Below are 41,303 nucleotides of genomic sequence, written 5' to 3' on the forward strand. Positions count from 1 at the left end.
ATTCGAGGAGAAGTCGATGTCAATCACCGCGTTGGGATATCTGGGAGTCAGCTCGCCGCGATACCAGGACTGGAGGGAATTCGGCGGCGCAGTACTCGGCGCCCAGGTCACCGACGACGGCCCCGACGGCGCAGTACGACTGCGCATCGACGACGTCGACTGGAGAGTACAGATCCACCCCGGCGAGCAGGACCGCCTCGAATACATCGGCTGGCTCGCCCACTCGGAAAAGGACCTCCCCGCACTCGTCGACACCCTCGCCGGCGTCGGTATCGAAGCCTCCTGGGGCTCACGCGAACTCGCCGAATCACGAGGCGTGTTCACCCTGATCACCTTCACCGACCCCTGGGGCTTCTCCCACGAAGTCGCCTGGGGCCAAACACGATCGGCATCAGGATTCATCCCCGGCCGACCCATGTCCGGATTCGTCACCGGAGCCCAAGGCCTCGGCCACGTCGTACTGATCCTCCCCGACGTCGACGCCGGCCACACCTTCTTCACCGAGACCCTCGGCTTCGAGTTCTCCGACGCCATCATCGACCCCACCATCGGAGACCCCGAACACGGCTTCTACGGCCGCTTCTACCACGTCAACGCCCGACACCACACCCTCGCACTGGTCAACGGCCCACCCCACCTCGCAGGACTGCACCACCTCATGCTCCAAGTCCGCAGCATCGACGACATGGGCACCGCCCACGGCCTCCTCGACCGACACAACGTCCCCGAAACCCTCGGAATCGGACGCCACACCAACGACGAAATGGTGTCCTTCTACTGCACCACCCCCTCCCTGTTCAACATCGAATACGGATACGACGGAATCGAACTCGACACCGACCACACCCCCAAACTCTTCGGCCGCGGATCGATCTGGGGACACAAACTCAACCCCGAATCCCGACACCGCGCACCCGGCCTCATGCACCCCCTCCCCACCCCCACCACATAACCCACACCGAATCGGCGAAAGAATCACCAGTGACAACCGGCAACGACGCTCGTATCGCAATACTCGGCTATGGAGGCATCGGTACCGTTGTTGCACAACGATTGTCCGAGGGCGTGATCGAAGGGGCCCGGCTGACCGCGATCGTCAGCCGAGCCCCTGTGGCGCAGCCCCCTGCGCCGATCATGAGTATCGAGGGCGCAATCGAGCGTGCCGATATCGTGATCGAGTGCGCTGGGATCACGGCGGTCCGTGATCATGCCGAGCACATCGTGTCCTCCGGTTGCGACCTGGTGGTCTCGTCCGTAGGCGCCCTGTACTACGACGGCTTGGCAGAACGGCTTGCCTGCGCTCGCGGCGGGCAGGTGCACTACACGCACGGCGCAATAGGCGGGCTCGATCTGTTGTCCACCGCGGCCGATGCCGGACCACTGACCGACGTCGTCGTCCGGAGCACGAAGCTCCCCACGACGCTTCTCCAACCGTGGATGACCACATCTCAGTCAGCTCGCGTGGCCAACGTGTCGAAGCGTCTGCGTATCTTTCGCGGTAGCCCACAGGAGGCGGTACATCACTTTCCTGCGTCGCTGAACGTGGCCGCGGCCGTCGATCACGCTGTCCACGGGGCCGGTGAGGTCACCGTGGAGCTGTACGCCGACCCCGACGCGGCCTTCACCCGACACGAGATTGCCGCACATGGCGCATTGGGCCGCTACATGATTCGCGTCGAGAACGTCCCCAGCGACAGAAATCCTCGCACCAGCGGGATCGTGCCGTTCGCAGTGTTGAGAACCCTGGAGAATCTGATGGCGTCGCGTCGTGGATGACAGCGTTGCTGCCTCTCCACGCGTTCGACGGGCGGTGCAATATATCTTGACGCTAAGACATTTTGCGGTTAGATTCATGGTCCGGGGCACGCCAGCAGTTCAGTGTTCTATCCCCGGACATTCATACCGAAGAAACGGAATCTGATGCGATGACGCTCTCCTCCCTCGGCGACGAATACCTTGCCACTGTGCCCACCGGTCGATCGGTGACCCCGCACTGGGAAAGCGGTGCCGAATTTCGTGACGAAATTTTTGTCGGCGGCCTGTGGCGTCGCGGTACGGGCTCGCTGATCGAATCGGTCGACCCGAGTTCCGGCAAGATATTCGCGACACTGCACGGCGCTGTGGAAGCCGACGTGGACGACGCTGTCGACACCGGACTACGCGCGGTACGGCAATCCGGCTGGGCCGATCGCCTGCCACATGAGCGAGCCGCCGTTCTCCATCGAATCGGTGCACTGATCGACGCAGAAGTAGAACAGATCGCCACTCTGCAAACGATCGATACCGGTAAGACGCTGTCCGAAACTCGCGCTCTCGCTCGCAGTGCCGCAGCGACTTTCCGGTATGTGGCTGCGGCCGTGGAGACGATGGAAGGCGCGGTCACACCCTCGCGAGGCTCATACCTCACCATGAGCACCCACGAGCCCATGGGCGTCATCGGGTCCATCACCCCGTGGAACTCTCCCATCGCTTCGGACGCGCAGAAAATCGCACCGGCATTGGGCGCAGGTAATGCCGTGGTGGCCAAGCCGCCGGTGTGGGCGCCGTGGGTGACGTTGCTGTTGGCTCGTATCTGCGAGCGTGCCGGGCTCCCGGCGGGAGTGCTGTCCGTGCTACCGGGACCAGGTCGGACCGTCGGCGACGCGATCGTGCGGCATCCCGGCATCGCCAAGGTCACGTTCACCGGCGGCACCGACACCGGGCGTGCGCTGGCTCATGTCGCAGCAGAGAAACTGATGCCGATCACCCTGGAACTCGGCGGCAAGTCGCCCACCATCGTCTTCGAGGATGCCGATCTCGATCAGGCAGTCGCCGGAATCATGTTCGGCGTGTTCTCCTCGTCCGGCCAGAGCTGTATCGCAGGTTCACGGGTCTTCGTTCAGCGGTCGATTTTCGACGAGTTCGTGAACCGATTGGTCACTGCCACCAACGCCCTCGAGCTCGGGCCAGGAACCGATCCGCGTACACAAGTGGCACCGATGGTTGCGTTCAGCCACCGTGACAACGTTTCAGCGATGGTCGACGAAGCCGTATTACAAGGCGCAAAGGTCCTGTGCGGCGGCATGATTCCAGATGAACCGAGACTGGCCGACGGAGCGTACTACCTGCCGACCATCTTGAGTGTGACCGACAACAGCGCACCGATCTGCCAGCAGGAGATCTTCGGTCCGGTCGCAATCGTGCTGCCTTTCGACAACGAAAGTGACCTCGTCGATCAGGCAAACGACACAGTGTTCGGATTGGCCTGCGGGCTGTGGACCACCGACTTCCCGAGGGCATGGCGAATTGCCAAGGCAATTTCTGCGGGAACGGTGTGGGTCAACACCTACAAACAGTTCTCGATCTCGACTCCGTTCAGCGGACTCAAGGACAGCGGCCTGGGCACCGAGAAGGGCCGCGACGGTATTCGTTCGTACATGAATCAGAAAAGCATCTACATCGACACGGCCGGGCAGCCTCTGCCGTGGGCGAGAACGGCGGACAACCGATGACCGGCAGTTTCACGGCAGCGCATGCGCACCCCTACAGTCCCGCATTCGAGGTGGCCGGCTTCACCTTCGTGTCCGGAGCCCTGTCGGTCGACGAGAACGGAGTCGCCGTGGCCGGCCGACGAGAGGCCCTCGCGGCGGCCATGGCTCGACTCGAAGAACGCTTGGCGACCGTAGGCGGGCGCTTGACCGACGTCGTCAAGACCACCTACTTCGTCACCGACGTGACGTTGCGAGACGAGGCGAACACGCATTACTCCGCCGTGTTCGCCGAACCGAGACCGGCACGCTCGTTCATCGGCGTGGATTCGTTGCCTTACGGGGCGACCGTGGAGATCGAAGCAATTGCTTACCGAACCCCGTCTTCGGCGGGAAACACAGAACAGAGAGGCACGCTATGACCAGCACACAACAGCACAGCGATCTCGAATCGTTGATCGACTCATGTCTCGCCACCGGCTCGAGCCGCAACGAAGACTGGGACACCCTCGGCTTTCAGGCCGAGAAGGGCGGAGATCGCTTCCGCCGTGCGCAGATTCGCTACATCGGTTCGGGTGCCACCGGTAATCACGACGACGATTCACGAGCCCTCAAGGCCGACCATTTCACCTTCTCGAACATGCGCCTGCCGGCAGGTGCCGTCGGCCCTGAGCACACCCACCACGACGTGGAGGAAGTGTTCTACGTGCTCGAAGGCAAGCTGAAGGTATCTGTGCACGACGTCGAGGACGGTCACAAGAAGGCCAGCCGAGTCCTGGGCTACCGCGACCTGATCCGCGTGCCCGCCGGCGTCCCTCGCAGCCTCGAGAACATCGGCGAGACCGACGCACTGCTGTGCGTGATCATCGGCACCCCCAAGCCGCAGCTGCCCACCTATCCGCCCAGCTCGGAGATGTTCGGCGTCACTCGCTGACCCGGTAACCGGGCGTTCGAAGAAGAGAAGGGGCCGACCATGGCCGACAGTCGTACCGTTCGTGTGTACCAGAAGACCTGGCAAGCAGAGGGCGTCGTCGGCGTCACTCTGATCGACCCGAACGGAGCCGAGCTGCCTGCATGGGAACCCGGCGCACACATCTCTTTGCACCTTCGCGACGGACTGGTGCGTGAGTACTCGCTGTGCTCGGATCCGGATGACCGTCGCGCCTGGAGCGTGGCGGTCCTCCGAGATCCGAAATCACGCGGAGGCAGCACCTATGTGCACGACGAATTGCCCGTCGGCGCACTGATAGAAGTCAGCGGACCACGCAACGCGTTCTCACTCGAGTCGGACGCGTCGCGGTACGTTCTCGTGGCAGGCGGCATCGGCATCACACCGATTCTGGCCATGACGCGCGACCTCGACAAACGCGGCCGCAATTGGAGCCTGATCTATACGGGGCGTTCGCGGTCCACCATGGCTTTCCTGAACGAACTCGAAGCACATCCCCGAGACCGGGTGACGGTGCACGCCGACGACGAAGCCGGCACTGTTGCCGACATCGCCGCGCTGCTTGCCGACGTCGATTCCGAGACCTTGGTGTATTGCTGTGGTCCCGAACCACTGCTCGAGGCTTGTCGATCGGCACTGGTCGATCCGTCGCGACTGCGCCTGGAGCGGTTCAAAGCCCCGACCGTCGATGTGGAGCAGGGCCCGCAGGAATCGTTCGACGTCGTCGTTGTATCCACAGGACAACGCATAACGGTCGACGCGAACACCTCGGTGCTGGACGCCTTGCAATCCGGCGGAGTCGACGTCGAATCCTCGTGCACCGAGGGCATTTGCGGTACGTGCGAGATCGGTGTCGTCAAGGGTGACATCGACCACCGCGACTTCGTTCTCACTCCGGCCGAACAAGCCGGCGGAACCACCATGATCGCTTGCGTATCACGTTGTCGCTCAGCTGAACTCGTACTCGACCTGTAGAGAGAAGACTTCCATGCGTTATTCACCCGAACCTGTCGTGAAGCTACGATCACTTCGATCGGTGGCGCTCGGCGTACCGGATCCGGTTGCCGCGCGCGACTTCTATCACGAAGTGTGGGGGCTGTCCACGGTCGACGAGGACTACGACCGTTACTGGTTGCGCGCCACTGGATCCGAGCATCACGTACTGCGACTCGGAACCAGCAAGACCAACAGACTGGAGCGCGTCGCATTTGCGGTGGCCACTCGCCGTGAGATCGACGAAGCGGCCAAGCGTCTCGATGCACTCGGCGTACCCATGCTCCGGTCTCCCGGACCGATCGACGATGCAGGCGGTGGATACGGGCTTTCTCTGGTCGATCCCGAGGGACGATGCATCGAGCTCTCGACCGACACGTTCGCGGTGGTCTCGTCCGAGCCGGCCGGCCGCCGCGCCATCCCCCGCAAGCTGGCCCACGTCGTCCTCAACACCACCGCGATCGACACGATGGTCGACTTCTACACCGAAGTTCTCGGCATGCGGGTGTCCGACTGGTCCGAGCATCAGATGGTGTTCCTGAGGTGCGACACCGACCACCACGTGATCGCTTTCAATCAGGCTGTGTGGCCGTCCGTCAACCACATTGCGTACGAGATGGCCAGTATCGACCACTTCATGCGTGGCCTCGGCAGCCTCAAGCACAACGGCGTGAGCCCGCAATGGGGCCCCGGAAGGCACGGACCGGGAGACAACACTTTCTCCTACTTCACCGACCCAGCGGGATTGGTGTGCGAGTACACATCCGAGGTGGCACAGATCGACGAGGACGCCTGGCTGTGCCGGACGTGGAAGCGCGTTCCCGAGCTCTCGGACCAGTGGGGAACAGCAGGACCCCCCACCACTACCGTTCGCACTGCGATGGCAGGAGTCGTGGACCTCGGCCACAGCCACCTACCGGCGAACCCCGGATACTTCCTGATCGATTCGACCGTTTCGCCACTCGCTACAACTGCATCGTGAGTAACGCGCCTGCGGACGTACCCGTCTCCGGATGCACACTGTGGACGTCTCGCGGTGGCGTCGCACTCCACGTGCGGGGCAGTGGCGAACCGGTGCTGTTGCTGCACGGAATCGGCAGCACCGCCCAGTCCTGCGCAGAGTTGGCTCAGCAGCTCTCCGCTCTGGGTTGGCGTACCTACTGCTGGGATGCGCCCGGTTACGGTGAGTCTGCGGACCCGACATCGGAACTCGTCGATCACACGCAGGTGGTACTCGACCTGCTCGACGAGCTCGAGCTCGATACCGTTCACCTGTTCGGCAGCTCGTGGGGCGGCGTGATCGCCATGGAGACCGCCCTGCGGTCCCCGGATCGTGTCGCCTCCTTGACCGTCGCGGACAGCACCCGAGGTTCGGGTGTCACCCCCGACAAAGCACGGGCGATGCGAGCTCGCGTCAACGAGCTACGAACCGAGGGATCGGAGTCGTTCGCTGCCCGCCGGGCCCCGCGACTCGTATCACCAAGCGCCACAACGCAGGTACTGCGCGCGGTCGAGACCGAGATGTCTCGGGTCCGAGTGGCCGGCTACCTCCCTGCCGTCGAGTACATGGCAACCCACGATCTCGGTCCACAACTGCATCGCCTCGACGCCCCGACATTGGTGCTCGTCGGTGAGGACGACATCGTGACCGGCGTCCCCGAATCACTGTTGCTGTCCCGGGCCATTCCCGATGCTCGATTCGGACTCGTTGTCGGCGCAGGCCATGCCGCGGTCCACGAGCGTCCGGACGTGCTGGCCGTGCACATGACGGACTTTCTCACCGAACACACAGTCGTAGCCGCCGCCAATCGTGATCGATCGAGGTAGAAACCATGGATCTACAACTGTCACACCGCACCGTTCTCGTCACCGGGGCCAGTTCGGGTGTCGGGCTGGCGACCACCCGGATGCTGCTCGAAGAAGGTGCCAACGTGGCAGCCTGCGCGCGGGATCTGCCTCGGCTTCGTTCGGCTGTATCGGCGCTCGGCGACATCGATCACGAACGTGTGCATCTTCATGCCGGCGACGTCACCGACAGCGAGTCGATGCAGGAATTCGCTCGATCGACGGCCGCACGATTCGGCGGCGTGGATGGGGTCGTGTGCAACGCCGGTCGTTCCTTGATGGCGCCCTTGGCCGAGACGAGCGACCAGCAGATCCGCGACGAAATCGAGCTCAAGATCTTCGGTTCTCTGAACGTCGTCCGCGGAGCGCACACATTCCTCGTCGATTCCCCCTCGGCCTCTGTGGTCAACGTCAATGCCATCCTCGCCCATCAGCCCGAGTCGCGATTGGCGGCAACCTCCGCGGCACGCGCAGCGTTGCTCAATCTCACGCATTCGATGGCTGCCGATCTCGCCGCTGACGACATCAGGGTCAATTCGGTACTGCTCGGTCTCGTCGACACCGGGCAGTGGCGCAAGCGATTCGAGGCATCCGATACCACAACCGACTACCGAACCTGGAGTGCCGACATTGCGACCGACAGGGGGATCGCGCTCGGTCGCTTCGGAACCGCCGAGGAGGTCGCGTTTCACATCGTCACGCTGCTTTCGCCGCTCAGCAGCTATACGACGGGGACCGCAATTGCGGTGGGCGGCGGAATCTCACGCTACGTCTAGCCCTCCTGGCCGCGTTCGCAACCACCTACATCTACGGAGAATCATGACAGCACACAGCGAGGGCTCACGCCGGGAACCGACCGGAGGAGACGTACTCGTCCAGGTCATGCGCAGACACGGAATCGACACTGCATTCGGCGTGATCAGCATCCACAACCTGCCACTCGTAGAGGCAGTGGCACGCGAGCTCAACTACGTCGAGATGCGCCACGAAGCTGCGGTCGTCAACGCTGCAGACGGATATGCCCGAGCCAGCGGCAAGATCGGCGTCGCACTCACCAGTACCGGAACAGGTGCAGGCAACGCCGCCGGATCGATGCTCGAAGCCCTCACCGCGGGGAGTCGCGTCCTCCACATCACCGGACAGATAGACAGCCCCTATCTCGGATCAGGCCGCGGAGTCATCCACGAGGTGCCGAAACAGCTGCAGATGCTCGATGCCGTCTCGAAGTTCGCCAAGACCATCGTCGAGGCCAAGGGCGTCGAGGCCGACCTCGAAGAGGCGATCGCGCACATTCTGTCCTCTCCGACCGGTCCCGCCAGCGTCGAATGGCCCTCGGACCTGCAATATCTGGCACGTCCACAGGACCAACGTCCGTTCTCCGTCACCACTGCGGATCCCATCGAATTCGACGAATCCGAGATCGCACGCGCTGTAGACCTGCTTGCGGCAGCGCGGCGGCCACTGATCTGGGTGGGTGGAGGGGCTGCCGCGGCGAAGCGTCCGCTGACGTCGATCCTGCACAAACTCGGGGCGGGGCTACTCACCAGCAACTCCGGTCGCGCCGTAGTCGGCGAGGACGACGACCTGGTGATCGGAAATTTCGCATCGGATCCCCGCCTCGGCTCCATTCTCGCCGAGGCCGACGTGTTGCTGGCGGTGGGAACACATTTCCGATCCAACGAGACCAAGAGCTACACATTGGCGTTGCCGGACAACATTGTTCAGGTCGACATCGACCCCGCAGCGATCGGACGTGTCTACCCGGCCGCGGCGGGGATAGTCGGTGACGCCACCGCAGTCCTCACCGCAGTCGATGCGAAGCTGACGGAAGCAGCAACGGATGCTACCTGGCCGATCGAGATGACACGCACTCGAAATCTCGTACGCAAGGACCTGAACGAGTACATCGGCGGTTACGCCGATATCTGCCGAGCAATCCGACAGGTCCTCCCCCGAGAGTCGGTCGTGGCCCGCGATGTGACCATTCCTTCCAGCCAGTGGGGGAATCGACTTCTCGATTTCTACGAGAGGGAAACCAACATCTTTCCGTTGGGCGGGGGTATCGGCCAGGGACTGGCCATGGGGATCGGTGCATCCAGGGCGCGCCGAGACGTGCCGACAGTCGTCATTGCAGGAGATGGCGGTTTGGCCGTTCACCTCGGCGAACTCGCATCATTGGCCGGCACCGAGGCATGGTTGATCGTGTTGCTGTTCAACGACGGCGGCTACGGTGTGTTGCGAAATATGCAGGAAGCGAACGGATTGGACCGGGCGGGGGTCGATCTCTTCACACCGCGATTCGACCTTCTCGCAGCGTCGATGGACATGCATTACGACCTTGTCCGTAGCACTGATCACTTCGAGGACACGTTCTCGGCGGCGGTTCGCCTACGCCGACCGGTACTGATCGAAGTAGATGTCACCGCACTTGAGCCTGCCCCGGGGGCCTTCACACCCCCGGTTCACATCCCGACTCACAGTCAGTAGAACTTCGACACTCGTGGCGACACAGAAGTGGCCCCTATCGCAAGTTACTTGCGATAGGGGCCACTTCTGCTCTAGCCTGCAATAAGAGATGCGATACGAGCCCCGGGCTCGCGCCGTCGCTCGACTACGCATCGCCGTTTCTGGCTAGTGCGCCGATACACCCAGCCGCCCGACCACGCTCTGACACTCAGGAGTTCGACTGTGTCGCAACACTTATCAGCTATCGATCGGCTTGCTGCGCGACAGTCCGAAGCGGTCGATTCACGGCTGCATCCAGCTGCCGGCCTCCGACGCCAAATCAACAAGGTATTCCCCACCCACTGGTCTTTCCTGCTCGGCGAGATCGCCCTGTACAGCTTCGTGGTCCTGCTGATATCCGGCGTCTACCTGACTCTGTTCTTCGATCCTTCACTGAGCGAGGTCGTGTACGACGGCGCGTACACCCCGCTCAACGGGGTGACCATGTCACGTGCCTACGCCACCACCCTGAACATCTCGTTCGAGGTGCGGGGCGGTCTGTTCATGCGCCAGATCCACCACTGGTCAGCGCTGATGTTCGCTGCGTCGATCATCGTGCACATGATGCGGGTGTTCTTCACCGGTGCATTCCGGCGTCCCCGCGAGGCCAACTGGGTCATCGGCTGCCTGCTTCTCATTCTGGCGATGTTCGAGGGCTTCTTCGGATACTCCCTCCCCGACGACCTCCTCTCGGGCACCGGCCTCCGCGCCGCATTCGGCGGTATCACCATGAGCATCCCGATCATCGGAACCTGGATGCACTGGCTGATCTTCGACGGCGACTTCCCCGGCACAGTCATCATTCCGCGCTTGTATGTGGCCCATGTTCTCTTGGTGCCTGCGATCATCCTGGCGTTGATCGCTGCTCACCTGGCGATGGTCTGGTACCAGAAACACACGCAGTTCCCCGGACCAGGACGCACCGAGAAGAACGTCGTCGGCGTACGGATCCTCCCGGTCTTCGCGGTCAAGTCCGGTGCCTTCTTCGCCGTGACGTTCGGTGTACTGGCCTTGATGGGTGGACTGCTGCAGATCAATCCAGTATGGAACCTCGGTCCCTACAACCCATCCCAGGTCTCGGCAGGATCGCAGCCCGACTTCTACATGATGTGGACCGACGGATTTCTCCGACTGTGGCCGGCCTGGGAGATCTATATCGCAGGTCGCTACACCATCCCGGCAGCGTTTGCGGCGATCGTCCTGATGACCGTCGTGTTCGTGTCCATGTTCGCCTACCCGTGGATAGAGAAGCGTCTGACCGGGGACACCGCCCACCACAATCTGCTCCAGCGTCCCCGAGACGTCCCGGTGCGTACTGCAATCGGTGCTATGGCGATCGCGTTCTACGTCGTGCTGACACTGTCCTGCAACAACGATTTGATCGCGTACAAGTTCAATATTTCGCTCAACGCGCTCACCTGGGCCGGGCGTATCGCGATGCTGATCATTCCTCCGATCGCGTATTTCGTTGCTTACAGATTCTGCATCGGCCTGCAACGTAGCGATCGAGCAGTGCTCGAACACGGCATCGAGACGGGCATCGTTCGCCGACTGCCCACCGGGGCGTACATCGAGATTCATCAGCCACTCGGCGAGATCGACGAACACGGCCATGCTCGACCGTTGAGCTACCAGGGAGCTCCGGTACCGAAGAAGATGAACAAACTCGGATCTGCCGGGCGACCGGGCTCAGGGAGCCTCTTGACACCCGATCCGATCGAGGAACACGCAGGTCTCGAGCATGCCGAGCATGCAAGTGAGCGGCGCCAACTGGAGATGTTGCTCGACTACCAGAAGGCAACCCAGCATTCGGATGACGACTCCGGTTCTCGATCACGACCGGCCGATACCGAATGAGCTCCGCCGACGCGTACACCGAACACCGCATTCTTGCTCGACGGCGAGAACGCAGATTCCAAGCGACCATGCGATTGCTGACGGTCATTCAGACGACGCTCACCCTCGCGATCTCCGCTGCGCTCGCGTCGGTCGACTGGTACGCAGCCGCCGCAACGATGGGACTGCTCGGAGCGCTGTGCATCGCGGGAATTCGGTGGTTACGAAAGTCAGGATTTGCCGTCGACGGTGCCGGGCAGCCGATTACCGGAGCGGATGCAGACTCTGCCGCCCGTTACCGAATGCACATCACGGCCGAGTGAATCGATCACCGCTGCAGTCGATTCACAATTTTCGGGGTAGCTCGCCGGTCCGATTTCGCCTCCTTGGGCAAGACCACAGGATCGTGAACAGCGGCTTCACTTCGACATTCGGGAGCGCGCCTTGTCGCGTTGACATGGGACTGTGCCGTCACTGTCCGAGTGCGGCGCACGCCACACGATGCAGTCGGTGTGACAAATCCTTCTTACTGTGATGCCACGTAGACAGTAACGGCTCTCTCGTTGATTCTTGTACCGCCTGCAAGAGGAGGCGATCAGCGAGGGGACAGCATGGAGATCAGCCGTAGACGCGCGCTGCAGGCCGCAGCACTACTGGGCGTGGGCGGAGCATCCGCGTTTTTATCCGGGGCACGCCCCGCTACCGCAGCGCCGGTTCTCGACCCCGTCTACCGAGCCTTCGTACCCGAACTGTGGAACGAGCCGCTGCGCGCACCCGCGCACTCCGAATCGATCATCGTCGGCTCCGGGTTCGGAGCTGCAGTCGCCGCGCGTCGACTGACCGAATCCGGGTCCTCGGTCACCATCCTCGAACGCGGATCGCAGTGGCCGCTCGACGCGCGACGGCAGATATTCGCCAACGATTTCGCGCCGGACGGCCGGGCCTTCTGGCGGCGCGGTGGCCCGGCCCCGTTGACCGGTCTGCCGATGGTCCCGACCGATCGATTCGGTGGCATTTTCGACGTCACAGAGCACGGCTCCATCGACGTCTGGCGCGCTGCGGCCGTCGGCGGTGGCTCGCTGGTGTTCACCGGCGTCATGATCGCCCCCGAACGACGATTCTTCGACTCGCTCTTCGGCTCCACGGTCTCGTACGACGAGATGGACCGAATCTACTATCCGCGAGTGCGTTCGGCGCTGCGGCTCTCGCCCATGCCCGACGACGTCTATGCCTCCGTCCCCTTCACTCATTCCCGCATCTGGGACGCGCAGGCGCGACGAGCCGGATACACGCCCAGCCGCATAGACGGCATCTGGAACTGGGACGTGGTACGCGCGGAACTGTCCGGCGCTGCACGGCCGTCGGCGACCATCGGCGAATCGAACCTCGGAAACTCCAACGGTGCCAAGTTCGACCTGACCCAGAACTACCTCGCCGACGCACAACGCACCACTCGCGCGACAATTCATGCGCGACACGAGGTGACATCGGTCGGTCGGGCCGCCGATGGCCGGTACGTCCTCGAGGTCGACATTCTCGACCCCACCGCATCGGTCGTCGAATCCCGAACCCTGACCTGCGACCGTCTGTTTCTCGGGGCGGGATCGATGGGCACCTCCGAGCTGCTGGTCGCGGCCCGGGACACCGGCGCGCTGCCCGACCTCAACGAACACGTCGGGCAGGGATGGGGTACCAACGGCGATGCCGCTCTGGTGCGCGGTATGACCCCGGAAGGCAACGGCATCGTGCAGGCGTCACCGTCGGCATCGCGCATCTTCGACGAGTCGGGAACCCCGCTCACCCTCGAGAACTGGTACGTCCCCGGCTCACCCATCGACATGTCCCTCATCGGCTCGCTCGGAATGGTGCTCGACCCGACCCGCGGTGAGTTCGTCTACGATCGCGCGGCTAGAAAGACCCAGTTGCGCTGGCCCGAACAGGGCAACAGGTACGTCGAAGACGCACTGCGCGCCGTGCACGATCGCATCGCCCACACCTCGGGAGTCGGAACCGGCTTCCCGCTCCTGCGAGTCCCCGACGTCAATGCGTCGTTCACTGCACATCCTCTCGGTGGCGCGGTGCTGGGCAAGGCAACGGACGGATACGGGCGCGTGGTCGGCTACGACGGCCTCTACATCGTCGACGGCTCGCTGATCCCGGGAAGCACCGGAGCCGTCAATCCTTCACTGACCATCGCCGCTCTCGCGGAACGAAACATCGAAGAGATCATCGCCACGGGAGGCTGAGGACGACGAGGACCTGTGCACCGGCCAACGGAATCAGCCGACCTACGACGGGGATCCGGCGAGGACAGGGGCTTCCTCGCTTCCGACGCTCTGCCTCCCCAAAGCGACGCCCAGTGCCCGCACCAGGCCGTCGACGTCGAAACCGTGCACAGCCTTCCACGCAACGTGACCGTCGGGACGGACAAGAATGCACCCGTCGTCCTGGACACCCCGGACCTTCGCCCATTCGCCGAGGAAGTCTCGCGAACCCCCTGCGCCGCCGATGATCTGGGTGACGATCACCAGTCCGTATTCGGCACGAATGCGCTCGGCCGCGGTCTCCCATCCGTCTCCCTCACGGCCGACGATCAGAGTGAACTTGCCGTGTCCCACGAGATCGACTGTGGATACCCGCCGACGACCGCACTCGACCCAGGCGTGGGGCAAGTGATGCCCGGGTTCGGTCGACGGAATGTAGAGCACTCCATCAGGATTCGGTGCTTCCCCGACCGATTCCGGCGCTCCCGGAACGTCGTATCGATAGCCCAGCTCGATTGCATGAGCGTTGAAGCTGAAATCCATCGTGTCTCGGAACCGTGCGATGGTTTCTCGCAGTTGCCGACCACGCGGGCTGTTCTCCTCGATCGAGTTGACGATCTCCCACTTCTCCTCGGTACTGAGGCCGGGAACGATACCGAGTTGAGGCGCCAACGAAAACACCATCTGGAGAGACTCCCAGGCACGGTCGACGATCTGCCGGCCGACCGGAGCACGCTCGGTACTGTAGGTATCGAGAAGTGTCGGTGTTGCAACACCATCGATGACGAGCGCAAGCTTCCACGCGAGGTTGTACCCGTCGGCGATCGAAGTGTTGCTGCCCAGTCCGTTGGTCGGTGGATGTTGGTGTACCGCATCGCCCGCACAGAACACTCGCCCTGCCGAATATTGTTCGGCCGCAGCATGGTTCACTCCCCATGTACTCACGTGCTTGATTTCGATCTCGACGAGCGGGTCTCCCACCGACCTTCTTACGTTCTCCAGCACTACTTCGTGGGAGGGAGGCTCGGGATCCGTCACACCCCACCCTGCGATCCACTCGTCGTATCCGTCCACGAGGATCCATGTGCAGTGATCGTTGTCGGCACCCCAGTACAGTGCCCCGGGCCGGTGCGCGACATACCTGCTCAGATCTGCCTTGATCCAGGCGAAGGAGAATCGCGCCAGGTCGAACTCGCCACGTACCTCGAGTCCCGCGTCCCTGAGCACTCGGCTCTTTGCGCCGTCTGCTCCGATCAAGTAGTCGGCGCGAACGGCATATCGACGCCCTGAGTGCCGCTCGAGAATCTTCGCATCGACCCCCTGTGCATCCTGCTCCAACGAGAGAAATTCGTGCCCGAATCTCAGATCGACGAGCCCGGTTGCCACGGCGGCGTCGGCGAGGATCGGCTCGAGTTGGTGCTGGAACAGGTCGACCGGCAAATGGCGGCTGGCCTGACGGTATCGGGCCTGATCGGCCGTGCCGGCACCCCACGCGGTGGTGCGCAGAATTTCGGGTCCGCCCAAAGTGAGGAGCCAAATGTTGTACGGGAGATCTTCGAGGAGTCGACCGGCCTCACCGACCTGCTGCTCGACACCCAGGTCGGCCAAGATTTCCAGTGTCCGCTGATTGGTGATGTGCGCGCGGGGGGTGTGGGCAAGTCCCGCATAGCGCGTGACAACAATGCTGCGGATGCCGGAGCGGGCCAGCGCGAGGGCGGACGTCAGCCCTGCCGGTCCGGAACCGACGATGAGCACAGGGGCCTTCTCTGCCCTGACGTCGATCGGCGTTCCATCGAGAGTGTCTGTGTCGTGACTCGACATATGAAAAGATCCTGACTGTGTGCGATCGCCATCTGGCGAATCGAATCTTCTGTCTTCCAACATGTTTCACTTAGGTGATGCGCGCCACAACTCGGATGTTCCGATCGGCGGAACCGGAGCGGCGGAGGGCGTCGTCCACCGGGGGTGCGTGGACCTCGGCACCGGTCGGTTCACGCCGTGATGGTCGTTGCGGCAACGGGATCGGCTACGCCTACCGTGCGCATCCTGCCGAGCACAACGATGATCACCAAGGCGGCGAGCACGGGGATGCACGCGAGCAGCACTATCGTGCTTGTGGAGGTTCCGAGCCCGATCAGCGCACCGCCGACGACGGGGCCGACCACCGACCCCAAGCGGCCCATCGAGCAGGTCCAACCGACGCCCGTCGCCGCGGTGCCTTGCGGATACATCGTTACCGCAACTGCCGCCTGCCCGAGCATGCCCCCTTGGAGGCCGAGGCCCACTCCGCCGAACACAAGCAGAAGCAAAGCCTTGTCCGGTCCGAGATAGGCAGAAATGGTGAGGAAGACGGCGGCCGCCACAGTAGTGAACGTCAGGATCGAGGTCAGTCGAAACTTGGTCAGCCCGACGACAAGGATGGCTGCACCCACGATGCTGCCGACTCCGAGCGCTGCCGATCCGAGCGGGGCCAGGCTGGTGGTGAAACCGTAGCTGACCAGCAACGTCGGTAGCCACGACGAGAAGATGTAGTACACCGAGAACACCAGGAACGAGAAGATCCACAAAAGCACTGTGCGCGTGCGGACTTCGGGATCGAAGAGCCGAGCCAACGATGCCTTGTGTTTGGCATCGGATACGGGGATTCGACCGATGACGGTGCGCTCGTCCGGAAGACCGATCCACAGGAACGGGAACAATACCGCCGCGGCAACAGCTCCGGCAATGAAGACCGACGACCACCCGAAGTGCCCGATCAACTGGCTACCGGCCACACCGGCAATCAGTGCACCGACCGCCATTCCCATCCCCACCAGGACCGCGATCGACTGGCGAATACGCTCAGGGTTGAGGACGGTCGCCTGCGTGATTGCCGCCGGCATGACAGCACCCAGACCGAGGCCCGTGAGAAGCCGCAATGCCGTCAATTCGGTGACATTGCTCGCCCACGCCGTCAGTAAGGTCCCCAACGTGAAGAGCGCAACAGCTGCCAACATGACATTCCGACAGCCGAACCGCGCGATCAACCGGCCGACCATGATGAAACCGAGGGCACTTCCGAGGCTCGTCAGAGAAAGAGCCGGCGTGAAGTGTGAAGCGGGCACACCCCACTCGCGTGACAGCGAGGGAACCGACAACCCGAGCGCGATGGTGTCGTAGCCGTCGAGTACGCAGGCCAGTAGCGCCAGCGCAAGTACCGGCCAGTTCGTCCGCACTATGTCGGTGCCACCGGTCGTTGTCGTGTTTGGATCGATCATGACGCGTCCTCCAGTGCTGCGTGTCCGCTCAGACTAGGCGCGCGAAAGCCAAGGTAGCTTATCGCTCAGACATCTCAGATAACTTAGCGCTAAGCCAGTCCGTGCGGCAGGGTTTCGGGAACAAGATTTACGTGGATGTCACGTCGAGGGACTGGATGGGAACGCACCAGGACCGACTAGGTCCACGCACTGCAACGCCCACCTGAAACACAGCCACACCGTGCCGCCCCCTGCTGCGAGACCTCGGCAACCATCTGCCGAGCAGAAAAGAGCTTCTGTCGTTCCGATCACGTCGACTTCTGAAGTCGTTCGAGAATCTGCTGAATCCGGTCGTAGAACTGCGTCCTGCTCAGCCCGAACTCGACGTAGATGTCGGTCGTGTCGGCTCCACCGAAGGGTGCCCATCGGCGTGCCAGTTCCAACATACGCAGTTCCTCGACCGACAGGATGCCCATGCGCCCGGCAGGACGGTGAGCACTCGGGTCGATCGGGTCGATCGACCCGAGCGGATCGACCTCTCTACGTTCGGTTTTCGTACGAAACATCATTGACCCCTCACAGTTTGCGACTGGCTTTGCTGCTCGCAGCGGTGCCGAAGAACAGTTGTTCACCGCTGTCTCGTACGCGACGGTTGTGGGCGAGTTGTGCCCAGTCGACAGCGCTGCCCGATCAGAGAAGGCGACGCTCCCGATCCATGATCACGGTGTTGCGCGCTCGTCCGGTGGGTAGTGGTCACGCAGTCGGCCAACACTTCGGAAGCCGGACAGGTGGGCCGGACCGGCAGCGTGGAGAGCTTCTGTTTCACGCTCGTGCGAGATGGGATGGATCGAGTAGTGTGCGTCCACGGTCTCGCCAACAACGTTGTCACGGAATGTAATTCGATGACCGAAACGATGGCGTGCCATCTTCGGACGCGCGAACCCTGTTTCGTGTCGTCGCGGGAGCCTCATTTCGTCGGTCGAATGTCTTTATCGAAAATCGAAGTGAAGAAACACCACTTCCGTACGCACGTCTGTGAATCGAACTGTAAGGCTCTCCGCCCTCTCTCGGCACCGAAACGTTCCGCTCGCTGGAACGGTGCTGGATCGCCATCCCCGTCGCAGATCGAAGTTCCGGCGTAGCTCGCTACCGCGCGGAAGCGTCCGTCCAGTCGACCGACTGTGTCGATTCACGTGGTCATCCATCGAGTAGCTTCAGGCTCCTTTACTGCATCTCGGAGGGAAAGTGTGTCGACAAAGGTTCGACCACGTGAACTCGCGGCCCGAAACAGCGAGCCTCTACCAACGTTTGCGTGGGCATCTCCGGGTCCTCGAACTCGCCGACGCCGCCGAAGCGTTGCCGGCGGTCCTCGACCAGGCCGCGGCGGAGGAGCTGTCGATGACGGCAGCGTTGGAGCGGTTGCCCTCGATCGAGGTCGCCGCCACCGAAGCGCGGCGGTTGACCGGCAGGTTGCGGTTCGCGTGCCTGCCGACCCCGGCATCGCTCGAGGACTTCGACTTCGACAACGCCGCCGGAGTCGACAAGAAGCTGATCGACGAGCTCGCGACCTGCGGATATTTGGAGACCGCTACCAATGTGCTGCTCATCGGCCCGCCCGGGGTCGGGAAGACGCATCTGTCGGTCGGGCTGGCACGGGCTGCAGCGCATGCTGGATATCGGACGTATTTCACCACCGCCGCCGATCTCGCCGCTCGATGTCATCGGGCTGCGATCGAAGGCAGATGGGCGACGACGATTCGGTTCTACGCCGGGCCGACACTGTTGGTGATCGACGAACTCGGGTATCTTCCGTTGCCGGGAGAGGCGGCTTCGGCGTTGTTTCAGGTTGTCTCGCAACGGTATATGAAGACATCGATCGTGATCACCAGCAACCGCGGGGTCGGCTCGTGGGGAACGGTTCTCGGTGACGACACCGTCGCAGCAGCCATGCTCGACCGCCTCTTGCATCGATCGGTAGTGCTCGATGTGTCCGGTGATTCCTACCGGCTCCGCGACCACAACGCACGCTCGGAGAAGCTCCGCAAAGCCGTCACCGGGACCCGTCGACCGCTACAGTGATCACCGCTACCGGGTGAGCACTTTCGCTGAGCGAAGTTGAGCACTTTCTATGAGCGCCATCACCGTCGCACCGGTGCACGGTGACGTCACCGCACACCAGCTCCGAGAGCTCGCTGCGGCGGTACGCGCCGGCAAACCCGAGGAGCAAAATCGCCGAATCGCGACGTTCGAGGACCTCGTCGGCCCACCCGCGGCATCGAGCCCGGGCTGTCTGAACGAGGAGTTCGATGTCGTCGACCAGGAGTGGATCTCGTGGGGTGCGGGGCCGGTCGCCCGCTGCGGCGTACTCGCGTCGAATCCCGGACAGTGTTGCGGTGACGAGTTCGTGCGCGGATGGCGACAGGTGGCCGGTGGTGCGATGCTGATGTTTGATCGCCGCGATGCACGTGCCGAAGGTGGCGACGGCGTAGGCCCGCTCCCCCGACTCGCTCCGGGTGTCGGCGGCGTCGACGAGGTAGGCGGCGACGGTGGATCGGGTGCGCCGGCAACGTCACGTGACCATTCGACTCGCACCAGTTGAAAAAGCGTCTCCACGCGGCCGCGTAGGTCTTTCGCGTGCCCTCGCAGCGGGAGGATCGAACGGCACTGGCGATCCGCTTCGCAACCGCAGGCGGGATCTCCGACTCGACAGCCGCTGAGCTGGTACTCACAGAGATGCCCACGGCATTGGTCACCGCAGGTGTCCGGCCGCGTGGGAAGTCCATACCGGCAGCCAATCACAGGTTACCGACAGTTCTGCAACATCAAAACTGTGCTGAGCTGGCGTTTCACCTAGGACGGTGCGGAAAATGCAGTTTACAAGGCTGACATCGGCCATTGCAAGGTCTATCGCATTACCCGGTTCAAGGGCCCAGATCGGTCGACGCGAACGCAGGTGGCTGACCGCCGTCAGCGCGCGAACGGTTTCCACACGAGTTTGATCCGGGATTCAAGATTCACGCGGTCGAAGCGGCCGAAACCTCGCCTCAGTCAGCGCGGTCGAGGCGGACGCCTATGGACACCGAACATCGACTAAGGAAAGAGTTGTGACACTGAGCGGCACGGAGCCCTACTTTCAGCCAAAAAGGCGGCTTCGGATTTCTCCGAAACCGCCTCTGACCTGCATCTAACAATGTCGGGCTGACAGGATTTGAACCTGCGACCACTTGACCCCCAGTCAAGTGCGCTACCAAGCTGCGCCACAGCCCGCCGCGCCTCGAAAGGCGCTTGCTGAGATTACCCCAGCCCTACCCCTGAGAGGAAATCGCCTGCTCAGGGGCGGGGTCGGGCCACATCAGCGGTTGTTGCCCTTGCCCGGCCGTTCCCGCTTCTCGCGGATACGCACCGAGACACGCACGGGGCTGCCGTCGAAGTTGAACTCCTCACGCAGACGCCGCTCGATGAATCGGCGGTAGCCGGCCTCGAGGAAGCCGGTGGTGAACAGCACGAACGTCGGCGGCCGTGTGCTGGCCTGCGTCGCGAACATGATGCGCGGCAGACGTCCACCTCGCATCGGCGGCGGAGTGGCCGCCACGACCTCCTTGAGCCACGTGTTCAACCTGCCGGTGGGTACGCGCTTGTCCCACGACTCCAGAGCCGTCTCCAGAGCGGGCACGAGCTTCTGGACCGCACGGCCCGTCTGAGCCGAGATGTTCACTCGCTGCGCCCACGGCACCCGAGCGAGATCGCGATCGATCTCCTTCTCTAGCTGCTGACGACGATCGTCGTCCACCAGATCCCACTTGTTGAACGCCAGCACCAACGCGCGGCCGGCATCGGCGACCATGCTGAGCACGCGCATGTCCTGCTCCGAGATCACCTCGGAGGCATCGAGAAGCAGAATCGCGACCTCGGCGGCCTCGATCGCGGACTTGGTGCGCAGCGACGCGTAGAACTCGGCACCACTGGCATGACTGACGCGCTTGCGCAGCCCGGCGGTGTCGACGAATCGCCATGTCTTGCCGCCCAATTCGACCAACGAGTCGACGGGATCGACGGTGGTTCCGGCAACATCGTGCACCACCGAGCGCTCGTCACCCGAGAGCTTGTTGATCAGCGAGGACTTGCCCACGTTCGGCTTACCGACCAGAGCGACACGCCTGGGTCCCCCACCGGGGATCCCTTCGCGCGGAGTCTCGGGCAACGCCTCGAGCACACGGTCCAGCAGATCACCCGTTCCGCGGCCGTGAGTGGCCGAGACCGACAGCGGCTCCCCCAGACCCAGCGACCACAGTGCGGCGACCTCGGACTCGGTGCGGCCGTCGTCGACCTTGTTGGCCACCAACAGAACCGGAGTCTTCGACCGACGCAGCACTCGTGCGACAGCCTCGTCCGTCGTCGTCGAGCCGACTCGCGCGTCGACGACCAACAGGATCGCGTCGGCGGTGTGCATGGCCAACTCGGCTTGGCGCGCAACGGATGCCTGCAGACCCTTGGCGTCGGGCTCCCAACCGCCGGTGTCCTGCACCAGGAAGCGCCGACCACTCCAGTTGGCCTCGTACGACACCCGGTCGCGGGTGACGCCGGGGACGTCCTCGACGACGGCTTCGCGTCGTCCGATGATGCGGTTGACGAGCGTCGACTTACCGACGTTCGGACGCCCTACGACGGCGAGAGTCGGTACGGCAACGGCATCTTCGCCGTCTTCGCCCTCGTTGAGGTCGACGTACTCCCACTCGCCCTCGTCACTCCATATTCCGTCGCCCGCGGTTTCCGCTGCGCCGGAGAAGAATTCTTCACTCACTGCACTGCTCCACTTCTGTCGTTCACCACGAGCAGCAAACGCTCGATCACGCCGTCGAGATCCAGCTCGCTGGTATCGACGATCACCGAATCCTCGGCGGGACGAAGCGGTGACACTGCTCTCGTCGAATCTGCATGATCGCGGCGTTGCACGTCCGCGAGCACGGATTCGTAGTCGTCGTCGCGACCCTGTTCGATGTTCTGTTTGTTGCGACGCTCTGCCCGCGCCTCCGGTGAGGCAGTCAGGAACACCTTCACGTCGGCCTCGGGAAGAACGACGGTGCCGATGTCGCGGCCCTCCACCACGATTCGCGTCGACGAGCTCGCGAGATCGCGCTGCATCTGCACCAACAACTCGCGCACCGCAGGCACTGCGGACACGGCCGAGACGGCCTTGGTGACTGCGTCGCCGCGGATTTCGCCGCTGACGTCCTCACCGTCGAGCAACACGGTCTCGGACAGTGGGTCCTTGCCGATCTCGAGGGGAAGCGCAGCAACAGCTTTCGCAACCGCATCCGCATCGGTGGGCTCGACGCCCGAACGGAGAACCCATACCGTCGCGACGCGGTACATCGCGCCGGTGTCGAGGTAGCTCGCTTCCAGTGCCGACGCGAGTCTGCGCGACACCGACGACTTACCGGTGCCCGAAGGACCGTCCATCGCCACGACGAGCGCACTCATCACAGGCCTACGGATTCGTAGAGCTTGCCGATCTCGCCGCGACCGAGAACACGCAGTGTTCCCGGACGCTGATCGCCGAGCACGATGTTGCCGACATCGGTACGCACGAGGCGTCCGACCGGGAATCCGACCTTGTCGAACAACCGACGCACGATGTGCTTGCGGCCCTCGTGCAGGGTCACCTTGACGAGCGACTTGCCGTCCGAGATGTCGAGCAGCTGGAAGCCGTCGACCTTCACCGGTCCGTCGTCGAGGGTGACGCCCTCACGCAGCTGCTTGCCGAGCGTGCGGGGAATGGTGCCCGACAACGTCGCGAGGTAGGTCTTCGAAACCTCGAACGACGGATGCATCAGGCGGTGAGCAAGATCACCGTCGTTGGTGAAGAGCAACAGTCCCTCGGTGTCGGCATCGAGGCGGCCGACGTGGAACAGTCGCTGACCCGCCTGGACCCGCTCGGAGACGATGTCGCCGACGCACGGGCGTCCCAGATCGTCGGACATCGTGCACTGCCATCCACGCGGCTTGTTCATCGCGAGATGAACCAGCTCTTCCTTCACCACCACGCGGGTGCCGTCGACACGGACCACGGCGATGTTGGGATCGATGCGGATGCCCTGTTCGGTGACGATGCGTCCGTCGACCTCGACGCGGCCGTCGGCGATCAGTTCCTCGGCGGCGCGACGCGATGCGACGCCGGCCTGTGCGAGCACCTTCTGCAACCGAACACCTTCACCGGCGGGCACATGCTTGCGCGGTGAGGAATCGGTGTGCTGATGCTTCGCCGGCTTGGCGTTGCTGATCGTGGTCGACGGAACCTGCTTCTTCTGCGGCTTCGGCGGCTTGGGACGCGAGGGCTTCTTGCGCGGAACAGCGTCGTTGCTGCGGTCGTTGACACCGGTCTGGACGGGCGTGTAATCGGTCGATTCGTCCTGCTCGACGCTACGGCGAGGGGCAGGTCGGGCTCCTGTGCGAGGAGCTCCGGTGCGAGGCGCGCCTGCGCGAGGTCCCCCGGTGCGGGGGGCTCCGGTGCGCGGGGCTCCGGTACGGGGAGCGCCGTCACGGGGCGCTGCGTCGCGGGTGCGATCTCCGCGGCGCGCGTCACGCGGAGTGTCCGACCTACCTGCGGTCGGCTTCCTGCGTGGGTCTTGTCTCTTGTTACGGTCCGGTGTGCCATCACGGCGAGCGGGCTTGTTCACTTGTCTTACCTATCAGTCGTCCGAGTCGAGCTCGGCTGCCGGATCGGGTTTCGATCCGCGGTTCTTGGTGGAGCGGGTCATTCTCGGGTCGGTGTCCATGCTGTCACTGATCTCGTCGATCAGGTCCACACCCGGCAACAGCGGCGCCAGTTCGGGTAGATCACCGAGCGATGCGAGTCCGAGCCGTTCGAGGAACAACTCGGTGGTGCAGTACATCGTGCCGGTCGTCTCCGGGTCGGTTCCTGCTTCGGAGATCAGTCCACGGGCGAGCAACGTACGCATCACTCCATCGACGTTGACTCCTCGCACGGCGCTGACTCGTGCGCGGGTCAACGGTTGACGATATGCGATCACGGCCAGGGTTTCCAATGCCGCGCGTGTGAGCTTGGACCGAGCGCCGTCCAGAAGCAGCCGTTCGACGTACGGCGCATAGGCGGTTCGGGTGTAGAAACGCCATCCGTCACCGGCGTAGCGAAGATCGATTCCGCTGGTTCGTTCGGTCAGTTCGGCGGCCATCGCCGTCAAGGCCGCGCGCACGCGGGCCACCGAGGCACCCACGGCCGAGGCAAGCTGCTCGTCCGACGCGGGAGTGTCGACGATCAGCAACACAGCTTCCAGAGCCGACGCGAGAGTGGTGTCGTCCAGCTCCTCGGAATCCTCGACGTCCTCGAGCTCGAGTTCTGGATCGGCACTCATGCGTAGTCCTCTTCCGTGACCACGATGGGTCCTTCGTCCTTACCGGTCCAACTCACTCGAAGATCGCCGAGCGGCTCGGGCTGCTCGAACGCGATCACCTGTTGCCGGAACAGCTCCAGCAACGCAAGGAATCGAGCGATTATTTCCACCTGCACCTCGCAGTCCTGCACCAACTCCGAGAACGACGCCCACTCGTTCAGGCCTCGCCCCTGCAGATTCTCGAGCAACCACGCTGCCTGCTCGGGAATCGAGACCGCGTGCTGATGGATGTGATCGAGTCCCACCTGGGGAATCGGCTTGGGCCTGAAGGCCGCTGCGGCGATGTCGGCGAACGTGGCCGGGTCGACGCCGAGCAGCACCTCGGGAATCAGATCGGCGTATCTGTCCTCCACCGATACCGACCGCGGATAACGCCGCAGCGCAGCAGCTTCCAGCTCACCGAACAGCAGAGCGACCTGCTTGTAGGCGCGGTACTGCAGCAACCGCGCGAAGAGTAGATCTCGCACTTCGAGCAGCGCCAGATCCTCGGCGTCCTCCACATCACCCGAGGGCAGCAACCGCGCCGCCTTGAGATCGAGGAGCGTCGCGGCGACGACGAGGAATTCCGTCGTCTGATCGAGGCCGACATCGGCACCGAGTGATTTGGTGAACGAGATGAAATCGTCGGTGACGGTGTGCAACGCCACTTCGGTGACGTCCATGCGGTGCTGACTGATCAGCGACAGCAGCAGATCGAACGGACCCTCGAAGTTGAGCAGACGCACCCGAAATTTCGACGGATCCGCGTCGGCGGGAACCTCGATCGGGGCCTCGTCGGTGGCGTCGACGGTCACGGACCCGACCGGTAGATCACCTCGCGCGCAAGGGCGCGGTACGCCTGCGCGCCGCCGGATTTCGGAGCCCATGTGGTGATCGGCTCGCCGGCGACGCTGGTTTCCGGGAATCGGACGGTGCGGGTGATCACCGTGTCGTAGACGACATCGCCGAACACCTCGACCACTCGCGTCATCACCTCACGCGAGTGCAGCGTGCGGGCGTCGAACATCGTCACCACGATGCCGGCCAACTTGAGCCGCGGGTTGAGACGATCGCGCACCTTCTCGACGGTGTCGTTGAGCAGTGCCAGGCCACGAAGGCTGAAGTACTCGCACTCCATCGGGATCAACACTTCGTCGGCACACGTGAGTGCATTGACCGTCAGCAGACCGAGGGACGGCTGGCAATCGATGAGCACGTAGTCGTAGCGATCGAGAATCGGATGCAGCACCCGCCCGAGCGTCTGCTCGCGGCCCACCTCGGTGACCAGCTGAATCTCGGCGGCCGAGAGGTCGATGTTGCTGGGCATCAGATCGAGGTTCTCGACGCGAGTGCGCATGATGATGTCGTCGGCGGAGACCTTCGCCTCGACGAGGAGGTTGTAGACCGTCAGATCGAGCTCGTGATGTGCGACGCCCAATCCTGCGGACAGTGCGCCCTGCGGGTCGAGGTCCACGAGGAGCACGCGACGGCCGTAGCCGGCCAACGAAGCACCGAGATTGATGGTCGACGTCGTCTTACCGACGCCACCCTTCTGGTTGCACATCGCAATGATCTTGGCCGGGCCGTGACTGGACAACGGCTGCGGATCCGGGACCGGCCGAGTCATACGACCCGTGGGCCCGAGCTCGTTCGGAGCAGGAGTGATGTCGCGTGTCTCCCGACTGGATTCCGGTTGACGCGTCTGGAACAGGGCGCCGTCGAGATGTGGATGTTCCAAAGCTGACTCCGCCGCTGGCGGCTGCGGTGTCGACACGTTCCAGCGCTCCCCTGTCCCGTTCGTCTTCGAGTAGATCTGGCAAACGCTACCGCTTGGTGCGCCGGCAACGTCATCGGACACGCTGACACACGGCCGCCGGGCTCGTGCTACCTCGCCCGCGGATGCGCGCCGGCCCACACTTCGCGCAGCGTGTTGACGGTGACGAGGGTGTAGATCTGCGTCGTCGTCACCGAAGCGTGCCCCAACAGCTCCTGCACGACGCGGACATCGGCACCGCCGTCGAGCAGATGAGTAGCGAACGAATGCCGCAGGACGTGCGGTGAGACCCCCGCGGTGATCCCGGCCCGCACGGCAGAATCCTGCAACACCTGCCACGCACTCTGCCGAGACAACCTGCCGCCCCGGACGTTGAGGAACAGCGCAGGATCGGAGCGCGAGACCAGCCCCGGCCGGCCGCGCACCAGGTAGGCGTCGACGGCCTCGATCGCGGGCCGCCCGACCGGGACGATGCGATGCTTGCCACCTTTGCCGCGTAGCAGCACCGAGCGGGCCTCGGTGTCGATGTCGTCGACGTCGAGCCCCACTGCCTCGGAAATACGAGCCCCGGTCGAATACAGCAGTTCCAACAGGGCCCGATCCCGCAGACCGCGCGGGGCATCGGGACCGGCAACCGACGCCGATTCGAGCAACGCCACCACCTGGTCGACGGGGAGCGACTTCGGTAGTCGCTTCGCCGGTTGGGGCGGCTTGACCTCGCTCGCGACGTTGCGCTCGACCATGCCCTCCGCGAGCGCGAATCGGTGCAGACCCCGCACCGCGATCAACGTCCGGGCAGCCGAACTCGCTGCGAGAGCCGGGAAATCGTCGTCACCGCGCCGCAGATAGAGCACGAACTCGGTGATGTCGTTCTCGGCGACCTTCACCAGATCGGTGATGCCGTAGCCACTGAGGAACCGCTCGTAACGCACCAGATCGCGACGGTAGGACGACACCGTGTTCGGTGCCGACCCGCGCTCGACCACCAGATGGTCGAGGTACGTCTGAATCTGCTGGCCGATCACGGTGGCTACTTTCGTGAACTCTTCCGCTTCTCGAATGCTGTCGGCAGATCGGGCCACGGGGAGTCGGCGGGGCGCAGTTCGGTACCGGTAGCGCGCGCCGCGGCTAATGCGAGAACGCCCGCCACCGCGGATGCGTTGACGATCTCGCCCGACAGAGCCCGACGGACGGCCTCGTCCACCGGCACGTACGAAAGCTCGATATCGGCTTCCTCGTCGTGAGCCTCGGGCCGATCGACCTCGGTCAGGCCCTGAGCCAGGAAGATCCGCACTGCCTCGTCGGTGAACCCGGGCGAGGCCAGCACATCGACCAGAACCGACCACGTCCGAGCGGCGAGCCCGGTTTCCTCGGCGAGCTCACGCTGAGCCGCCAGTACAGGCTGCTCCCCCGGCTCGTCCAGCAGACCGGCAGGCAACTCCCACAGTCGACGACCGACGGGGTGCCGGTACTGCTCGATCATCACCACACGATCCTGATCGTCGACGGCCAGAATTCCGACTGCGCCGTGATGCTCGATCACCTCACGCTCGGCCTGACGACCGTTCGGCATCGCGACCTGATCGAGCCGAAGCGCAAGGATCGCGCCGGAATACGGCACGGACGAGTCGAGGGTGGTGAACTCGTGCCGAGGCTCGCTCATCCGACGGTCTCGGCCGCGTCCGATTCCTCTGCCGCCACGGTGTCACCGTGAATGTCGACCGGCAGACGCTCGGCAGCCTTGTACTTGAGCGCGGCGTTGATCAACGACGCGAACAGCGGATGCGGACGAGTCGGCCGGCTCTTGAGTTCCGGATGCGCCTGCGTGGCGACGAAGAACGGGTGAACCGACGCGGGCAGTTCGACGAACTCCACCAGGTGACCGTCCGGTGAAGTACCACTGAACACCAAGCCGCTCTTGGCAATTCGGTCCCGGTAGTCGTTGTTGACCTCGTAGCGGTGACGGTGACGCTCCGAGACGTTCTCGGTGCCGTACGACGCCGCGACAACCGAGCCCTTCTGCAGAGTGGCCGGGTAGGCACCGAGGCGCATCGTGCCGCCGAGATCGGCGTCACCGGCGACGGCGTCTTCCTGATCGGCCATCGTGGAGATCACCGGATCCTTGGTGTCCGGATCGAACTCGGCGGAATTGGCATCGGTCAGACCGACCGAACGAGCCGCCTCGATGACCACACACTGCAATCCGAGGCACAACCCCAGCAACGGAATCTTGCGGGTACGTGCGAACTCGATGGCCCCGAGCTTGCCCTCGATGCCGCGGATACCGAAACCACCGGGAATGAGCACGGCATCGACATCGCCCAACGCGGCCTGCGCCCCCGCAGGCGTCGAGCACTCGTCGGATGGAACCCACTTGATCTCGACCTTCGCGCGATGGGCGAATCCACCGGCACGCAGCGCCTCGGTGACCGAGAGGTACGCGTCGGGCAGGTCCACGTACTTGCCGACCAAGCCGACGCGCACGGTTTCGCGCGGCTGGTGGACGCGCTCGAGCAGTCCACCCCAGATGGTCCAGTCCACATCGCGGAACGGGAGACCGAGCTGACGGACGACGTACGCGTCCAGGCCTTCCTTGTGCAGCACCTTGGGAATGTCGTAGATCGACGGCGCGTCGGGCGTGGAGATGCAGCCGTCGACGTCGACGTCGCACATGAGCGCGATCTTGTTCTTGAGCCCCGGCGGCACGTCGCGATCGCAACGCAGGATCAACGCGTCGGGCTGGATACCGATGCTGCGCAGTGCTGCGACGGAGTGCTGAGTGGGCTTGGTCTTGAGTTCACCGGACGGAGCCAGGAACGGAACCAACGACACGTGCAGGAAGAACACGTTGTTACGGCCGACGTCGTGGCGCACCTGACGCGCTGCTTCGAGGAACGGCTGCGACTCGATATCGCCGACGGTGCCGCCGATTTCGGTGATCACGACGTCTGGCTGGTGACCCTGCAGGTCCGGGCCGTTCATGGCGAGAATGCGACGCTTGATCTCGTCGGTGATGTGCGGGATGACCTGAACGGTGTCGCCCAGGTATTCACCGCGGCGTTCCTTGGCGATGACCGTCGAGTACACCTGGCCGGTGGTGACATTGGCGAAACCGGACAGATCACGGTCGAGGAATCGCTCGTAGTGGCCGACGTCGAGATCGGTCTCGGAGCCGTCCTCGGTGACGAAGACCTCACCGTGCTGGAACGGGTTCATCGTGCCGGGATCGACATTGAGGTAAGGATCGAGCTTCTGCATGGTCACGCGCAGTCCGCGTGCGGTCAGTAGCTGGCCGAGGCTGGATGCCGTCAGGCCTTTTCCGAGTGAGGACGCGACGCCCCCACTGACGAAAATGTGCTTGGTGTCGGAACGCGACTGAAGGCGTGACAATGAGGCTCCCGTGACGAGTCTGCAGGGCTTGCTCCTATCAGGGGGCTGATAAGAGAGGTGAAGCGTGGAAATTGGGCCTGCTACCCACGGGACTTCACGGTAACACCAGTACCTACCTCACCGCCAACGACACGCGCGTTCCGACGACGATCAGCTCGCCGGCGCTCCGACGGTCACGGCGTTCGCGTTGGCTCCGGTGCCGTAGCGGCCCGACGCCCCGTCCAGCTGCTCCGCCAAGGCGAGAACAGTGGTGATCCGTCCTGCTTCACGGTCGACGTTGTCGACCGTGCTGAGAGCGGACGACAGCGCCGAATCGGCGCGCACCACAGCGATGGAACCGTTGCCCTCTGCAGCGCCGGAGCGGCCGGCCAGTACCGCGCCAGCACCACGCGAGTCGAGAGCGCCCGCGAACCGCGCGACGATGGCACCGCGATTGCCATCCTCCACGTCCGAGGTACCGGAACCGGTGACGACCACAGCCAATTGAGCGGGCGCGACGGCACCGTTGTCGTAGGCGATGAACCCGCCGCTACGCAGCGTCTCCAGCGCCAGTGAGAGCTCCTCGGGAGTCGACTGCGGCTGAGCGGTCTCGGCGTTGAGCAGCAGCACCGAACCGAGCAGGTCTCCGGCGAGGCTGCCCTGGTCCACGGCGCCGGTGCGCAACTGCACGCCGGCCGGAATGACGTTGGTCAGGCGCGTACGGAGATCGTCCCCGTTCGCAGCGGAGACGAACGAATCGGTCAGCGACACCCGGCCGGTGACGGTGGCACCCGACGCTCCGATCGACCGCGTGACTCCGTCCACGTCGCCGGGGTCGGCATCCGGGGTGGTGATGACCACGACGCTGCGATCGACCAACGTGTCCCGTAGAACCCGGCCCGATACCGCAGCGTCGAAGCCGTCGGCCGAGTTGAGCTGCTCACCGAGCTGATTGTTGGTCGCCTGCAGATCGTCCACCTGAGTTTCGAGACCGGTCTTGTCGTCTCGAAGGCCCGATACCAGTCCGCTCGAGAGCAGACCCGAACCGAGCACGATGCCGATGGCCAGTGCCACGAAAACCGCCGCCAGCGAAATGGCATGTTGGCGAAGCGAAATCACGAAAGCAACCCCTGGAACCACAGGGCGAACCGGTTCCACAGATCGATTGCCCAATCCAACGATTCACCGCCGATGTTGGACACGGCCAACGCCACGATGACGGCGACGAGCGCCGCCAGAATCAACAGAGCGATCGCACCGCCGGACACACGGCTGCGATACAGCGTCGCCACAGCTTTTGCGTCGACCAGCTTGGCCCCGACCTTCAGACGTGTCATGAATGCGGCCGGGTTCGTGTTGCGTCGACCGCGATCGAAGAACTCGTCCAGGCTGGCCGGGCTACCGACCGACACGATGAGTGAGGCCCCGTGATGATCGGCCAACAGCAGCGCGAGATCGGCAGCAGCACCGGTGGCCGGGAACGTCATGGCACCGATACCGAGATCCTGAATGCGTTCGAGGCCCTGCGCGTGTCCGTCGGAATCTGCCGGAAGCACCACCTCGGCACCGCATTTGAGCGTCTGCGCAGTGACGTCCTCGGGATCACCGACGATGAGATCAGGGCGATGCCCCGCCTTCATCGCGGTGTCGGCACCCGCGCCGACGCCGATGATGACGGGCGAGTACTCCTTGATGAACGGCTTGAGGTTCTTCAGATCCTCGGCGTGCCCGGGACCGTCGGCCACGATCACCACATGACGACCCTTGAGGTCGATGTCGATGTCCGGCACTCCGACGCCGTCGATGAGCAACGGGCTCTCGGTTCGGATGAACTCGATCGTGTTGCCCGAGAACGCTTCCAGATGGTCGACCAGACCCGTCTTGGCCTCGATCATCTTGTCCGAGATCTCGGCTTCGCTCTGCTCGTCGCCCTTCGCGAGGCGCCGATCGCCGGTGTAGACGCCACCGTCGTTGAGGCGAATCTTGGTGCCGTCCTTGATCTTCTTGAAGATCTCGGTGCCGGCCGAGTCGATCAAGGTGATCCCGTTGGCCACGATGGCCTCGGGGCCCAGGTTCGGGTAGCGCCCGGAGATCGAGGGGGACGCGTTGACGACCGCGAGCACCCCTGCCTCGACGAGCGCATCGGCGGTCAGGCGGTCCAGGTCGAGCTCGTCGAGCACGACGATGTCACCGGGGCCGACCCGTTTGAGGAGCTTGGCCGTGTTGCGATCGACTCGCGCGATACCGGTGATTCCGGGCAGCGAATCCTGACTACGTGACAGCAGAGCCGGCATCTTCATGGGAACCATGATGACCCGATCGACACGCCCGACGACGGAGGCGCGCCGAAACAACTACCACACTGATCACATCAGCACCAAAAGTTACAAGGCGGCTCGATCCGCATTTGCGGTGGCCAGCAGCTCCTCGGCGTGCGCGCGACCGGTCTCCGTGTCGTCCAGACCCGCGAGCATTCTCGCGAGCTCGACGACGCGTTCCGACGAAGACAGCGTCCGAACCCCACTGTTCGCCGCGCCCTTCTTCGCATCGGTCTTGTCGACCACCAGGTGTGTATCGGCGAATGCTGCAACCTGCGGCAAGTGGGTGACCACGATGACCTGGTGCGTGCGTGCCAATCGGCCGAGTCGACGCCCGACCTCGACGGCCGCGCGACCACCCACTCCGGCGTCGACCTCGTCGAAGACCATCGTCGCGCCCTTGTCCGAGCCCGCCAGCACCACTTCGAGTGCCAACATCACCCGCGACAGCTCACCGCCCGACGCACTCTTGCTGATCGGAAGAGCCTGGGCACCGTCGTGCGCGGACAGACGAAACTCGACCTCGTCGACGCCGCTGCTACCCGCATGCAGTTCGGCGCCGTCGACGACGATCGGGGCAGTGTCGGACGGCCCGGCGGGAAGTGCGCGAACATCGATCTGCAGCTTGGCTTTTCCCATCGCCAAGCCCGCCAGTTCGACGCTGACCGCCTTCGAGAGCTTCACGGCGGCCTTCGCGCGAGCCGCACTGAGCTTCGACGCAGCCGCCGCGACGTCGATCGCAGCCGCGTCGACCTTGGCGCTCAACTCGGCGAGCGCATCGGCCGAGGTGTCGATGTGCGAGAGCCGCTCGCGGGCGTCTTCCGCCCAGGCGATGACGCCGTCGACATCGGCGGCGTACTTGCGCGTCAACGACTTCAGCTCGGCCTGCCGGTTCAGGATCGTGTCGAGGGCACCCGGATCGGACGGCAGATCCGTCAAGTACGACGTGAGATCTGCCCCGATGTCGCCCACGATCGCCATCGCGTCGTTCAGTCGCGGCAACAGCTCGGTCAGTGCTGCGTCCTCGGCATGTTCGAGGCGAGAGCGAGCCTCGCCCAGCAGATACAGCGCGGACGCCGTGTCCGACGCCTCCTCGGTACTCCCGACGAGTGCTGCCGAAGCACCTTCCGCGGTCTCGCGCAGCGAATCGAGATCGCCCAGCCGACGCACATCCTCGGCCACGGAGCGATCCTCACCCGGCTCCGGTGCCAGAGAGTCGATCTCCTGCAGGCCGAACTGCAGCCGATCGGCTTCCTGCGCCAACTCGCGGCTGCGTTCGGTGCGGTCGATCAGCTCGTTGCGCGCGTCGAGCCACGTCTTGCGCGCGGTGCGGTACTTCGAAACCAGGGACGCCACCGCATCCCCCGCGAATCTGTCCAGCGCGCCGAGTTGCTGATCGGGACGCAGCAGACGCAGCTGATCGTTCTGACCATGGACCGTCAGCAACGAGTCGGTGAAGTTCGACAGCACCGATGCGGGGACACTGCGCCCACCGAGGTGCGCACGAGAACGACCGTCCGAGTTGACGGTTCGCACGGCGATGATCGAATTGTCCTCGTCCCGTTGACCGCCCGAGGACTCGAGCACCTTGTCGACGTCGTCGATCACCTGCTCCGACGCGGTGTCGGTGCTGAATCGCCCCTCCACCACGGCACGCTGCGCGCCGAGCCGAACCCGGCCTGCGTCGGCGCGGGCACCCGACAACAGGTGCAGACTGGTGACCACCATGGTTTTACCGGCACCCGTTTCGCCGGTGAGTACGGTCAGCCCCTCGTGAAATTGTGCGTTGGCACCGGAAATGACTCCGAGGCTGTCGATCCGAATCTCTTCGAGCATCCCTACCTCGCTCTCCCCCGCCACCCGGTCACGGGCAGTTCGAATTTCTTGACCATGCGATCGGCGAACGGTGCCGAATCGAGTCGAACCCATTTGATCGGTGACGCTCCCCGCACCACCTCGACGCGAGCACCGGCCGGCAGGCTCAATGTGCGCCTGCCGTCGCAGAATACGAATCCTGCGTGTCCGCCGGCATCGATTTCGACCGCGATGATCGACTCGGGGCTGGTGACGAGCGGCCGCGCGAACAACGCGTGTGCGTTGCTCGGAATGACCAATATCGCTTCGAGTTCCGGCCAGACCACAGGCCCACCGGCCGAGAACGCGTAGGCCGTCGAGCCCGTCGGTGTGGAGATGAGGACGCCGTCGCACCCGAATGCGGACACCGGTCGTCCGTCGACTTCGAGTACGACCTCGAGCACACCGAGCCTCGACCCGTTCTCGATGCTGGCTTCGTTCAATGCCCAGCCACGATCGACCACCTGGTCACCGACGCGAATCGCAATGTCCAATGTCATGCGTTGCTCGATGCGGTAGTCCCCGGCGATGACGCGGGCCAGGGCACCTTCGAGATGGTCTGCTTCGGCCTCGGCCAGGAATCCGACGTGCCCGAGGTTGATGCCGAGCACCGGAATCGAGGCCGCTTGCGCGAGTTCGGCTGCGCGCAGAAAGGTCCCGTCACCGCCGAGCACGAGGACCATCTCGCAGCCGGCGGCTGCGTCCGGTCCGAACTCGACGACGTTGAGCTTCATGTCCGCGACGAACACATGGTCGTGTTCCTCCGTATCGGAGGCTTCGATCTTCGACGGCTCGACCTCGTCCACGAGAACGCGAAGGCAGATGCCCGCTTCGTCGAACACCTTGCCCACGCGACGCGCGGTTTCGGCGATGTCCGGTCGACCAGGATGGGCGACGAGAAGAATTTCTCGAGTCGACTCCCGTTCCGGTGCTGCGTGGGACGGAGTCACTGTGGTCCTTCCTCGATCGCGAGCCGGACGAGTTCCGTGATGTCGGCGCGTGGCGAATCCTCGCCTGCACCTGCCCTCAGCCACAAAAAGTACTCGACATTGCCCGACGGCCCCGGCAGTGGGCTTGCCGCTACCGCCTGCACCGTGAGATTCGACGCGACGGCCGCATTGGCCACATCCTCGACGGCCTCGGCTCTCAGCGCGGGATCTCGCACCACACCACCGGAACCCACGCGATCCTTGCCGACCTCGAACTGCGGCTTGACCATCAACACCATGTCGGTACCCGGCTTCGCGCATGCAACGAATGCGGGAAGAACGAGCTTCAACGAGATGAACGACAGATCTGCGACGATCACGTCCACCGGTCCGCCGATCGTCTCGGCGTCGATCGACCGAACGTTGGTGCGGTCGATGACATGAACGCGGTCGTCGGATTGCAGGCGCCACACCAGCTGCCCGTAACCCACGTCGACGGCAACCACTTCACGCACGCCTCGACTCAGTAGAACGTCGGTGAACCCTCCGGTGGATGCACCGGCGTCCAGACAACGAGCCTGCTCGACGGTCAGACCCAGCGGCTCGAATGCGTCGAGGGCACCGAGCAACTTGTGGGCACCGCGGGAGGCCCACGAGACCTCGTTGTCCTCGTCGGCCACCAGAAGCGGTGTGCCCGGCTCCACCGCGGTCGCGGGCTTCGAGGCCACGGTCCCTGCGATCTTCACCCGGCCTGCTTCGATCAACTCGGAAGCGTGCTCGCGAGATCGGGCGAGTCCACGACGAACCAGCTCGGCGTCGACACGTGCGCGACGAGCCACGTCAGGTCTTGTCGACGGTGGTCAGGGCGCGCACGAGTACCTCGTGCGCGCGGTCGAGCAGACTCGCGTCGCGCGCAAGGGCGTCGGAGTCCACAGCCTCGGATTCCCCATCGTCCGTCGACTCGATGGTGAGCTGATTCAGCAGCGAGGACACTTCGGTGCGAACAGTGTCCGGATCAGCCGACGACTCATCGCCGGCACCGCTCGGCCGGTGCTGTCCTGGTAGTGGAATAGACGCGCTCATCGCCTCTCACGCTATCGGATGGGTCCGACGAACGCCCGATCGCGGCTCTCCGAACGGTGCTGTCGAATGCTGTGTCAGCACCCGAGCAGCGAACGCAGATCGCCGAGCCGATCACCCTCGAAGCGAACGTCCGAGAAGGCCGAGCCGGACCAGGCGACGTGCAGTGTGGCGAGCGCACCCTCGAACGCATCCGGCGCACCGTCTCCGCTGTACTGCACCGAAAGCACCTCGTTCTCGATGCCGACCGTCCAACCGGTCTTGCTACCGACCCTCGACGCCGTCTCGTCTTCGTTCAGGACTCCGAGATCGGCGCCGATATGAGTGGGCCGCAGATGCCGAGGAGCACGCAACAACTCGGCAGCGGTACTGACGCCGGTCAGAACCAGCAGCGACGGGAGGTCGATTTCGTTCGCTCCAGCGATGTCGGTGTCGAGTCTGTCTCCGACGACCAGTGCCGAGCGTGCTCCGCTGCGCTCGATGGCGTCGTGCATGATCGGGGCGGCCGGCTTGCCCGCCACGATCGGCTCGATCTCGGTGGCGTTGCGCACCGCTGCGACCATCGAGCCGTTGCCCAGAACGAGTCCTCGCTCGGTCGGCAGGGTGGCATCGATGTTCGTGGCCACCCACAGCGCACCCGCACGAATGGCGAGGACTGCCTCGGCCAGCATCTTCCAGCCTGTATCGACCGAGTGACCCTGCACCACTGCAACCGGATCGTCGTCGGCAGAGCGGACCGGCACCAGTCCTACCTTGGTAATCTCGTTCGCCAATGCGTCGGTGCCGACGACGAGCACGCGGGAACCTTGGTCCAACTTGCCCGCCAACACGCGGGCGCCGGCCTCGGAACTGGTGACGACGAACTCTGCTGTGGTGTCGAACCCGAGACCACGCAGATGTTCGGCAACGTCCTCGGGGGCTCGACTGGCATTGTTGGTGACGAAGTACTGCTTCTCCGTACCACCCGACAGTGCTTCCACTGCACCGGGAATGGGGTCCTTGCCGGCATAGACGGTGCCGTCGAGATCGAGCAGCAGAACATCGTGGAGATCACGCAGCACCGTCACTGACCGCCTCCGGACAGCTCCTCGACCCGCTCTTCTGCGTCGGTCTCACCATCGACGTCGGCTGCAGCGGCATTGAGGAACCACTTCACACCTTCGTCGACGCGACCCGCCGCAACCAGCGCATCTGCGTAGACGTAGAAGAGCCGAGCAGCAGCAGTGCCGGAGCGCGACGCGTCGAGATCAGGGGTCTGGAGCGTGACCACGGCTTGGTCGTACTGGTTCAGATCCATTCGGGCACCTGCCACGACGATCCGTAGCTCCGACGCTTCCTCGCCGGTCAACTCGCGAGCCTCGTCGCTGCGACCGAGTTCGATAGCGCGCTCGGGACGTCCGAGTCCGCGCTCGCAGTCGGCCATCACCGCGATGAGGCCCGGTCCGCCTGCCATCCGTCGGGCGGCGCGAAGCTCGGACAGTGCTTCGGCCCACTCACCGGCGTGGTAAGCCGCGATACCTGCGGTCTCACGGACCACGGCAATGCGGCCGGCGCGCTGACGAGCCGCGCGCGCGTGCAGCAGCGCCAACTGCGGATCGTCGTCGAGCAGCCTGCTGGTCATCACGAGGTGACGTGCGACGGCAGTTGCGTTGTTCTTGTCCAAGCTCAACAGATCTCGACGCACTGCTGGTTCGAGCTGTCCTGCTTCGACCTCGTCGGGTAGATCCGGCTCATCGGGACGCGGCGGTCGACGGTCGGACGGCGCGCTGTTTCCGCGGCGATCGCCGGAGAACCCACCCTCACCGCCACGCCTGCGGGGCGGACCGTCCGAACGACGCGGGTCTCCGCGGCGGTCCTGAGCACGGGGGTTGCGGTCTCGGGACTCGCTCGGGCGGTTGCCGCCGTCCCCTCGGGAGGGGCGACGATCGTTGTTGTCTTCCGACACGGGCGTCCTTTCGGATTTCGGTACAAACGCAAAAAGGGGACCCACCAAGTGGGTCCCCTTCTTACAACGGGTGTTCGGCGGTGTCCTACTCTCCCACACCCTGTCGAGTGCAGTACCATCGGCGCTGGAGGGCTTAGCTTCCGGGTTCGGAATGGGACCGGGCGTTTCCCCTCCGCTATGGCCGCCGTAACTCTGCGAAACAGATATCACGAGCGGTCTCAGTCGGAGAACACATTCCCCACATGTACTGTCGGGGGTCGTGTTTCGTTCTTGGACCTGTATTCGATTGTGTAACTGAACAACTCGTGTGTTGTTTCAGATATTGCACAGTGGACGCGTAGCTTCTTTGTGGTAAGTCCTCGGCCTATTAGTACCAGTCACCTGCATCGGTTACCCGACTTCCAGTTCTGGCCTATCAACCCGGTGGTCTGCCGGGGGCCTTACCCCCTCGAGGGGGTGAGAAACCTCATCTTGGAACAGGCTTCCCGCTTAGATGCTTTCAGCGGTTATCCCTTCCGAACGTAGCCAACCAGCGGTGCTCCTGGTGGAACAACTGGCACACCAGAGGTTCGTCCGTCCCGGTCCTCTCGTACTAGGGACAGCCTTCCTCAAGTTTCTTACGCGCGCGGCGGATAGAGACCGAACTGTCTCACGACGTTCTAAACCCAGCTCGCGTGCCGCTTTAATGGGCGAACAGCCCAACCCTTGGGACCTACTCCAGCCCCAGGATGCGACGAGCCGACATCGAGGTGCCAAACCATCCCGTCGATATGGACTCTTGGGGAAGATCAGCCTGTTATCCCCGGGGTACCTTTTATCCGTTGAGCGACACCGCTTCCACTTGCCGGTGCCGGATCACTAGTCCCGACTTTCGTCCCTGCTCGACTTGTCAGTCTCACAGTCAAGCTCCCTTGTGCACTTGCACTCGACACCTGATTGCCAACCAGGCTGAGGGAACCTTTGGGCGCCTCCGTTACATTTTAGGAGGCAACCGCCCCAGTTAAACTACCCACCAGGCACTGTCCCTGAACCAGATCATGGTCCGAGGTTGAGGTATCCAATACGATCAGAGTGGTATTTCAACAACGACTCCACAGTAACTGGCGTCACCGCTTCACAGTCTCCCACCTATCCTACACAAACCGAACCGAACACCAATACCAAGCTGTAGTGAAGGTCCCGGGGTCTTTTCGTCCTGCCGCGCGTAACGAGCATCTTTACTCGTAATGCAATTTCGCCGAGTCTATGGTTGAGACAGCTGAGAAGTCGTTACGCCATTCGTGCAGGTCGGAACTTACCCGACAAGGAATTTCGCTACCTTAGGATGGTTATAGTTACCACCGCCGTTTACTGGGGCTTAAATTCTCAGCTTCGCCATTACTGGCTAACCGGTCCTCTTAACCTTCCAGCACCGGGCAGGCGTCAGTCCGTATACATCGTCTTACGACTTCGCACGGACCTGTGTTTTTAGTAAACAGTCGCTTCTCACTGGTCTCTGCGGCCCCACCCAGCTCAGGAAGTAAATTCCGTCACCGGACAGGGCCCCCCTTCTCCCGAAGTTACGGGGGCATTTTGCCGAGTTCCTTAACCATAGTTATCTCGATCGCCTTAGTATTCTCTACCTGACCACCTGTGTCGGTTTGGGGTACGGGCCGTGTAACAACTCACTAGAGGCTTTTCTCGGCAGCATAGGATCACTGAATTCGCCTCAATCGGCTACGCATCACCTCTCAGGCTTCATGAACGGCGGATTTGCCTACCGTTCGCCCTACAGGCTTACACCAGTACAACCACTGACTGGCCCAGCTACCTTCCTGCGTCACCCCATCGCTTGGCTACTACCAGATCAGGTCCCACGCATCCACCCGCCCCCGCACACCCGAAGGTGTGAAGTAAGCGAGATTCAGGGTGGTTAGTGTCACTGATTCACCATGGGCGCGGTTACACGGGTACGGGAATATCAACCCGTTGTCCATCGGCTACGCCTGTCGGCCTCGTCTTAGGTCCCGACTCACCCTGGGCGGATTAACCTGGCCCAGGAACCCTTGGTCATTCGGCGGACGAGTTTCTCACTCGTCTTTCGCTACTCATGCCTGCATTCTCACTCGCGCAGCCTCCACACCTGGATCACTCCGATGCTTCCATGGCTGCACGACGCTCCCCTACCCACCCACACACCTGGCTGAACCCTCGCAAGAGAACAGCGGGCTATTGTGTGAGTGCCGCAGCTTCGGTGGTGTACTTGAGCCCCGCTACATTGTCGGCGCAGGATCACTTGACCAGTGAGCTATTACGCACTCTTTCAAGGGTGGCTGCTTCTAAGCCAACCTCCTGGTTGTCTTCGCGACCCCACATCCTTTTCCACTTAGTACACGCTTAGGGACCTTAGCTGGCGATCTGGGCTGTTTCCCTCTCGACTACGAACCTTATCGCCCGCAGTCTCACTGCCACGCTCTCACTCACCGGCATTCGGAGTTTGGCTGATTTCGGTAAGCTTGTAGGCCCCCTAGACCATCCAGTAGCTCTACCTCCGGTGAGAAACACGTGACGCTGCACCTAAATGCATTTCGGGGAGAACCAGCTATCACGGAGTTTGATTGGCCTTTCACCCCTACCCACAACTCATCCCCTCAGTTTTCAACCTAAGTGGGTTCGGTCCTCCACGACGTCTTACCGTCGCTTCAACCTGGCCATGGGTAGATCACTCCGCTTCGGGTCTAGAACACGCCACTACACCACACAAGGTGGATACGCCCTATTCGGACTCGCTTTCGCTACGGCTACCCCACACGGGTTAACCTCGCGACATGCCACTAACTCGCAGGCTCATTCTTCAAAAGGCACGCCATCACCAGCAACAGTAAACTGTTCACCAGCTTTGACGGATTGTAAGCGCACGGTTTCAGGTACTATTTCACTCCCCTCCCGGGGTACTTTTCACCTTTCCCTCACGGTACTAGTCCGCTATCGGTCACCAGGGAGTATTCAGGCTTATCGGGTGGTCCCGACAGATTCACAGCAGATTTCACGGGCCCGCTGCTACTTGGGTATCCACAACGACAGTTGCAATGTTTTCGTCTACGGGACTCTCACCCTCTACGACAGGCCGTTCCAGACCACTTCGACTAACACCACAATTTCTCACTGTCGGCCGATCCGGCAGAATCGACAATGCAAACCCCACAACCCTCCATACGCAACCCCTGCCGGGTATCACACGCACAAAGTTTGGCCTCATCCGCTTTCGCTCGCCACTACTCACGGAATCACTATTGTTTTCTCTTCCTGTGGGTACTGAGATGTTTCACTTCCCCACGTTCCCTCCACACACCCTATATATTCAGGTGCAGGTAACACGACATCACTCGTGCTGGGTTTCCCCATTCGGACACCCTCGGATCACAGCTCGGTTGACAGCTCCCCGAGGCTTATCGCAGCCTCCTACGTCCTTCATCGGCTCCTGGTGCCAAGGCATCCACCGTACGCTCTTCATTACTTACAACAAAGATGCTCGCGTCCACTGTGCAATTCTCAAACAACACACACAC

At 63.2% G+C, this 41,303-nt stretch carries 35 protein-coding genes, 1 tRNA gene and 2 rRNA genes; 15 read left to right on the forward strand and 23 right to left on the reverse strand.

Annotation, left to right across the window (positions count from 1 at the left end; genetic code table 11):
- The 13 genes from CH271_RS00435 to CH271_RS00495 all read left to right on the forward strand — a co-directional run.
- A partial coding sequence (locus tag CH271_RS00435) for a VOC family protein (RefSeq protein ID WP_218830231.1) occupies positions 1 to 952 on the forward strand: 952 nt, incomplete at its 5' end.
- A 29-nt stretch (positions 953 to 981) separates the two neighbouring features.
- On the forward strand, positions 982 to 1,776 hold the full coding sequence (locus CH271_RS28630; protein WP_094632013.1) for an aspartate dehydrogenase domain-containing protein: 795 nt from the start codon (positions 982 to 984) through the stop codon (positions 1,774 to 1,776).
- 149 nt (positions 1,777 to 1,925) lie between these two features.
- A complete protein-coding gene (locus tag CH271_RS00445) occupies positions 1,926 to 3,491 on the forward strand; it encodes an aldehyde dehydrogenase (RefSeq protein WP_094632015.1) in 1,566 nt (521 codons plus the stop codon).
- On the forward strand, positions 3,488 to 3,889 hold the full coding sequence (locus CH271_RS00450) for a RidA family protein (protein ID WP_094632057.1): 402 nt from the start codon (positions 3,488 to 3,490) through the stop codon (positions 3,887 to 3,889). The genes CH271_RS00445 and CH271_RS00450 overlap by 4 nt, the downstream gene beginning before the upstream one ends.
- Positions 3,886 to 4,401 (forward strand): cupin domain-containing protein, encoded by a 516-nt coding sequence (locus CH271_RS00455; protein WP_094632017.1) that lies wholly within the window; start codon positions 3,886 to 3,888, stop codon positions 4,399 to 4,401. The genes CH271_RS00450 and CH271_RS00455 overlap by 4 nt, the downstream gene beginning before the upstream one ends.
- Before the next feature lie 39 nt (positions 4,402 to 4,440).
- On the forward strand, positions 4,441 to 5,391 hold the full coding sequence (locus CH271_RS00460; protein WP_094632019.1) for a PDR/VanB family oxidoreductase: 951 nt from the start codon (positions 4,441 to 4,443) through the stop codon (positions 5,389 to 5,391).
- Positions 5,392 to 5,404: 13 nt separating this feature from the next.
- Complete coding sequence (locus tag CH271_RS00465; RefSeq protein WP_094632021.1) at positions 5,405 to 6,391, forward strand: VOC family protein; 987 nt, start codon at positions 5,405 to 5,407, stop codon at positions 6,389 to 6,391.
- Entirely contained in the window at positions 6,388 to 7,236 is an 849-nt protein-coding gene (locus CH271_RS00470; protein WP_256986106.1) for an alpha/beta fold hydrolase, read from the forward strand. Before CH271_RS00465 ends, CH271_RS00470 begins: the two co-directional genes overlap by 4 nt.
- Before the next feature lie 5 nt (positions 7,237 to 7,241).
- Entirely contained in the window at positions 7,242 to 8,030 is a 789-nt protein-coding gene (locus CH271_RS00475) for an SDR family oxidoreductase (protein WP_094632023.1), read from the forward strand.
- A gap of 43 nt (positions 8,031 to 8,073) precedes the next feature.
- The gene (locus CH271_RS00480) at positions 8,074 to 9,741 is read left to right on the forward strand and encodes a thiamine pyrophosphate-binding protein (RefSeq protein WP_094632025.1); all 1,668 of its coding nucleotides are present in this window, start codon (positions 8,074 to 8,076) and stop codon (positions 9,739 to 9,741) included.
- A gap of 201 nt (positions 9,742 to 9,942) precedes the next feature.
- A complete protein-coding gene (qcrB, locus tag CH271_RS00485) occupies positions 9,943 to 11,616 on the forward strand; it encodes a cytochrome bc1 complex cytochrome b subunit (protein ID WP_094632027.1) in 1,674 nt (557 codons plus the stop codon).
- Entirely contained in the window at positions 11,613 to 11,918 is a 306-nt protein-coding gene (locus CH271_RS00490; protein WP_094632029.1) for a hypothetical protein, read from the forward strand. Before qcrB ends, CH271_RS00490 begins: the two co-directional genes overlap by 4 nt.
- A 288-nt stretch (positions 11,919 to 12,206) precedes the next feature.
- Positions 12,207 to 13,841, forward strand: coding sequence for a GMC oxidoreductase (locus CH271_RS00495; protein ID WP_179274795.1), 1,635 nt, complete (start codon positions 12,207 to 12,209; stop codon positions 13,839 to 13,841).
- 42 nt (positions 13,842 to 13,883) lie between these two features.
- Here CH271_RS00495 and CH271_RS00500 read toward each other — a convergent pair whose 3' ends face one another.
- The 3 genes from CH271_RS00500 to CH271_RS00510 form a co-directional block, all read right to left on the reverse strand.
- A complete protein-coding gene (locus CH271_RS00500) occupies positions 13,884 to 15,680 on the reverse strand; it encodes an FAD-dependent monooxygenase (RefSeq protein WP_179274796.1) in 1,797 nt (598 codons plus the stop codon).
- A 170-nt stretch (positions 15,681 to 15,850) separates the two neighbouring features.
- On the reverse strand, positions 15,851 to 17,116 hold the full coding sequence (locus CH271_RS00505) for an MFS transporter (RefSeq protein WP_094632033.1): 1,266 nt from the start codon (positions 17,114 to 17,116) through the stop codon (positions 15,851 to 15,853).
- A gap of 287 nt (positions 17,117 to 17,403) precedes the next feature.
- Entirely contained in the window at positions 17,404 to 17,661 is a 258-nt protein-coding gene (locus tag CH271_RS00510) for a DUF3263 domain-containing protein (protein WP_179274797.1), read from the reverse strand.
- Between the two features lie 703 nt (positions 17,662 to 18,364).
- On the opposite strand from CH271_RS00510, the gene istB reads away from it, so the two are divergent.
- Together istB and CH271_RS29530 are read left to right on the forward strand one after the other, a co-directional pair.
- A complete protein-coding gene (gene istB, locus CH271_RS00515) occupies positions 18,365 to 19,174 on the forward strand; it encodes an IS21-like element helper ATPase IstB (protein ID WP_256986107.1) in 810 nt (269 codons plus the stop codon).
- Between the two features lie 49 nt (positions 19,175 to 19,223).
- A complete protein-coding gene (locus CH271_RS29530) occupies positions 19,224 to 19,694 on the forward strand; it encodes a hypothetical protein (RefSeq protein WP_179274798.1) in 471 nt (156 codons plus the stop codon).
- A 594-nt stretch (positions 19,695 to 20,288) separates the two neighbouring features.
- On the opposite strand, the gene CH271_RS00525 is transcribed toward CH271_RS29530, so the two are convergent.
- The 20 genes from CH271_RS00525 to CH271_RS00620 form a co-directional block, all read right to left on the reverse strand.
- Positions 20,289 to 20,362: transfer RNA gene (locus CH271_RS00525), tRNA-Pro, on the reverse strand.
- A gap of 85 nt (positions 20,363 to 20,447) precedes the next feature.
- Positions 20,448 to 21,896 (reverse strand): ribosome biogenesis GTPase Der, encoded by a 1,449-nt coding sequence (gene der / locus CH271_RS00530; RefSeq protein ID WP_037189204.1) that lies wholly within the window; start codon positions 21,894 to 21,896, stop codon positions 20,448 to 20,450.
- The gene (gene cmk, locus CH271_RS00535) at positions 21,893 to 22,576 is read right to left on the reverse strand and encodes a (d)CMP kinase (protein ID WP_037189203.1); all 684 of its coding nucleotides are present in this window, start codon (positions 22,574 to 22,576) and stop codon (positions 21,893 to 21,895) included. The genes der and cmk overlap by 4 nt, the downstream gene beginning before the upstream one ends.
- Complete coding sequence (locus CH271_RS00540; RefSeq protein ID WP_094632039.1) at positions 22,576 to 23,772, reverse strand: pseudouridine synthase; 1,197 nt, start codon at positions 23,770 to 23,772, stop codon at positions 22,576 to 22,578. Before CH271_RS00540 ends, cmk begins: the two co-directional genes overlap by 1 nt.
- A gap of 12 nt (positions 23,773 to 23,784) precedes the next feature.
- Positions 23,785 to 24,468 (reverse strand): SMC-Scp complex subunit ScpB, encoded by a 684-nt coding sequence (scpB, locus tag CH271_RS00545; protein WP_037189202.1) that lies wholly within the window; start codon positions 24,466 to 24,468, stop codon positions 23,785 to 23,787.
- Positions 24,465 to 25,301 (reverse strand): segregation and condensation protein A, encoded by an 837-nt coding sequence (locus tag CH271_RS00550; protein ID WP_094612200.1) that lies wholly within the window; start codon positions 25,299 to 25,301, stop codon positions 24,465 to 24,467. Before CH271_RS00550 ends, scpB begins: the two co-directional genes overlap by 4 nt.
- On the reverse strand, positions 25,298 to 26,260 hold the full coding sequence (locus CH271_RS00555) for a ParA family protein (protein ID WP_037189200.1): 963 nt from the start codon (positions 26,258 to 26,260) through the stop codon (positions 25,298 to 25,300). Before CH271_RS00555 ends, CH271_RS00550 begins: the two co-directional genes overlap by 4 nt.
- Positions 26,261 to 26,370: 110 nt before the next feature.
- Positions 26,371 to 27,285, reverse strand: a complete 915-nt coding sequence (xerD, locus tag CH271_RS00560; RefSeq protein WP_094632041.1) for a site-specific tyrosine recombinase XerD — start codon at positions 27,283 to 27,285, stop codon at positions 26,371 to 26,373.
- Between the two features lie 5 nt (positions 27,286 to 27,290).
- The gene (locus tag CH271_RS00565) at positions 27,291 to 27,923 is read right to left on the reverse strand and encodes an NUDIX domain-containing protein (protein WP_094632043.1); all 633 of its coding nucleotides are present in this window, start codon (positions 27,921 to 27,923) and stop codon (positions 27,291 to 27,293) included.
- The gene (locus CH271_RS00570; RefSeq protein WP_094632045.1) at positions 27,920 to 29,650 is read right to left on the reverse strand and encodes a CTP synthase; all 1,731 of its coding nucleotides are present in this window, start codon (positions 29,648 to 29,650) and stop codon (positions 27,920 to 27,922) included. Before CH271_RS00570 ends, CH271_RS00565 begins: the two co-directional genes overlap by 4 nt.
- A gap of 150 nt (positions 29,651 to 29,800) precedes the next feature.
- Positions 29,801 to 30,748: a copper transporter gene (locus CH271_RS00575; RefSeq protein WP_094632063.1), complete on the reverse strand. Its 948-nt coding sequence runs from the start codon at positions 30,746 to 30,748 to the stop codon at positions 29,801 to 29,803.
- Positions 30,745 to 31,929, reverse strand: a complete 1,185-nt coding sequence (steA, locus tag CH271_RS00580; RefSeq protein WP_037189196.1) for a putative cytokinetic ring protein SteA — start codon at positions 31,927 to 31,929, stop codon at positions 30,745 to 30,747. Before steA ends, CH271_RS00575 begins: the two co-directional genes overlap by 4 nt.
- An 84-nt stretch (positions 31,930 to 32,013) precedes the next feature.
- Positions 32,014 to 33,783, reverse strand: coding sequence for a DNA repair protein RecN (gene recN, locus CH271_RS00585; RefSeq protein ID WP_179274799.1), 1,770 nt, complete (start codon positions 33,781 to 33,783; stop codon positions 32,014 to 32,016).
- A gap of 2 nt (positions 33,784 to 33,785) precedes the next feature.
- A complete protein-coding gene (locus tag CH271_RS00590; protein ID WP_037189195.1) occupies positions 33,786 to 34,751 on the reverse strand; it encodes an NAD kinase in 966 nt (321 codons plus the stop codon).
- A complete protein-coding gene (locus tag CH271_RS00595; RefSeq protein ID WP_094632049.1) occupies positions 34,748 to 35,569 on the reverse strand; it encodes a TlyA family RNA methyltransferase in 822 nt (273 codons plus the stop codon). Before CH271_RS00595 ends, CH271_RS00590 begins: the two co-directional genes overlap by 4 nt.
- A gap of 1 nt (position 35,570) precedes the next feature.
- Positions 35,571 to 35,813, reverse strand: a complete 243-nt coding sequence (locus CH271_RS00600; RefSeq protein ID WP_094632051.1) for a hypothetical protein — start codon at positions 35,811 to 35,813, stop codon at positions 35,571 to 35,573.
- Positions 35,814 to 35,887: 74 nt separating this feature from the next.
- On the reverse strand, positions 35,888 to 36,877 hold the full coding sequence (locus CH271_RS29070) for an HAD-IIA family hydrolase (RefSeq protein ID WP_094632053.1): 990 nt from the start codon (positions 36,875 to 36,877) through the stop codon (positions 35,888 to 35,890).
- Positions 36,874 to 37,755 carry a tetratricopeptide repeat protein gene (locus CH271_RS29075; protein WP_082323568.1) on the reverse strand — a complete coding sequence of 294 codons (882 nt, stop codon included), beginning with the start codon at positions 37,753 to 37,755 and terminating at the stop codon, positions 36,874 to 36,876. Before CH271_RS29075 ends, CH271_RS29070 begins: the two co-directional genes overlap by 4 nt.
- 72 nt (positions 37,756 to 37,827) lie before the next feature.
- Positions 37,828 to 37,944: ribosomal RNA gene (rrf, locus tag CH271_RS00615) — 5S ribosomal RNA — on the reverse strand.
- A 158-nt stretch (positions 37,945 to 38,102) separates the two neighbouring features.
- Positions 38,103 to 41,257: ribosomal RNA gene (locus CH271_RS00620) — 23S ribosomal RNA — on the reverse strand.
- Positions 41,258 to 41,303 lie beyond the last annotated feature (46 nt).

It is taken from the genome of Rhodococcus sp. 05-340-2 (genome assembly GCF_002258915.1).
Classification (GTDB): Bacteria; Actinomycetota; Actinomycetes; order Mycobacteriales; family Mycobacteriaceae; genus Rhodococcoides.

What these genes read in the sequence shown, in the direction of transcription:
- CH271_RS00445 (WP_094632015.1), top strand. Translation starts at nt 1,926, where the DNA reads ATGACGCTCTCCTCCCTCGGCGACGAATACCTTGCCACTGTGCCCACC.
- CH271_RS00450 (WP_094632057.1), top strand. Translation starts at nt 3,488, where the DNA reads ATGACCGGCAGTTTCACGGCAGCGCATGCGCACCCCTACAGTCCCGCA.
- CH271_RS00455 (WP_094632017.1), top strand. Translation starts at nt 3,886, where the DNA reads ATGACCAGCACACAACAGCACAGCGATCTCGAATCGTTGATCGACTCA.
- CH271_RS00460 (WP_094632019.1), top strand. Translation starts at nt 4,441, where the DNA reads ATGGCCGACAGTCGTACCGTTCGTGTGTACCAGAAGACCTGGCAAGCA.
- CH271_RS00465 (WP_094632021.1), top strand. Translation starts at nt 5,405, where the DNA reads ATGCGTTATTCACCCGAACCTGTCGTGAAGCTACGATCACTTCGATCG.
- CH271_RS00475 (WP_094632023.1), top strand. Translation starts at nt 7,242, where the DNA reads ATGGATCTACAACTGTCACACCGCACCGTTCTCGTCACCGGGGCCAGT.
- CH271_RS00480 (WP_094632025.1), top strand. Translation starts at nt 8,074, where the DNA reads ATGACAGCACACAGCGAGGGCTCACGCCGGGAACCGACCGGAGGAGAC.
- CH271_RS00490 (WP_094632029.1), top strand. Translation starts at nt 11,613, where the DNA reads ATGAGCTCCGCCGACGCGTACACCGAACACCGCATTCTTGCTCGACGG.
- CH271_RS00495 (WP_179274795.1), top strand. Translation starts at nt 12,207, where the DNA reads ATGGAGATCAGCCGTAGACGCGCGCTGCAGGCCGCAGCACTACTGGGC.
- CH271_RS00500 (WP_179274796.1), bottom strand. Translation starts at nt 15,680, where the DNA reads ATGTCGAGTCACGACACAGACACTCTCGATGGAACGCCGATCGACGTC.
- CH271_RS00505 (WP_094632033.1), bottom strand. Translation starts at nt 17,116, where the DNA reads ATGATCGATCCAAACACGACAACGACCGGTGGCACCGACATAGTGCGG.
- CH271_RS00510 (WP_179274797.1), bottom strand. Translation starts at nt 17,661, where the DNA reads ATGTTTCGTACGAAAACCGAACGTAGAGAGGTCGATCCGCTCGGGTCG.
- CH271_RS29530 (WP_179274798.1), top strand. Translation starts at nt 19,224, where the DNA reads ATGAGCGCCATCACCGTCGCACCGGTGCACGGTGACGTCACCGCACAC.
- cmk (WP_037189203.1), bottom strand. Translation starts at nt 22,576, where the DNA reads ATGAGTGCGCTCGTCGTGGCGATGGACGGTCCTTCGGGCACCGGTAAG.
- scpB (WP_037189202.1), bottom strand. Translation starts at nt 24,468, where the DNA reads ATGAGTGCCGATCCAGAACTCGAGCTCGAGGACGTCGAGGATTCCGAG.
- CH271_RS00565 (WP_094632043.1), bottom strand. Translation starts at nt 27,923, where the DNA reads ATGAGCGAGCCTCGGCACGAGTTCACCACCCTCGACTCGTCCGTGCCG.
- steA (WP_037189196.1), bottom strand. Translation starts at nt 31,929, where the DNA reads ATGAAGATGCCGGCTCTGCTGTCACGTAGTCAGGATTCGCTGCCCGGA.
- recN (WP_179274799.1), bottom strand. Translation starts at nt 33,783, where the DNA reads ATGCTCGAAGAGATTCGGATCGACAGCCTCGGAGTCATTTCCGGTGCC.
- CH271_RS00600 (WP_094632051.1), bottom strand. Translation starts at nt 35,813, where the DNA reads ATGAGCGCGTCTATTCCACTACCAGGACAGCACCGGCCGAGCGGTGCC.